Raw genomic sequence first — 57,671 nt, forward strand, 5'->3', positions numbered from 1 at the left:
ACCGGTTTTCGATCTTGATAGCAGCTCTACTTTCAACTCGCTATTATCAACAAAACGGCTATTTATCGTGATTTTTTCTTGATGAGCAAATTGTTGCAATACAGCTTGAAAGCCTTGATTCGAGTGGCCTATAGCAACGTCTAAAGTTTGTGCAGCGAGCTGGAAATGTGTGCCGATAAATAATAAAAATACAAACTTTTGTATGCGCATAAGCTAGTGTGAAATTTTGAGTTGTGTTGGTTTATATAGAGTTTAGCTGCCATTAGTAAAAATGCGAGTGAGATAACAGAGCGAAACGTATCGCAAAACTTAACAAAAACAATGTGTGTGTTAGAATACGCGCCCTTGCTAATAGCTATTCACGGGACTGCTTACCATGTTAGACAACATCCGCATTATTTTGGTTAATACTTCGCACACAGGCAATATAGGTTCAACCGCACGAGCGATGAAAACTATGGGGTTATCTAAGTTGTGGTTAGTTGACCCAGTACAAGCACCTGACAGCCACTCTAGCGCACTTGCAGCAGGTGCGACAGATGTTTTAGGCAATGCACGAATTGTAAAAACCTTAGACGAAGCTATTGAAGGTTGTCGGTTAGTGGTTGCCACCAGTGCGCGTAGTCGTACCTTATCTTGGCCAGTAATGGACCCACGTGATTCAGGTTTAAAGTTAGTCGAAGAAGCACAAACAGGTGAAGTTGCGTTAATATTTGGCCGGGAAAATAATGGCTTAAGTAATGATGAGTTACAAAAAGCGCATTTCCACGCGGTTATTCCGGCAAATCCTGATTACAGCTCGCTGAATTTAGCCGCTGCGGTACAAACTTTATGTTATGAAATTCGCATGGCGCATCTAGCCAATACGGAAATAAAATCGGAAGTAGAGCCTTATCCACTAGTTGAAGATTTAGAACGCTTCTATACTCATTTAGAAGGCACTTTGTCGAAAACTGATTTTATTGTCAAAAATCATCCGGGGCAGGTTATGGCAAAACTTCGTCGTTTGTTCAATCGTGCTCGCCCTGAAACGCAAGAGTTAAATATTTTACGCGGTATTTTGTCGTCTATTGATAAGTTGACCAAATAACAGGATTAATTAAATGTTTGAGCGTTTAAAAGAAGATATCGATTCGGTATTTCACCGCGATCCGGCTGCACGCAATTTTATTGATGTATTAACCAATTACCCAGGCATGCAAGCTATTTGGTGGCATAGGTTAAGTCATCCTTTGTATAAAAATAACTGGAAATGGCTAGCGCGTTTTGTCTCAAATTTAGCGCGTTGGTTGACTGGTATTGAAATTCACCCAGGAGCGACAATTGGCCGCCGCTTTTTTATCGACCATGGTATGGGCGTGGTCATAGGTGAGACCGCTGAAATTGGTGACGATGTTACTTTGTACCATGGTGTAACTTTAGGTGGCACAAGTTGGAACAAAGGTAAACGCCATCCAACACTTGGTAACGGTGTGGTGGTAGGTGCTGGCGCAAAAGTTCTAGGGCCAATTTATATCGGTGAAAATGCCAAAATTGGCTCAAATTCTGTTGTCGTAAAAGATGTTGCTGAAGGCGCAACTGTGGTTGGCATTCCGGGGAAAGTGGTGGCCGCCAAAGCTAAACCTGCAGAAAAAGATGGGGTAACAGAGCAGCGCAAAGCCATTGCAGAAAAATATGGTTTTGATGCTTATGCGGTGAGTGCCGACAACCCAGATCCAGTTGCCAACCATATTGGTAAAATACTCGACCATTTACATATTATGGACAGTAAAGTGACTGAACTTTGCCGTGAAGTGAAAAAAATGGGGGGTGATGTCTGTGATCAAGCTTTGCCTAATTTATCTATAGATGACGATGATGTGGTTAAAGCAGAACAAGACGCGGCGCGTAGTCGCCAATCACAACATGAGTCGTTTGATCCTCAAATATAAATCTTATCTACAGTTAAGCCTTAAGCATGGTGTTTAAGGCTTAATTTGCTAAAAAATCTCAAATTATATCCAGCCTTTATCTAACATATTTGAGTTGTTTTGATATAGTAAATGTATCTCTGTTTACTGGACAACTGCATGCAACTTCTCTCTATTAATGTTTCGAAAAAACAGCTGATTAATTATGGCACTCGGCAAATTGAAACCGGCATTTTTAAAAAGCCGATTTATCAAGCGGTTGAGGTTTATGAAGATCATATTCAAGGTGACGAACAAGCTGATTTACGCAATCATGGTGGCTTAGACAAAGCTGTCTATGCGTATAGCTTTGCCCATTATGCGTATTGGAAAGACAAACTCGGGTTATTAGAATTAGACTTTGGTAGTTTTGGCGAAAACTTTACCTTTGCAGAGTTAGACGAAGCCAGCATTCAAATTGGTGATATTTTCAAAATAGGCAGTTGTTTATTGCAAGCCAGTCAACCGCGCGTACCTTGTTTTAAACTTGGGCTTAAATTTGATAACGCCGAAATGCCGCGTTTATTTACCAAATCGGCCAAAACTGGCATTTATTTTCGAGTATTACAAACAGGCACAATTGCGCCTGACCAGCAATTAGAGCTTGTTGAAAAAGCGCAAAACAGTGTGTCGGTTCAAAGCTTGTTTAACGCTTATTACAACCAAGATGTAGCACAAGGTTTACCAATAATTGCTAAAGCGGTTGAACTAGCAACTTTGTCTGAAGCTTGGAAAGGACAGTTGGCTAAGTATTTAACGAAACATGCTTAATCACTGAATACAAAAAAGCGCTAGTGATAAACTCATCTAGCGCTTTGGCTTTCTAGCCTATTTACTTTTAATGTAAAACCGGTTACATTTTGTTGTGGGTTTATGAGGTGACAATTTTGAACTATGTAAATTTCCGACTGAGTGTTGATACTATGCTGATGGTGGCAAATGATCTGGTTTGGCAAATAACAGATGGGATCGCACTGCACGGACAACAGTTAAAGTGTTTACCTACCTTTGTTGCCATTAAGCAAACTCTTTTTAACGGGGATGCATGTGTGCTTGACTTAGGCGGTTCTAATTTACGCGCAGCCAAAGTAGTATTTATAGATGGCAAAGTGTTTGCCATCTCTAGAGCTTTACCTATTCCAATGCCATGGAAGCGCGGCACCAGTTACAACAAAATTGATTATCTAGAAAAACAAGCTGACGCCTTAATCAACTGTGGCCATATCCAAGAATTGCCGTTGGGATATTGTTTTTCTTTTCCGGCAGATGGATTAACCAATGGTGATGCGCAGCTGATTCATTGGACTAAAGGTTTACATGTAAACGACACAGAAGGTCAGTTGGTCGGTAAAACTTTTGTTGACTATATTTCGCGTGTTCATCAAGTGGAGTTAACCCATCCAACCGTTATTAACGACACAGTTGCTAGTTTATTAGCTGGATTGACTTTGCCAACAACTGATGCAACTTTTGGGTTAATTGCAGGCACTGGTTTTAATACCGCAGCACTTATTCCAGCAAAGTTGATTGCAAAATTGCCCGAGCAGTATAGTCACTTGGGTGGAATGCCGGTTAATTTAGAATCAGGTAATTTTAATCCCAGCTGTTTAACTGAATTCGATAGCTTAGTCGACCAAGAGTCGGAAAACCCGGGCATGCAAGTATTTGAAAAAGCAGTTTCTGGTATGTATTTAGCGCGAATTTTTCATGCGGCTTATCCTGATGCTGGAGTTGATCCACAACAGGGCGCAAAAGGTGTGATGCAATTTATCGATAGTAATAGTTCAGCTTCCGCTGAAGTTTGCAGTGCAATTAGTCTAATGATTCGAGCAGCGCAACTTATCTCAATTCAAATGTTAGGGTTAATTGAGCACCATCTAACTTATGTTAACCCAAAAGCTAAAACCTTTAGGTTTGTTTGTGAAGGTGGTTTGTTTTGGGCATCAGGACATAAGTTGGGCGGATTTAACAAGTTGGTTAAAGACAGTTTAAATGATGCTTTGGTGGCAAAAGGCTGGCAGGCACTAGCAGTGGATATCTGTAAAGTGGAACAAGCCAATTTAAAAGGCGCGGCAATTGCCGCATTAGCAAATAAACAAGCCGCAGTTCAATTACAGCATTCTGCTTAGTTTTAGTTTTCTTAAATTTTTAATTTTAAAATGTAACCGGTTAAGTGAGGTTTTGGTGGAATCAAAAATCATCCGATTAGAAAATAGTTATCAGCATTACGATTGGGGGACAGACAGCGACATTGCAAAAATCTTGGGTATTAGCGCGCCAGCAGGCAATCTGCCACTTGCTGAATTATGGGTCGGCGCACATCCAAATTTGCCGTCATTCGCGGCTGAATACAATTTACCTTTAGATCAACTGATTGAGCAAAACCCTCAAGCTATCTTGGGGCAATACAGTCAGATGATGGCAAATAAGTTGCCTTATTTATTTAAAATATTATCTGCTAAACAAGCTTTATCTATTCAAGTGCATCCGTCGAAAGCCCAAGCCGAAATTGGTTTTAAGCTTGAACAGCAGGCCGGTATTAAAACAACGGATAAAAACTGTAATTATAAAGACGATAACCATAAACCTGAGCTTATCTATGCATTAACTCATTTTTCCGCAATGGCCGGTTTTCGTCCAGTACAACAAATGACTCAGGCGCTAGCTAAATTGGATGTCGAGTTGTTTACACCTTGGTGTAATAAGTTATTTGCCGCAACAGAACAATCACAATCGATTCAGCTGCAAGTTGTAGAAGAGTTTTATTCATGGTTGTTGTATTTAGAGCAAGAACCGCTTGAGCTAGCTTGCGCCCAGGCTGTCGCTCACGCTAAAAAATCAGCTGCAACGGATGTTGAGCTATATTGGCTCATAGAGTTATATTCAATTTATGGCGTTGATAGTGGCATATTTTTTCCATTAATTCTTAACTTGATTGTACTGCAACCGGGCCAAGCGATATTTTTAGGCGCAGGCTGCCCACATGCATATTTGCAAGGGACAGGCATTGAAGTTATGGCCAACTCAGACAATGTATTGCGCGGTGGTTTAACCCAGAAATTTATGGATAGACAAGAGCTGATTAAAGTGACTCGTTACGACAGTGCCGCTAATAATATTCAAGTGCAACAGCTATCAAGGGACGAGCGTGAACATACCTTTGATGTACCTGTACCAGACTTTCAATTGCAATTATTAAATTTAGTAGATGATGAGTTTGTTTGTGGTCAATCAGGCTCTGCTGAGTTGTATTTTGTGGTCAAGGGCAGTGTGCAAATTGACGGACAAAACTTTACCAATGGCCAAGCCTTTTTGTTACCTGCATCGGTTAACGGGTTAACTTTATCAGGCAAAGCGACGCTTGCTCGGGTGTATACGCAATTACACCTTAATTAAGCTTAATCTAGCTCAGCACGCAAACTGAAAAAGGCTTGGGTATACAAGCCTTTTTTAATTATTCGGTGTTTAGGTTAGTTGCATTAAGCCTTCGCTCGAACAGGTTTAACACTTTCGCGCACAACAAAGTCGTGTTTTAAAATAAACTCTGACTGGTTTACTTCTTTGCCATCCATAATTTGCAATAACAACTGCATGGCTTTTTTACCCATTTCTTCAGCTGGTTGTCTGATTGTTGTTAATGCTGGATCTGTATAAGTTGCAAAAGGCAAATCGTCAAAACCTGTGATAGAAACATCTTCTGGCACTCGTAACCCAGCTTCCCGGAACGCTTTAATTGCACCTACCGCCATTTCATCATTCATTGAAAATACCGCTGTTGGTCTATCAGACATATTGGCAAAGTATTCGCCACCAGCGTGACCCGAAGGCATAGTAAAGTCACCTTCAAATACTAACTCAGGATCAAATTCTATTCCTGCATCAGCCAGCGCTTGTTTGTAACCTTCAAATCTATCTATGCTATGCGGATTTTTTTCTAATCCAGCAATGCAACCAATGCGTGTATGACCCATAGATATCAAATAATTCATAATTGCTAGTGAAGCCACGGAGTGGTCCATTCGGACTGATGTGTATGGAGTACCTGAAGCACCACAAGCTGCAACAGCAGGGATATGTTGGTTTGGCAATAGCTTATAGTCTGGTGTATGTGGGCGCAGTTGTATTAGGCCGTCTGCTTGGCGTGATTCAACTAAACGTATATATTCCTCTTCCAATTTTTCATTGTCTCGGGTTTCACCTAATAAAATATTGTAACCGTTTTTAACAGCAACTTCCTGAATTGCTCTAATGACTCTAGTAAAGAATAAGTTAGCGAAATCAGGAACTAACACGACAATTGCGTACGCTTTAGCTGAACGAAAATTTCTAGCCATCATATTCGGGCGATAACCAACAGCGTCTACCGCATCCATTACTTTTTTTAAGCTGTTTTTTGATACTTTTTCAGGGTTGGTAAAAGCTCGAGATACAGTGGCAATTGACACTCCTGCCTTTTTAGCGACTGCTCTAATATTACTCATATATTTATTCTTTTTTGTTAAATTCTGGTAGAAATTTATCAAAGAAACAAATGTAAATCCACTAACAAAAATAACTTTAGTTATAAATATATATAGCTAAGAAACCGGTTTTGGTAAGTTGTGTGTTAACCCACTTAATTGGACAACGTCACCAGCTGTTCTAAACTTTAGTTATCGAAACTCTGTATCTGTATAGTTAAATGAAAAAGTTGTCTAGGCTGTTATCGTTTTTAGTCTTCATGAGCCATTCGACGTTAGCGGTAAATATTGCCTACCTGTCGCCCTGCAAGGAGGATGCAGCTTGCACTTATTGGAATGAAGTCCAACAGTTGATGGAAAAGGCTGCCAAGGATTTAGGGGTTAACCTCTATACTTTATATGACTCCCATGACAATAATTTCCGTGAGCAAGCAGATAAGGTTCGTTATATTAAAAAGCTTTCAGTAAAACCCGATTTTGTAATACTAACACCTTTACCTAGTCAAGTGAGCCTGAATACTCTAAAAGAATTGGAGGCATTAAAAATTCATTCTTTTATTATTTCAGGTGAAATACCACCAGCCGAAAAAATGCTCTATCAAAAGCCTCAACAAAAGTTTAAATACTGGTTTGGTCATATGTACGGTAATAACGAAGCTGCTGGTTATTTGCTAGCACAACGTTTAGCTAGTGAAAGTTCGAGCATGATGGCCTTAGCTGGCAGTAATATGCACAGCGAAAGTGAAAATAGAGTTGATGGTTTAAAAGATTATGTCGCCGAAACTAACATTATACTTAATCAAATTGTCCCGACTGATTGGACTGAACAACAAGGCTATTACAAAACATCTAAACTGCTAAATAGATATAAAGATATAAATTCTATCTGGACCGCCGGCCACAGGTTAGCATTTGGAGCAAGTAAGGCTGTCTTGGAAGCAAATTTAGATAAAACGATTAAAATTGGAACTTTTAATTGGACTGCAGATACTTTGGCTGAGTTAAAGGCAAAACATATATATGTTTCAATAGGAGGGCACAGTATTACGGGGGCTTTGGCTATCGTTTTATTACACGATGCTTACCACAGACATGACTTCATTACGTTTAACGGCACTAGGCAAATTCCCGTCGAATTGATTGCTGCTACTGTTGACAATTTGGATGATACGATTTTGCGCTACAAAACCTGGTTTACCTTTAACTTTAAAAACATAAGTAAAGTGTACAACCCATCAATGAGCACACATTATATCAACGTCTTGCCTCCTAGAGCCGCTAACTAGCTATATTTTAGAGTTTTTTTGACCTGAGCTTTTAAACCGTTCGCCCTATAACCTCCCTAGTTAAGTTAAAAAAATGTTTGTTTTTGCAAAAAACATTATTACTTAACGGATTTACTGTGCTAATATTTCTTTAAATGTAACCGGATACAGTTTGTTTCAGGGTTAGAGTTTACGGATAGATTTAACAGACGTGAGTAGCAGATATATCTATGAATGAATCACAGCATTTAAAATTGAAAGAAAAAATTGGCTATGGCTTTGGCGATTTTGCCTCATCCATGTTTTGGAAAATGTTCTCTGTGTATTTAATGATTTTTTACACTGATGTGTTTGGTATATCTGCCGCAGCTGTTGGCACTATGTTTTTGTTAACCCGTATTTGGGATACTGCAAATGATCCGGTAATGGGCATTATTGCCGACAGAACCCATACTAAATGGGGTAAATTTCGTCCGTATTTATTGTGGGGGGCTATTCCATTTGCCACTATAGGCGTGTTGACATTTACTACACCTGATTGGTCGCAAGACGCTAAATTAGTTTATGCCTATATTACTTATACGTTAATGATGATGGCGTACACAGCTGTGAATGTGCCGTACGCTTCTTTATTAGGGGTTATGTCATCTAACAGTGACGACAGAACTCAACTCGCTTCATTTAGAATGGTATTTGCTTTTGCTGGCAGTATATTTGCCTTTATATTAGTTGACCCATTAACTAACTTTTTTACTCATTTAGGTAAGGTGGCCGATCCCCAAACCGGCTGGTCGTTAACTATGCTGGTGTATGGCTGTATCGCTGCTGTATTATTTTATTTTACCTTTGCTTGGACCAAAGAGCGTATTGCGCCACCCGCTTCACAACAGTCTAATTTGAAAAAAGACTTTGCTAACTTAGCCAATAACAAACCTTGGTTTATTTTACTTGGTGCTGCGTTAGCAACCCTTATCTTTAATAGCATGCGTGATGGTGCGTCGGTTTATTATTTTAAATATTATATCCAATCGCCTGAGTGGAGTTTGTTTGGCTTAAGTTTTGGTTTAACCACTGTTTATTTAGTATTAGGTCAGGCATCTAATATTATCGGTGTGGTATTAGCACAGCCAATTGCGAAACGCATTGGCAAACGCAATACCTTTATGTACGCAATGTTTTTAGCGGCTATTTTAAGTAGTGTGTTTTATTTTTTAACCGCTGAACAAATTGGTTTAATTCTACTTTTACAAGTATTGATCAGCGCATGTGCTGGCATAATCTTCCCACTATTATGGTCTATGTACGCTGATATTGCCGATTATTCCGAATACAGTACCGGCCGCCGTGCAACTGGGCTGATATTTTCTTCATCTTCGTTCGCTCAAAAAATGGGCTGGACTTTAGGTGGTGCGCTGACAGGTTGGACTCTAGCGTATTTTGGTTATGTGGCAAATGCCGAACAAACCGAACTTGCCAAAGAAGGTTTGCGTTATATGGTGAGTTTTATCCCAGCCGTCGGCGCAATGATTTCAGCATTATTTATGATTTTCTATCGCTTAACTGACGACTATATGGCCAAAGTTAATACAGATCTTGGTTTAAGACGTTCAGAAAGTTAAATATTATTCACTAGCTTATTTATTTTGTTCGGTTACTATTAAAAATGTAACCGGTATTCGGAGGTTTTAATGTCTACACATTTGCAAAAAGTTAAAGCGTTAATTACAGCGCAACAAAGTTTATTAACTAAACCAAACGCAAAAAAAGCGGGTGGCAACCGAGTTTATAGCAGATGGCAAAATCCTATTATTACCCGTGAGCATGTACCTGTTCACTGGCGTTTTGACTTTAATGAAGCAACAAATCCACAATTACTAGAGCGCCAAGGCATCAATGCAACTCTTAATTCAGGTGCGATTTATTTAGATGGTAAATATTTATTGGTTGTGCGGGTAGAAGGTGATGATCGTAAATCATTTTTTGCCGTGGCCGAAAGTGAAACCGGTATAGATAACTTTAAGTTTTGGGATCGACCAATTACTATGCCTGAAACTGACCGCCCCGACACCAATGTGTATGACATGCGTTTAACTCAGCATCAAGATGGTTATATCTATGGTTTGTTCTGTACTGAGCGCAAAGACGAAGACTTCCCAGATGATTTATCCGCAGCCGAAGCTCAATGTGGTATCGCCCGCACTAAAGATTTAGTTAACTGGCAAAGATTGCCTGACTTAATCACTTATTCAGGACAACAACGTAACGTAGTTTTACACCCAGAGTTTGTTGATGGTAAATACGCTTTATATACACGCCCACAAGACGGGTTTATCAGTGTTGGTAAAGGCGGCGGCATAGGTTGGGGTTTAGCTGAATCAATGGAAAATGCCGAAGTTAAACAAGAAGTTATCGTTGATAATAAGATTTACCACACAATCAAAGAAATCAAAAATGGCCAAGGCCCAGCTCCGATCAAAACTGACGAGGGTTGGTTACACTTAGCGCATGGTGTGCGTAATACTGCCGCTGGTTTGCGTTACGTTTTATATATGTTCATGACAGAGTTAGAGCGCCCTTGGGTGGTAACGCACGCACCAGCAGGTCATTTTATTGCACCTGAAGGTGAAGAGCGTGTGGGTGATGTTTCTAACGTGGTATTTGCCAATGGTTGGACGCAAAAGGGTGAAGAGGTCAATATTTATTACGCATCTTCAGATACGCGTATGCACGTTGCCACCACGACTGTCAGCAAGTTAGTTGATTATGTAAAAAATACCCCAGCAGACGGGCTACGCTCGGCCGAATCGGTAAAAGTGCGCAATAAGTTAATTGATAGTAACTTAGCCGTATTAGAAACCTTAGGGCTTAAATAATATGTCAGTGTTTTTAAAACCTGAAGTAAAAGGCCTAATTGATGAGTTTCGTAGTGAACTCATCAATATTGCCGACTGGTGGATAAAATACGCGATTGATGAAGAAAATGGCGGATTTTATGGACAAGTAAACGCAGATGGCAGTGCAGATGTGACCGCAGAAAAAGGCATTGTAATGAATGCGCGCATATTGTGGTTTTTCAGCGAAGTGTGTCATTACCTTGATAAACCTCAATATCAAGCCGCAGCCAAACGTGCTTATCAGTATATTAAAACTTATTTTAATGATACTGAGTACGGAGGTGTTTATTGGTCGCTCCACGCAGATGGCAGTGTAGCAGACAGTAAAAAACAAACTTACGCCCAATCGTTTGCGATATATGGTTTAAGTGCTTATTACAAATTAACCAAAGAGCAAGCGGCAATAGATTTAGCATATGAATATTTTGCTCAGCTACAAAAGCATTGCCACGACGATATTAAAGGTGGTTATTTAGAAGCTTTTGATCGCCAATGGCATGAAATTACCGACATGCGTTTGAGTGACAAAGACGACAATTTGCCAAAAACTCAAAATACGCATTTACACGTAATGGAAGCATTTGCGACTTTGCATATGGTAAAACCGACAGCTGAAAGTGCATTAGCATTACGCAGGTTAATCGACTTTTTTGATAGCACAATTATCAATAAAGATAATTATCACCTACGTTTGTTTATGGATGTTGATTGGAATGATCACTCTCGTGCCTTTTCTTATGGGCATGATATCGAATGTAGCTGGTTGTTGTATGAAGCATTAGTAGCATTGAATGATCCTTTAGTTATGAGCAGAGTCAAACCTTTAGCCATAGAAGTGGCAAAGACTACTTTAGCCGAAGGCATAGGTAACCAAGGGCAAGTATGTGACGAGTTCGAGTTTGCTGGGGAGCATAAACACCAAGAAAGTTGTTGGTGGGTACAGGCTGAAGCATTAGTTGGTTTTTTATATGCCTATCAGTTAACCGGTAACACAGATTTTTGGTCTGCATTTGAGAATGTGTGGGCTTTCACCAAAGAGCAACATATAGATCAACAATTGGGTGAATGGTACTGGTTAGCAAAATGCGACCAAGATGCTAATTACGACACTTACAAAGCTGGATTTTGGAAGGCGCCGTATCACAACGGCCGCGCCATGATGGAAGTTATAAAAGTGCTTAGCGGCAAACTACACTGCTAAGTTATCAGGTTATGGATTTTTTGCTTGGTTAATGGATTAACACCCATGTGTTTTGCCCGTCTTATTGTCGGGCTTTTTTTGTTTTATACTCTAAAAAAATGCAGATTTTGCGTAATACTCTAAAAAGAGCAATTTGTTAGTTTAAATAGGTATTTATATGAATGAGCATAGTTCCCACGTCAAATCTTTCTGTATCTTAGGGGGCGGCTCTGCTGGCTGGATGACCGCCAGCATGCTCCAGCATGTTTTTCCACAGTATCGAATTTGTTTGGTCGAATCACCTGAAATTAAAACAGTTGGCGTTGGCGAAGGCTCTACACCAGCGCTCAAGAGTTTTTTCGAACTCTTGGGGATTAACGAAAGCGAGTGGATGCCACAATGTGACGCTACATATAAAAACGGAATATTTTTTGATAAGTGGTCAGAGAATCAAGGATATACAAACTATTTCCATGCTTTTCCTTCAATAATAGATAACCATACATTACCTCTTTTCATGCATAACTCTACAGCGAGAGTTCGAGGAATAGGCGTTAATGCAAATCCTAATGACTACTTTTTAACCGCCAAACTCGCGCGCGAAAATAAACGGCCCATTGCCCAGGAGTCATTTCCTTTCGAGATCAATTACGCATATCACTTTAATTCAGCAAAACTTGCCGACTACTTGCGAATAAGGGCAATTGCCAATGGCGTTGTGCATGTGCAGGCAGAGGTAGTAAGTAGTGAGTTGTCGGTCACAGGAGATATAGCGAAATTGATTTTAGATTCAGGTGACTCGATAGTAGCTGATGTCTTTTTCGATTGTTCGGGTATGGCGTCTGCATTAATTCAAAAAGCTCTGAATGTGCAGTTTAGTAGCTATGACAAATTATTGTTTAATGATTCCGCTGTTGTGGCACAAACTTGCAATGCAAAGCAAAATATTGGAACTCAAACAATTTCAACCGCAATGAAAGCCGGTTGGAAATGGCAAATTCCTTTGACTACGCGTACCGGCAATGGCTATGTATACAGCTCGCGCTACGTTAGTGATGAACTTGCAGAGGATGAGTTTATCAATTCAATTGCGGCTGATTCAAAAATAGAAACTAAGTTGTTGAAATTCAAGCTAGGTAGGGTTAACAAGCATTGGCATAAAAATTGTGTTGCAGTTGGCCTTTCGCAAGGCTTTATTGAACCCTTAGAAGCGACCGCTCTTTATTTAATACAGCAGACTGTAGGTAAATTTATTGATTATTGGCAAAAAGGTCAGGAGTCTTGCGAATACCAAACAAAATTTAACCAAGAAATAAATTTCCAATTTGATGGCATTCGAGACTATGTAGCCCTTCATTACAAACTAAACTCGCGTACTGATACTAATTATTGGCAAGATAGTCGAGGTGGTTGGGAAAATATGTCTGATAGTGTTTTGCAGTTGGTAGATTGTTGGAAATCAGGGCAATCAATAGTGCAAAAAGTTAAGGAATTAAAGCTAGACCAACATTATCCAGTGTCCTCCTGGTTTACTATATTTTCAGGGCATGGTTTTTATCCACCAGCTAACAAAAATGTTGTGGCGGAACAACAAAAGTATGACTTAAATAAGCTGGCAGAATTTATTCGTCGAGCAAGTTTAAATTTTGACTCTGCACAATAAACATATACTGTGGCATCCCCAGTTTTATTTGAGGTTTAGAATTGTTAGGTGTGGCTGTTTAACCATAGCCCAGCCTTTGGCTAGATATGGATCGCTAAAAAACAGTTGGTCGAAACTGCCATCTGCTTCAGCAATTTTTAATCCGTGTAATATTCGCTGCGCCAAAGATGGGTTATCTGGGCTAACGAAAAAAAAGTAACTTGCATCGTAACGTAACACTAGGTGTTTTTCTATTGATAAACCTGAAAATCGAGATTGCTCCAACTCTTGCCAAACAATATAAGCGCTGCGTGGGAAGTAGTCAGCTCGCTTAGCATGAAACATTTTTATGACTCTATCGTAGTCTGGCCCAGTAGTTATTTTTAACCCATTCCTACGGAATACTTCCGTATCATGCCAATGTAATGCTGATATTCCAATAAATGCAGACAAATCAGCTAGGCTAAAAATATGATTAAAGTGATCTTGCCTCTCCGGGTGTATTAATAGTAATTTGTATTGATTGAGTCCTTTAAGTATGTCGAATTTCACCGCGAGTAACTCTTTCTCTCGTTGTGGGTTTGAGTTACTCCAAAGCACGTCAAAATATTGATTGTCAGCCAATAGTCTTCGCATGCGTTGTTTGGTTGATATGGCGGTTTTGCGCTCAGTTGTGAATTCGCCAAATTCGTACTTGGATTTTTCTAACGCTAGATGTAATAAATCGGCAAAGTAGTTTGTGCTATCTTCCAAATAAGCTACGTGGGTAACACACTTACATTCTTGATTGCCTGAGTTAGCATATGCATGTATAGGCATCAGCGACAATAAGCTTTGCAAGATAAATATATATTTTATTAGAGTCTGGATTGTGTGCATTCTTTTAAGCCTTATGTAATTAAAATATGCAGCATCCTTGGCTTCGCCTCTAAATGCTTGGGAGCTACCTGAAATTAGTAACTCAAAAGCCAGTCTAATAGTTTAGGCTCAGCAAAAGCGTTATCCCAACTATTGTGGTATACACCAGAGTAAGAGGTAAATTTAAATTCAGTGTTGTCGTTAAAGTGTTTTGCGGTACTTTCACTATACGCATAGTCAACTATTTCATCTTTGTCGCCATGAAATATCCATAGGGGCATGTTTTTGCGAATTTTTTTAAGTCTAAAATCTGGCGCAGCACCACAAATGGCAATTGCAGAACTAAAAGTTGTTGGTAAATGAGTCAAAATTTCATATACACCCATTCCTCCCATACTCAGTCCCATTACATATAATTTATCGTTGTCGACATAATTTTTTTGTTTTACTTGTTCAACAAGCTGTATCAGAGCTCGCATTGAGTGTGTTTTAGGTAACTTTTGGTTGAAGTCTAACGTTAGTGGTCTTGTTGTTCTGTCAACCTTCACCGCAGCCCAATAATCATCTTTTGGGACTTGCGGGATGATGGTAATAACTTGGTGAGAAGCCCGAAATTTCGAATTCAAAAATATATTAGCCCCATGAGTAAGCTGTTTTTTATTGTCGCTTCCTCTTTCGCCAGCGCCATGTAAGAAAAAAACCACTGGGTATTCTTTATCGGTGGTGAAGTTGCGTGGATATAAGATGCGGTAGTCTAGTGCTAATTGGTCGTGTGAGAAGGTCGCAAATTGAAACAATTCAATTGGCGCGCTTTTGACAGGAATACTGATGGTTAAAACAAAGAGAAAAGGTAGCAATAGTTTCATATTAAGCCCAATAATTTATTTGAAGGCCATTAAGTTAATGGCCTTATTGAAGAAAGCTACAGGTCAAATATAAAGACTAGGTCTTGGCCTGCGGCTATTGTTTGATAGGTATCATCAGTCGAATCTATGAAACTACCTGTCTCACAGTCGTATACCGCGTGAGGTTTAGCCAGAGAAGGGTGGCCCGTTAATGTAAATTTTTGTTGAATGTCTGTTGCATTGTACACATAGGCAAAAATATGGTTACCATTATTAACAGCTAGCGTTGTTAAGCTGACATTAGGGTTGTTTAACGTTTGCTCACGTATATAACCATTGCCGCTTGTTAGCATTAATTGATTAATTTTTTGCACATTTGCAAAGTATTCAGTTGTGCCATTCTCATCAAAATATTCCCACCACCAACTAAGTGGCATAACAGGTGTTGGCGAGAAAATACCGTACCATAAACCGCGTTTGAAGTCGCTTACCATTAACTCTTTGAAATCGTCAAAGTTTTTACTCCAATCCCACTCTGCACTAAATTCGCCGGCAAAATACGGTTTGTCGTGATGTTTAACAAATTTATTAACTATTTCTGGAATTCTATTAGTGACCTTGTACAAGTGGCTTTGGTTTAGGTCGATATCTTTTATATCAAACAGCCCAGTTACACCGCGATGAGAAATACTTGTTGTAATCAGATGTTGATGTGGGTCAATAGATTTGAGATAAGCACTCATTTCGGTATGCCACGCGGTAATTATATCATCAGCTATGTGCTGCTCTTCACCATGATACATAGCGTTATCAATTTCGTTAAAGAACTCCCAAGCCGCAATGGAAGGAGAGTGACTCCATTTACCAACTAAAAATCTAAGCTTGTCTTTGTATCTTTGTTTGGCTTTTGGATTTACAAAGAAATCCTCAACTGAAGACGCAGGCCCACCATTTGCTTGATTGTAGCTGTTTAGCGCCCAGCCGTTGCCATCGAAACCTGCATGGCTATCCATTGACAGAATAATTTTTATGTCATATTTCGTTGCAAGTGAAATCAGATCATCCATACGGTCAGTACCTGAACGGTTAAATCTTTGCGCATCGTCTGAATAGCGAGAGGCATTTTTAACTGTTTTCCAATCTACTGGCAGGTTCCAATAGATCATCCAAGTCCGGATAATGTTTGCGCCTTGCTGATTTAATTTTGCGAGGATCTCGTCATAGTTAAAACGCTTTTGCTCATGTAGTTCCTTGAAGTACCTGGAATCATCTTCGTCGCGAGCTTCCCAGCCAAAGTTTTCACCAATGCCTCTAAACAATTCTCCATTGCTATACTTGAAAGTCCAATTGTCTTTGCTCTCTATGAACCCTTTTGCATCAGAAGGTTTTACTGTGAAATTGTATATTAAGCTTTCACCCGTTACTTTGCCGTCGTCAGTTAAAACGGCGTGAACTTGATATGAGCCAGTCTCTTTAGGGGATAATTTAAATCTCCACAGTGAAGTTTCTAGGCTTTTTCCGTCAACATAATAACCAGGTAACGAAAGCTTTTTATTGCTAGGCGTAACAATTTTAAGATCTAGGGCTACATCGTCCGATGAATAAGGATCTTGCCATTCAGCAATTAACTGACTATCAAACGAGACAGTTTCAAATTGATTGATTGACGATTTGTTGTCGAAAGCATTCGAAGTTAAAGATTTAATTGGGCTCTGGTCATCACCTGAAAGGCTGCAGCCAGTAACCAGCATCGCTGAAAGTAAAATTAAAGTTTTGTTCATTTTTACACCATAGACAATTGCAATATGGGGCCTGAGATATTCAGACCCCCTAATTTATTTATTTTCTAAAATTTAGCTCGTACTCCCAATGTATATCGTGCTTCGAAAACGTTTTGGTTGACCTTAACATCTTCCCATTGCATATAGGTGCTTTCGAATTCTTTGGTTAAATTTTGCCCTTGTAGGTAGACCTCAAAATTATCATTTATTTGATAATTAACAGACGCATCGACATACTTAGTCGGAGACGTCATATATGCTGCAAAGTGGCCATCAATACCAGGAACGCCATTAAATCTTTCGCTGCGGTAGTTGTATGCGATACGAGCTTGTAAATTGTCTTTTTGATACCAAAGTATTGCATTTAACTGATGCTCTGAGTTATCAGTCATGATCATACTTTTGCCGTAGAAATCTTGATTACCACCATCACCTGTCGACCAAGTGTAATTGACGGTTGAGCCTAAACCGCTCAAGAAACCCGGTAAAAATTCATAACCTTGCTGGTAACCAAACTCGATACCTTCAAGAGATAAACCTTCACCATTTGTCGGGTATGCATAAGGTAATCCATTGTTGCGGACAACACCGTCTGAATCTGGGATATCCATAATTAATTCACTGCTGACAGTCATAGGAGCGCTTTCAATGTCTAACTTGTATGCACCGATACTGATTATACCCTCATCGTTAAAATACCATTCCAAACTAACATCAAGATTTTTAGAGCTCCACGGATTTAACTCAGGGTTACCGCTCACGTCGACACGTTGAGCTTGAAATACACCTTTAAGTTCTTCGTTGCCATAAGGTGTCATGGTTACTTTCGAACCAGCGCCTAGCAACCGTGCGTCTAACTGAGTTAGATTCTCTGTATATGAAAAACGCAATTTAAGGTTTTGCATTAAATCAAAATTCAAATTTACTCGTGGTAAATAATCTAACGTTTCTTTACTGGTTACTGTTGTACCCACTTTTGGACCAGGTGCACCAGCTACCGCATTGTATTGCTCGCCATCAACTACCAGGAATGAAGTATTACCGCCACTATAACCGGTTACGTCTATGGTGCTGCTAACTGCTTGAACACCAAAATTTGCGTTAAAAGGCACTAATAATTCGCCACTTAGATTAGCTTGTAAATAGAATGTCTTAATGTCTTCTTCAACTTTATATGAATTGAACCAGTTGTTTGCTTTAACATTACCTGGGTAAATTGAATCTTGGAAGGCTAATGCATCAGACATGACTTCTGGGTTTATAAAGAAGAAACTTTGGCCATTGCTGGCAGGCCCGAAATCAGAAACCTCGTGTATATAACCCATATCAGCTAATTCTTCGTAACCTATGTAACGACCGATTGTATCGCCAGTTCCAGCATCTACAGCAATACCTGAATCTTTCCATTTAGCATAAGATGTTAACACTTCACCACTGTTGTCATTGAGTTTACGTGTGAATGGCGCGGCTAAGTCATAATTGTTTGAAATAACTTCGCGCTTCGCGATTCTTGCACCAAATTCAATAGATGCCATGTCAACAAAAGAAAAACTTCCGTCAAATTCGTACTTACCATCAAGGCGTAAAGCGTCAAGGCTTGCTTCGTCAAGATGGTTATTTTCGGAGAATGTAGACACTAAAGCATATTGGCTCATATCCGTACCAAAACCTTCAGGGAAAGTAAAAGTCGGGAATTCACCTCTTGTGTCTACTTCGATAGTAACATCTTCAGGGCCCCAGCCACCTGGGTTAGCAACTTCTTCCACGCCATCGACACGACGGTTTAAATTTTGTTGTGCACCGCTAGTTGCATATGCATCAGCATAATTGTATGTATTGTCGCTGGTTGCTTTACCATGAACGTATCTCACTGTACCTTTCAGGTTGTCAGATACAAATACATTGGCTTGTAAATTTAAATTCAATGAATCACGTTTACTAGTAACAGCTTCACCTTTTGATAAAACTCGGGGCGCAACAATATTGAAATGATCTGTGGTATAGAAATCTTCACCTTCATGTCCTGGGTTTACACGACCTTGGCCATGATTTGTATATTCGATTGGCTCAATAAATCCACTCCATTTTTGCCAAGCATTGTCCACGACTAAACCATTTGCATGATCATTGTTTTCCATTTCGGTATAAAACACATCAGCGACTAATTCGACTTGGTCATTTAAGTAATATTGAAAGGTTGCAGATGCACCTAAGCGATCACGCTTGGCTGTTTTGTTGGTAATACCATAATCTATGTTGCCAAATAAAACGTCTTGTTCACCATCTTCATTTACATCCATATGATAACCACGGTAAATCCAATCGCCGAACATGCCATAGCGGAAGTTTGCAAGCGTTGCATCTGATTTTGAAATGGTTGCAATAACCCCAAAATCATCTTGTTTGAATCCTGCGAAAGCGGTTAGTTTTTTACCTACATCATCAGTGTAATTACCTTTTGAGCCTTCAGCTGAGCCAACAAAAGTCCATCCATCATCCAAGTTTAATGGGCGGCGACTCTTTAGATTAACTGTGCCAGATATACCACCTGACATTAAATTAGCTTCTGACGATTTATAAACAGCTACGCCGCCTAATAATTCCGCAGGTACATCGCTAAAGTCAGGTTGTAAACCGGTAATTGCCCCCGTGCTAATAAACTGCTCACCGTTTAATAATGTAGTGACTTGAGATAAACCTCGAACGTTTACACTAGCACCTTCACCGGCCGAGCGTCTTATTTGTATGCCTGTTACACGCTGAAGAGAATCCGCGATTGTAATATCTGGTAACTTACCTATGTCTTCTGCTGTAATCGCGTCTATTACAGAGCCTGCGTTTCTTTTGTCCGCGACTGATTTAATCAGTGAACCACGGATACCCGTGACGTTAATTACTTCGGTTTGTTCTTCTAAGTTTTCTGCAGCTAACGCTGTTGGAGCTATAATTTGTAGTAGTGCTGTCGTAACACCAGTTGCAAGTAGTGTTCTTTTGAAGTTCATAAAATATGTACCCATATTAGTATTGTAAATTTAAGAAAACCGGTTACATAAATTGGGTGGCATTACACCTAAAAAATGTGATGGTTTAGGCTAATTTAAATCAAAAAAGGTAACTATTCAATTAAAAATATGTAAAAAAATAGGAAAAAAAACTAGCAGTAAGTAATTTGTATTGATTTTTATAAAAAAAGTAACTTTTTTGTAAAATATATATATTTTTAATTTGTAACGGGTTACTTATTTTGTTATTGTTTTTGTCAAGTCAGCATGATGAGGCGTTCGTAAGCATTTTAGTGCGACTTACTAGCTTTTTATTTTTGCTTTATTTTGGAGTAAATGAATGAATATTACACAACGAGCAGCTGTAGCTGCCGCGATTACACTAGCTTTGGTTGGCTGTGGCAACGAAGAGCCTGTTATTACTTATACACCTGAAGTTTCAGGTGGCGAGCAAACTGAACTTGAAGATAATCGTTTATTGGAACCTGTGATGCTTAACTACCTCAATTCTATCAAAGGTCAAAAAACGATTGTAGGTGTTCATAATAGAGAACCAAATAGTGATCCAGATAGATGGACTGAAGAAGTTGCCAAAACCACAGGTGTTTGGCCGGGTTTATGGAGCGGCGATTTCTTATTTTCAGAAGACGATGTTGCTAATCGTTGGTCTATGATCTACGAAGCCGAAAAGCGCTGGAAGCAAGGCATGTTGGTTAACATTATGATGCATGTTTGTCCTCCAACAACTGCTGAAACTTGTGGTTGGAATACAGCAGGCATGCATTATGAGTTAACTGAACAACAATGGTCTGATTTATTAACTGATGGTAGTGAGTTAAACAATACCTGGAAAGCTCGTTTAGACAACATGGCTTTTTATTTAGATTACCTTAATAAAAAGGGCGTTCGTGTGATGTTTCGTCCTTTCCATGAAATGAATCAAACTATTTTTTGGTGGTCGTCCAAGACAGCTGGTAAACAAGCATATACTGCTGAACTGTATCGGTTAACGCATGATTATTTGGTTAATGACAAAGATCTAACTAACTTAACTTTTGTTTGGAATGTTCAAGATTTTGCAACATTAGCTGATGACTTAAACACATATGATCCTGGTTCGGAATATTGGGATATTTTATCGCTGGACATGTATGGCACTGACGGCAAGGGATTTACCCAAGAAAAGTATGATGCATTAGTTGCAAAGGCTGGAAATAAGCCTATTGCATTAGGTGAGGTGCAAACACTTCCATCTCCAGAGCTTTTGTTAGAGCAGCCGTTATGGACTTTTGTGATGAGTTGGGCTGAGTTAACTTTTGAACATAATTCTAAAGCCAACATTCGCGAGCTATATAACGCAGATAATGTCGTTAAATTAGATGATATGCCAGGGTGGACAAATGGAAATAAGGTAGTATACGAAGTTCCATCGTCTGGTGCACAAACTGTTGAGCCTTTGGTTATTTTTAATGAAGAGCTAACTAATTGGCAGTTACCTTCTACCAACGCCAATATCACCGAGGCTGTTGTAGCTGAAGATGAAACTTATGGCAATGTTGTTGAGCATACTTATGTTGGTATTGAAACTGTTAGTGAGTTTCGTTCAGACACTGCTGTTGATTTATCTGCATATGTTGGCGGAACACTTGAATTTGATCTGAAAGTCGTAAACGAACCAGCAGCAATAAACGGCAATTGGTTTATGAAAATTGACTGTGGCTGGCCGTGTGGTACTGGCGACGTTCCGTTAACTGCTAGTGTTGAAGGTGTCGCGCCTACTGTTGGCCAGTGGCAACACTATACGTTTAATATTGATGATTTAGTTGCGTTAGAAAATAACGGTAATCCACTACAAATTGATTCAGTTTCGTCTCCTTTGGTTATATTTCCTGAATGGGGTGCAAACCAAAAAGATACTGTGTTTAGAATCGATAATATTATTGTGAACCCTGCACCTGCTGCTCCTATCGCTGATACGATAGTTTTTGCGGATGAAATAACTGATTGGAAGTTGCCTGATAAATCAGTCGCTGCTATCACTGAAACTGTCGTTGATGCTGAGGATGCGCATTATGGCAAAGTTATTCAACATGAATATATAGGCGTTGAAGTGGTCAGTGAGTTCAGTTCTGCATCACCTTTGGATTTTAGCCCTTATGCTGGTGGAACTTTATCGTTTGATCTATTAGTTGTTGCCGAGCCAGATGGTATTGATGGCAACTGGTTTATGAAAATGGATTGTGGTTGGCCATGTGGTACAGGTGATGTTCGCTTAGATGCGAGTGTGGAAGGCGTTATGCCATCGGTCGGTATTTGGCAGCATTATACTTTTAAAATCGATGATTTACTTGCGCTAGATAACAACGGCAGTCCGTTGCAGTTAGACTCAGTCAATTCACCTCTGGTTATTTTCCCTCAATGGGGAGCAAACCAAAAAGGTGCAGTTTTTCAGATAGATAATATCGTGTTATCTAAGGATTAAAACTATTAGCTAGTTATTCACTCTACCGGTTACATACAATTGCACACAATCAATTTATGTAACCGGTATTTCACTCAACCTATAAAAAGGTACACTTATGCACTACACAAAAACTAGACTTACTAACTTTTCTAAGTTTGTTCAAGCTGGACTTGTTTCAAGCGCGCTGATTATGTCGGCGAGCAGTTATGCGTTGGAAACTTTAGATTTTTTATATTCTATTAAAGGTTCTAAAACAATTGGTGCCATGCACAATAGGCAACCCAATTCAGATCCTAACAAATATAGCCGAGATTTAAATGCGGTTACCGGTCAATGGCCTGGTATGTATAGTACAGATTTTCAGTTTGAGCCGAATGAGATAGCACATCGTCAAACGATCACAAATCAAGTGATAAACGAGTGGAATAACGGTGCAATGATCCATTTAATGTGGCACGCCTGTAATCCTGCCAAACAATCACCTTGTCAGTGGGACTCAAACGGTGTTTTGAGTACTATGTCTGATTGGGAGTGGAATCAATTAATCACAGATGGAACAGCAATAAATAGTAACTGGAAATCAATGATGGACGATGTTGCTTATTATATTCAGCAAATGAAAGATGCTGGTGTAGAGGTGTTGTTCCGACCATTACATGAAATGAACCAAGGTATGTTTTGGTGGGGGGGGCGACCTGGCTCAAATGGTTCTGCTCGCTTATACCAAATTACTCGCGATTATTTATTAAACCAAAAAGGTTTAACCAACATTGTTTGGTTATGGAATGTTCAAGATTTCAGTAGTATGGCAAATGACTTGAATAGCTATGACCCTGGGTATAACAATTGGGATGTGCTAACTATGGATATGTATTGGAGTGATGGGCAAGGTTACACGACAGCAAAATATAATGCCATTTTAAATAAAGCTGCAGGTAAACCAATAGGGATTAGTGAATGTGATGATATTCCAATGCCTGCTTTACTTAACCAGCAATCACAATGGACATTTTTCATGCCTTGGTCTGAGTTGACTTTTCAGCATAACTCCAATAGTAAGATCCAAGAGGTATATTGGTCAGACCGTGTTTTAGTGTTGAACGAAATGCCAGGATGGTTGGGCTATCAATTTCCGCAAAACCCACCACAACAAGCTACTTATATCCAAGCCGAAAACTATTCGAATATGAGTGGGGTTGTTGTTGGTTCAACAACAGACACTTCTGGCGGTTATAGTGTCGGTTCTATTGATACATGGGATTGGATGACCTACAACAATGTACAAATTAGCCAAAGTGGCAATTATGTTTTTGGCTTTAGAGTTGCCAGCCCTAATGGTGGTCAATTGCAGTTAGAGCAAGCCGGAGGTGGCAGTGTACTTGCAACTGTTAATGTACCCGCAACAGGTGGATGGCAGACTTGGTCAACTGTTTATACTACTGTGTATTTAACGGCTGGAACGCACAATTTAGGCATTAAGGCTAATGCAGGTGGTTGGAACTTCAATTGGTTCTCTGTTTCTCCACAGTAAACCAAGCGTAAAAATAAGAAAATATTTATTCATTTCCAAGCTCACTTTTTAGTGGGCTTTTTTATCACTAATGTTGGGCTAGCTTTTTACTCTTATGTTAATTCATAATTCGATTTAGTTTTTGAAAAGATGATGAACTTTAGTTTTTCCAAGACAAACTTGGTATTCAAGCAATGAAATTTATTGATGATGGTGACATAGAAATTTGGGTAAAAGCATTAGACGGTGGTTAAATAACAAAAAGGGTTTAAACGTGGTCAAGCAGGCCACGTTTAAACCAAACAACGACACACAATGATAGTCAAAAAGACTATTTTGTTAGTCTATGTGACTATTTGGCTGTTTGCAATAAATTTATGGTTGGCAGTGGATACGCATCTACCTCGATTTTTTATTTTGAAACTTTAAGGTTGTGTTTGGACTAGCTTTTGCTCATCAATGCACTGATAAAATGCTTCATCAAGCCCAAGTGTTAAATCAAAATTATGCTGTTTAACCGCCTGGTTTAGATGTCGGGAGTATTTTCGGAAATTAAAACAAGGCCAGACGCTTGAATCTTTAATTACACCAAATCTATGTATATTTTCTTGTGTTATCGCGTGGTAGGCTAGAGGTAACTGTTTACGCACGTTTGTTATATCAACTGTGTGAGCGTGATCATATGCAAGAATAATAGCCCACGCGGCTTCAAAAATATGCCCTCCGATACTGACAGCGTAAGTATTAGATTCAATGCCAGAAATCGCTTCTGATTCCCAATCTATTCCCCCTACAATCAAGTTTGAATGCAGATTGGTTTCACCTGATATCTTGCTTATATTCAGCGATAGCTGGTCTGATGCTGCCCAAACTATGTTTGTGTCTGGATATCGTAAAATGGCTTTTAAGAATTTTTGACCCGCCAGCTCTGGGTTCCACATAGTATGCAATACTTGTTCTAATTGAGCATTCTCTTGCTTGGAAATTATAGAAAGGCCCATGGCTCGCTTAGAAGATATCGAAGAATAGTCGCCATTGAATGCGAGTATGCTTGCAGGTCGAGAACTTGTTTTTTCATGGACTGCCAGTAGCTCCTTGGTTAACAAAGCCCCGGCTTGAACGTCATCATAGTATATTTCCCCTATCCACAATGGGTATGTATGAGCTGGGTCTCCAAGAGTGTTCAATTCATCGTTTGAAATCGCCCTTTCGAGAGTGATAAAAGGTGTTTTTAGTTGGCTTAGTACTTCAAACGAACTAATTGCATTTCCAGCGTGTGGAAAAAAAATTACATAATCATATTTATCAGTTAAATTTTCTAGCTGAAACTGATTGCTGAATCGATTGCCTCCGCCGTATGTTACTTCAAGGTCGACACCTAGTTGTTTGGCTGCAGTAACAGCAATTATTGTGGTGACATCCCAAAAATTTCTTCCAGGTTTGTCTGGGTTGATGAACAAAATTTTTGTCGCGTAACTTGGCCATGAGACAAGAATAATTAATAAATAACTCAAAATATGTTTGGTCATCACACAATCAAAACCACAATGCACAGATAAGATTAACATTAGACCAAGAGATCCTAGTTAGCGAGCAAGAGTTCAACTATCCACTAGGTGATCTTCTAGATATATTGTGGCGATTACAGATTGGTTGTTTAAATCATCTGAACGATTAACGCGAATTTGTTGTGTGTTTAAACGTGTTTGGCTAAATTGGCGAACACATGATTGCTAATTAATACTCGAAGTTGAAACCGAAGTCTTTCAATTTCTCATAAACATTGATGTCAAATCTAAATAAAGCCGCTGCTCTATGCGCGACATCTTGCTGCTTTTCTTTGCAGTTTATCAGAAGATTCATTTTCTGAATTTTCCGACGAAAGTTAGGTTTGTCCAATTTGGTGTCTAAAATGGCTTCATATATTTCTTGTAACTGAAATAAGGTGAATTTTTCCGGCAATAAACTAAATCCTATAGGCTCGTGACGAACTTTGTACTTGAGGTGGGCGAGCGAAGCCACAATGATTTCTTTATGGTCAAATATTAAATCGGGTAACTTTTTAACATCAAACCACGCAACTTCATGAGTATTATCGCCATGAACAATATTCACCTCATCTTTACGTACAAAGGCATAATACGCGACAGTTATAATTCTGTGATAAGGGTATCGTTTGACATTACCGAATGTTGCGAGCTGATCCAAATGAAAGTTTTTTACTCCAGTTGCTTGAGTAACGACTCTATGGGCGGCACTGTCTAAATCTTCGTCAAACTTGACCCAATGGCCGATTAATCCCCATTTATTTGCTGCAGCACCTTGTTTGTATTTAGCCAGCAACACTTTTAATTTACCTTCATCCATAGCGTAAATTAAATTGTCTACCGACAGGTTTTTCATATAGTCGTCTGTCAAAGGCTCTTCTTGATCGACTTGAGTGATAAAAAGTTGTGTGTTGTTATGCATTCTATTTCAGATCTTTAGCTTAATTCATAAATGACTATTTTAGGAGTAAAGTGGTCAGTACGCAATATAACTTAATTTATATAGAACATTTATAATGGCTTATTCATAATAATTATTTTCCAATCATATTGAGTGGAATAACCTTAAAGTGCATTTAAATCAATGTTTTAATCTGGATTCGGCAAGCTGCCTAGTTGGTGTTTTGTTACAATTTATTTAATCTTTGGAAGGTTATTTTAAATAAAAAAATAATAGTGAGGCAAAATTTTCATTTTTAAATTTGCTAATCTCCGCCAAAACATCCTTATTGTTGTGTTGACTATTTATAATTTGTTTCTATAATGTTCGAAAGATTGAATATACGCATGTTAGATAGTGCGTCAGCAAATTAGGTATTGGGTTAAAGATGTTAAAAGAGAAGTTAAATTTAATTAGTGATGCTGAACGTGTACAAAAGCAAGATATGCAAAAAGCAGCTAGCCTAACCTCAATAGCAGAGCCGTTAGTTACGCACATGTACACAGCTGATCCGTCTGCGCACGTATTTAATGGCAAAATTTATATTTATCCATCACATGACATAGAAACGGACTCGCCGGTTAATGACAATGGTGACCAATATGCTATGCGTGATTACCACGTTTTTTCTCTAGATTCAGAACTAAGTGAAGTAACAGACCATGGTTGTGTTTTAGACGTAGCGGATGTGGCTTGGGCGGAAAAACAAATGTGGGCACCGGATGCCGCAGAAAAAAATGGCAAGTATTATTTGTATTTCCCTGCGCGTGATTATCAAGGTGTGTTTCGTTTAGGGGTTGCCAGTGCAGACCAGCCGTGTGGCCCATTTGTCGCCGAACAACAGCCTATGCAAGGCAGTTTTAGTATAGATCCGGCGGTATTTTGTGATGATGATGGCCAACACTACATTTATTTTGGAGGCATTTGGGGCGGACAATTACAACGTTGGGCAAGCGGTAAATATCAGGATAAAGACATCTATCCAGCTGACGATGCACCCGCTTTGTTACCAAAAGTCGCCAAGTTGTCTGATGATATGTTGGAATTTGCGCATCCTGCACAAGACATTCAAGTGATTGATGAAAATGGCGAACTGATATTGGCTGGTGATACTGACCGACGCTTTTTTGAAGGTCCTTGGTTGCATAAATACCAAGGCAAATATTACTTTTCCTATTCTACCGGCGATACCCACAAAATTGTTTATGCGACAGGCGATTCACCGTATGGACCTTTCACCTATCAGGGCGTCATACTCGAACCTGTGTTAGGTTGGACGACTCACCACTCCATAGCCGAATACCAAGGGAAATGGTACTTGTTTTATCACGATTGTACTTTGTCTGGCGGTCAAACTCATTTACGTTCTATGAAAATGACAGAGCTGACTTACGATAAACAAGGTAACATCAAGACGATAAAACCCTATGTTTAACCTGTTTATCCGCTCCAATAGTTGAGCCTTAGGTTGAACTGATATGAACAAGCGTTTTCGACTCTATTTGCTAAGTTGCTTAACCGCTATTATGTGTTGGGCTGGGCAGGCTGCTGAGCAACTCAACGTTGTTACTTCACTAAGCCAGAGCGATCCTATGTATCATGGCTTGATAAAATTTAAACAATTGGTTGAGCAAGCTTCAAATCAGTCAATAACTATCCAAATTTTTATTGGTTCACAACTTGGCAATGATAATGACATTCTAGAGCAAGCCATGGCCGGGGCGCCGATCGCTGTGCTGGTCGACGCTGGGCGCTTAGCTTTTTATCAACATGAGATTGGCGTGGTCGGTGCTCCTTATTTGTTGAATAATTTAGCTGAACTTTCGCTGTTAATAAATTCTCCTATTTTTGCCAACTGGTCAAAGCAGCTTGCAAAGGATTCAGGGTTAAAAATTTTAGCTTTCAATTGGTGGCAAGGACAGCGGCATGTTTTGGCGAACAAAATTGTTCGCCAACCTGAAGATTTAGCCGGTATTCGTTTACGCACTATAGGTGCGCCTGTGTGGATTGAAACAATTCAAGCTATGGGGGCGACACCAACACCATTAGCTTGGGCAGAAGTATACAGTGGTTTGCAGCAGCAAGTGATTGATGGCGCGGAAGCACAGCACGCAGGCACATATGGGGCAAGGCTTTATGAAGTTATCTCTTACATCAACAAAACCGCTCACATCAACTTAATATCAGGACTAGTGGCTAGCAATCACTGGTTCGAAAAATTATCACTTCAACAGCAACAAATAATCTTAGATTCGGCACTGGTTGCTGGTAAGTTTGCGAGTGACTTAGTTGTAGAAAAAGAATCTGAAATTGAAGCTCAACTGATTGCTGAAGGTATAAAAATTATTACCCCTGACATCAGTGAATTTCGACGCGCGACTCAAGTTGTTTATCGAAATTTAGGTTATCAAAAGCTTCAGCAACAAATTCGCACCTATCTAAACCAGCAGGCTGTTGGGGTAAAAAATGTGGAATAAAATTGAAAAACAACTTACCGCATTGTTGTTGTTATTAATTGTCATTTTGGTTTTTTTAGCGGCTTTGATGCGCACATTTGGCCAACCTATTATTTGGTCTGTTGATATTGCGCAGCTCCTGTTTGCTTGGGTTGCAGTATTAGGTGCAAACCAAGCGCTCAGGCAGGGTAGCCATGCTAAATTAGATGTATTCCAGCATAAACTTACATTGGCGCAACAGATAAAGCTGACTTTTGTGTTAAACCTTTTTGCCATCGGCGCTTTGGCTGTATTAATTTATTATGGTGTCCAGCTTGTTCAACTAAACCCCAAGCGAACACTGGGGAGTACTGAGTTATCTTATGCTTGGGTAACAGCGGCTATTCCAGTTGGAGCAAGTTTAATGGCAACAACTTTGATTGTTCAGTGCCTTGAGCTAATTAAATTTTCTTCAAGTCTCAAGATGGTGACACCGCCTGCAGATCTTCCCTTGCATATAAAGGCATTAGTTGAACGACACGAGCAAGAGGTGAATAAATGATTTTTTTACTATTTATTGTGTTGCTGCTGCTTGGTATGCCGTTGGCTTTTTGTTTATTAGTTAGTGGCTTAAGTTATTTCGTTTTAGCCGACAGTTTGCCGATGCTTGTAGCTGTACAGCGTATGGTTGCAGCGAGTCAAAGTTTTCCTCTATTGGCAGTACCGTTTTTTATTTTGGCTGGTCATATCATGAATCATTCAGGTATTACCCAGAGGTTAGTCCACTTTTCCAACGTATTAGTTGCGTGGATAGCTGGCGGCTTAGCGCATGTCACTATTGTTTTGAGTGCGCTGATGGGAGGCGTGTCTGGTTCTGCGATTGCTGATGCGGCAATGCAATCACGAATATTAGGGCAGCCGATGCAAGATTCTGGTTTGAGTCGTGGTTTTAGTGCCGCCGCCATATGTGTTAGTGCATTAATTACCGCCTGTATTCCACCTAGTATTGGATTAATTCTCTATGGGTACATAGGCAATGTATCCATAGGTAAATTGTTTATCGCAGGTTTGTTGCCAGGACTATTACTTACGTTAACTATGATGTTAGTTGTTTATTGGCAAGCTAAAAAACATGGGTTTAAAGCAGACAACGCAGTTAAACCAACAGGTAAACAAATTTTAGTGGCGATGAATGATTGTAAATGGGCTTTATTGTTTCCAATTATATTAATTGTCACGATACGTTTTGGAATTTTTACCCCGTCTGAAGCTGGGGCGTTTGCAGTTGTGTATGCATGTGTAGTTGGCAAACTCGCTTATACAACATTAACACTGCAACAAATAATTCAATCACTCTACGAAAGTGTTTCTGATATTGGCATGATAATGTTGATTATTCTAGCGTCCGGCATTATTGGTTATGTTGTTGCGTTCGAGCAGCTCCCAGTTACGATAACTGAGAGCATGTTAAGTCTTACTCAACAGCCAATCTTGATTATGTTTATTGCATTATTTTTACTGCTATGTATTGGCGTGATAATGGAAGGCACGGTAACCGTTTTACTGTTAACTCCCATTTTAGTGCCTATGGTGCAGTCCGTCGGTATAGATCCAGTGCATTTTGGTATTTTAATGATGATTATGGTGACTTTTGGTGGGACAACTCCTCCCGTTGGCGTTGCCATGTATGCCGTTTGCAATATATTAAAATGCCCAACGAGTGAATATATCAAGGGCGCTTGGCCATTTTTCGCAGCAGTCATTTTCCTCGTCGCTGTGCTCGCGGTATTTCCGTCAGCCGTGATGTTTTTACCTAATTTATTGTTTTAACCTGAGCGGTTATAACTCAATACATAAAGTGGAGCTAACAATGAAGATAGTTGATGTTCGAGTGATAGTTTGTTCACCAGGGCGTAATTTTGTTACGTTAAAAATTGTCACTGATGAAGGTTTGTATGGCATTGGCGACGCTACCCTGAATGGCCGAGAGAAAAGTGTTGTTAGTTACCTACAAGATTATGTTGTACCTATGCTCATCGGCAAAGACCCGCAGCGCATTGAAGATATATGGCAATATTTGTACAGAGGCGCTTATTGGCGCAGAGGTCCTGTTGCTATGACAGCGATTGCAGCCGTTGATACCGCGTTGTGGGACATAAAAGCTAAAGCTGCCAATATGCCGCTCTATCAGCTGTTGGGAGGGCGCAGCAGAGACAAGATAATGGTATACACTCATGCAAATGGCGCTGATATCGAATCTACCTTAGATGCGGTCGGTGAAGCAATTGACATGGGTTACAAAGCTATTCGAGTACAGTCAGGTATTCCTGGCGTAAAAAGCACCTATGGTGTTGCGAAAGCTGGGCATAAATATGAGCCTGCCGACGCGGATTTACCGAGCGAGACGGTTTGGTCGACTGAAAAATACCTCAACTTTGCGCCTAAGTTATTTCAAGCTGTACGTGAACAATATGGTGATGATATTCACTTGCTTCACGACGTCCATCATAGACTTACGCCAATTGAAGCTGGTCGTTTAGGTAAAGAATTGGAGCCGTTTCATCTATTTTGGATGGAAGATCCAGTCGCTGCTGAAAATCAAGATGGGTTTAAATTAATTCGGCAGCATACCACAACCCCAATTGCGGTAGGCGAGGTATTTAACTCAATTCACGATTGCCAAGCTTTGATTCAAAACCAGTTAGTTGATTACATTCGCTCAACAGTCGTGCATGCGGGCGGGATCACTCAATTAAGACGTATTGCCGATCTCGCGAGTTTATATCATGTGCGTATGGGTAGCCACGGTGCAACAGATTTATCGCCTGTCTGTATGGGCGCTGCATTGCATTTTGATTTTTGGGTACCAAATTTCGGTATTCAAGAGCACATGCCGCACAGTGAGCTGATGGAATCAGTATTCACTCGAGCGTATCAGTTCGACGATGGATATTTTACCCCTGGTGAAGTTGTCGGGCATGGTGTGGATATTAATGAAGAATTGGCGAAAAAGTATCCATATAAAAGAGCATGTTTGCCGGTAAATCGGCTTGAAGATGGCACACTTTGGCATTGGTAAAAGTGTTCAAACAATACCAAGCGCTAAAGTTGAATCTTTAGCGCTTGATGATTTTAATCGCAACCCTGAGTAACAGATAATTCAGCTGGATAAGCGGGTAGATTAAATTGGTTAAATAAATTGGCGCGTTCTGGGTTGCTCTGCCAAGCATAGCGGACATATTGTATTTTCTGCGCGCTATCAAGATGTAAAACAACCTGTTCTTGCTCAATTGTTGCATCTACCCATTGGTAATGCTCCCCATCCTGTGACACGGCAAAACCACCTAATTTTTCACCTTTAACCATCAGCCCATGTTGTGGATTAGCCAATGTGATAGCTATGTTATTTGATTGCGCTAAATATGCACATGTTAATATAGGTCCTTGATAAACAAACTTGCTTTTTCCATAGACTGTATTTAAAGCCGCCAAAGCAAATCGCTCACCAACAGACTTTTTATTTAATGGGTGAATATCGTTCCACTCGCCCACATCAATTGCTGTGATCATAGCAGTGTTTGTTAATTTGAGTGCGTGAGCTTGGGCGGCTCTGGTTTCAGCCCAACCTGAGATTGAGGGATCATTTTCAGCTTGTAGGTAGTTGGCTAATTGGGTGAAAATGAAAGGTAAATCTGGACGGGAAAAAGTTTCGCGCCAGTCATTTATCATGGCTGGGAATAGCTTTCGATATGTTATTGGGTCGTAGGTATTTGATTCACCTTGATACCAAATGACCCCTTTTATTTTTGTGTGTTTAAGCGGTGCTAACATCGCATTATACATTGCATTTGGTTGCATATGCGGCCAAAACTGACTGGCTGGCGCTTCAGTCATTTTGTGTCCAAATCTAAATTTCCAAATACCAGCTAAGTTAACTTTACTATCATCAAAGCTCAGCTGATAAGGCTTATCCATAACAAATCCACCTTTGCCATGCTGTGAAACTATGCGCACAACCAGGGTATTTTTTCCGGGTTTGAGTATGTCTTTGTTCACTGTGTAACGTCTTGGTGGATATTGGTAACCAACCCCTCCGACCTCAATCCCATTCACATAGGCGGTATCAGAATCAATGATTCTACCAAGTTGTAACAAAGCGGTTTGCTGAGCTTGGGCTTGGGTCAAATAAAATTCAGTTCTGTACCAAGCTACGCCATTGCTACTTTCGCTGCCTTGATCACTCCAGTAGCCAGGTACGGATATGCTTCGCCAATGTTTGTCGTCATAATTAGGGTTTTGCCACTGATATTTTATCCCTAGATCAGCTTGCTCAAGCTCAGAAAACCATTGTTGTTGGTTAACTAGATCTTGTTGGCGGGTGTTTTCAATATAATTTTCTTGTTGGTTCATTTGCATAATTTGGAAATCGGTCGGAAATGCACTTAAGGCTTTTTCGCTCATCCACCCTTGTGCTCTAGAACCACCGTAAGCATTGTTAATTATCGCAACTGGTACGCCGGTATTTTGATGAAGTTTTTTAGCAAAAAAATAACCGACAGCAGAAAATTCAGCTAAGTTCCCTTGTTCGGCTTTGTCCCACTGGCCGGCTTCTATTTGCTGTAATGGACCTTGATAGGCTGAACGTTTAGCAACTTTAAACTGCCGTATTTGAGGAAAGTGGTCTTGTGTGTATTCATTATGATATGTGTATTTTACTCTTTCTATTGGCAATTCCATATTTGATTGACCAGATGCAAACCAAACATCACCGAATAGCACATCATTAATATGGGTGATACCGTCATTGCTGACAATCTCTATTTGATAAGGCCCGCCAGCTGACATCTGAGGTAAGTTTATTTGCCAATAACCGCTAGAAATACGAGATGATACGACATCCTTGCCATCAATGCGCACAGTAAGCGAATCGACTCTATCTGAATAGCCGCTTAGTGTATTGGAAGTATCTCTTTGCAGCACCATGCCGTCACTAAATTGGGGCGCTAGGGTAATCTGACTCTGTGCGTCAACACACATTAGCAGTAGGCTTGTTGTAACTAATTTAGACAAAGGTTTATTCATTGCATCTAGTTGTTAATTTAACAATAAGGTTAATTTAGTCTTGTTTAAACATATATTCAAACTTTTTGTCAACATATCGGCAAAAAGTGCCTTTTAATGCGCTAAATGAAAAAGATTTTTACATTGTTTTAAATTTTGTTTTGAAAAACTAACGAAATTTCCTTATTATAATTATTATGGTTTTTGTGACTATATATTAACTAGGGTCAAGATGAAATTTATTAAATATACTGCCGGCATGTTGTTGATGTGCGGCTTAATTAGTTGCCAAGCAATAAAATCAGATAAGGCGCAGTCGAAAGCTGCGCCTCTCGTTTCACAAATTTATACAGCAGACCCTTCTGCGCATGTATTTGACAATAAGTTATACATATATCCTTCTCACGACGTTGACAGTGGTATTGCTTCTGATAGTGATGGAGTACATTTTGCGATGCGTGATTATCACGTTATTTCGCTAGATTCAGTTGATCAACCAGCAACACTGCACCCAAAAGCGCTAGATGTCGATGACGTGGCTTGGGCTAGTAGGCAAATGTGGGCACCTGATGCGGCTGAGAAAGACGGTTTATATTATTTATACTTTCCAGCAAAAGACAAAAATGACATTTTTCGTATTGGCGTAGCTGTTGCCGACAATCCTACTGGGCCATTTAAAGCGCAACCTCATCCTATAGCTGGAACCTATTCAATTGACCCTGCCGTATACAATGACAATGGCGAGTATTATTTATATGTCGGTGGCATTTGGGGTGGGCAATTGCAACATTGGCACTATGGTAAATTTCAGTCGCAAGCTAAATATCCTGCAGACAATGAACCAGCATTAATGCCCAAAGTTGCAAAACTTGCAGATAATATGTTGTCGCTTGCTGAACCTTTAAAAGATTTAATACTGCTCGACCAGAACGGTAAAGCAATTACTCAAGGTGATAACGACAAACGTTTTTTTGAAGCTGCTTGGATGCATAAATACCAAGGTCGATATTATTTTTCTTGGTCTACCGGCGACACCCATAAAATTGTCTATGCTATAGGTGATTCACCTTACGGCCCATTTGTTTTTCAAGGGACTGTACTAGAGCCGGTGGTCGGTTGGACAAATCACCATTCTATCGCTGAATTTAAAGGTAAGTGGTATTTATTCTTTCACGATAGTGCCGCCTCTAACGGAGCAACGCATCTACGCTCGGTCAAAATGTTAGAACTGACATATGACTCTGAAGGTAAAATTATCCCTATTAATGCATACAAATAAGCGTCTATATGCCTATATCGTCATTTATAAATTTGGATTAATCATGAAAAAACTTATACAGCCAATAGGCTTAATTTTTGCGTTATTCGTTAATAGTAGTTTTGCTTCGACTAAAGTAGACCATGCCGCTTTGGTCAATGCAGATAGCAGTAACGAGCAGTGGCTTACCACAGGTAAGAATTATCAAGAGAACCGCTTTAGCCCACTTAATCAAATAAATCGTTCAAATGTAAAGGATTTAACTTTAGTTAATCGTACCTATTTACCCGAGTGGCGCGGCATAGAAGCTACGCCGATACTGATAGATGGCACTTTATATTTTACTGGGCCTTGGAGCAAAGTATTTGCGGTAGATGCCAAATCAGGCGAAATACAGTGGACTTACGATCCTCAAGTACCCAAACAAACAGCAATAAATGGTTGCTGTGATGTTGTTAACCGTGGCGTCGCCGCTTGGGATGATAAGATTTATTTTGGCACTTTTGACGGACGACTCATTGCGTTAGAAAGAAAAACTGGCAAATTAGTTTGGCAGAAAAAAACGGTTGATGAGACTAAACCATACACAATCACAGGTGCGCCAAGAATTGTCAAAGGGTTAGTTTTTATTGGCAATGGTGGCGCTGAGTTGGGGGTTAGAGGTTACTTCTCAGCTTATGACGCTCAAACTGGTGAAATGAAATGGCGCTTTTACACAGTACCAGGTAATCCAAAAGACGGGTTCGAAAACGAGGCGATGCAACATGCTGCAAAAACTTGGACTGGTCAGTGGTGGAAATATGGTGGGGGTGGCACAGTTTGGGACTCTATGGCGTATGATCCTGAACTAGATTTACTCTATGTTGGAACCGGCAATGGCTCGCCGTGGGATAGAAATCATCGAAGTCCACAAGGGGGCGACAATTTGTATCTTTCGTCGATATTAGCGTTAAAGCCTGAAAGCGGAAAATTAGTTTGGTATTACCAAACAACCCCAGGTGATTCATGGGATTTTACTGCGACACAGCATATGATTTTGGCTGATCTAAAAATAAAAAACAAAGTCCGCAAAGTACTCATGCAAGCGCCAAAAAATGGTTATTTTTATCTCTTAGACAGAACCAATGGTGAGTTAATTAGGGCTGATGCCTTTACTTATATGAATTGGTCTACCGGCATTGATATGCAAACGGGTAAACCGATTGAAAGTGATTTTGCTCGATATCAAGATGTAAATGCCGAAATAGCGCCGAATTATGATGGTGGACATAATTGGCATCCAATGTCATTTGATCCCGAGCTTGGTTATGTGTTTATTCCAGGACGTAACACTGTGTCTTTTTATGGACGCGATCTTGATTGGGAATTCAATAAAACAGGTTTTGGTACTGGGGCCGGTTGGAATTTAGCCATAGGTACGCGCCCAGATAAACCTTTTATTCGTGATAAAAAGGCTCCTCCAAGGAATGGCTTCTTAAAAGCTTGGAACCCTCTAACGGGTCAGGCCGCGTGGACTGTCATTCAAGATGAGTTTTGGAATGGCGGTGTGCTCGCAACAGGCGGAAAACTCGTGTTTCAAGGAACCGCCGATGGATACTTAAAGGTGTATAACTCTGCTAATGGCGAATTGTTATTAAGTTATCAAACAGGCGTTGGTATCTTAGCTGCCCCCATGAGTTATCAACTAGACGGTCGACAATATATAACTGTCGCGGCGGGTTGGGGCGGTGGATACGGTATGAAAAATATTCATACCGATAAACTAAGATCTGGCCAGCTCCTGACGTTTGCATTAAAAACTGTTGAAAATCAACAGGAAAACATTGTCCACAAGAACAATTTAGTTGAATTTGACCGTTTTTCTCCTGCCTCTTCACCCATTCAGGTTAATCAGCAGTGGCAAACAGATGCTGACAAATTTCAACGTGGTGAAACTCTATTTTATGCAAATTGTGCGGTATGCCATGCTGTCAATGAAGGGCGCGGTGGCGTTGCACCTAACTTAAGGACTAGCCACATGATTAAGCAACAGGTGTTACCTATGGTATTGTTAAACGGTGCACTGCTCAGTCGAGGTATGCCGTCTTTCAGTGGCAGACTAGATCAAACCGAAGTAACAGCATTGAGTCACTTTTTAGAAAGTTTACAAAATAATAAACGTCCTTCAAAGCAATAGAAGCTTCTTCCGATAGGGCTATTTGTCAATGGCCCTACATTTTTACCTACCGTCACCTAAACTTACTAATCTGGGCCTATGCCTATGCTTGATAAAGTCACATGGACAAAAACATGTTTGATCTATGCTTAATGTTAAGGTTATGTATCTGTTTTTTACCGTTAAATCATATTTATTTGATAAATTTAGCTTTTTTATTGGTTGGTATTTATCTTATTGGGGTTTTAAGCAAGAAATTTATTATGACTATTAATCCAAGGTGTAAATAAAACGATAAAATAATGAAAAAAATGTAGATAAACATAAATTCTTACGATATAGTTCAAACAACTAAAAGCATATAGTTTAAATGACATTATAAGCTTTTTTGAAAACTAGTAAGAATAATAGCCAGCAGCAGCTTTAACAAAGTTTGGCAAAACACAAAGCAAAGAGGGTTTTATGAATACACATAATATTTTCAAATTTAGCCGTAAAGGTTTACTGATGCTTGCAGTAGCATCGGCCGCAGCAAATGCGCAAGAAGTGAATGAAAGCGAAGCTGAAGCGCAAACCGAAGCAGCTGAAGTGATTATGGTTAAAGGTTATCGTGGTAGCTTATTAACTTCAGCCGCAGCAAAGCGCGACTCACAAGGTTTTGTCGATGAAGTTTTTGCAGATGATATCGGTAAAATGCCTAGCCAAAATTTAGCGGAATCGTTAAGTCGTATCCCAGGTGTAAAAATTAATCGTGATGTAACAGGTGAAGGTCAACAAATATCTGTACGTGGTTTAGGCCCAGGTTTTACAAAAATTGCGCTAAACGGCAATGCAATGGCTATCGCATCTACTGGCGCGCTTGGTGCTGGTAATCGTAATCGCGAAGTTGATTTAGACATGTTCCCAACTGAATTGTTTAGTAGTTTGGCTGTATCAAAAACAGCAACTGCAAGCCAATTAGAAGGTGGGGTTTCTGGTTATGTAAACATGCGTACTGCACGTCCTTTTGACAGCGCAGGTGAGCGCTTTAAGTTCTCGTTAGAAGGTGCGTATAACGATTTAGCAGAGAGCGTTGACCCTAAATATTCAGCTGTTTACAGCAATACGTTTGATAAATTTGGTGTATTGGTTGGTGTTGTCGGCTCAAAAGCAACTAAACGCGTAGACGGATATGAAGCAACTGTTTTATACACTGACGGGTGCGTAGCTAAATGGGATAACCCAGAAAGAACAGCATCTTCTTGTGTTGAAGGCAGTGAAGGTTTAAACCATTTCTTTTGGAGCCCTGAAGCAACAGCAGATTACGCGGCAGCGCACCCAGGTGTGAATGTCGGTGACCCTGTCGATCCGATTGCCACTTCAGGTTTGTCAGCTCAAGCTTTAGATACAGCGAATGTTCCGTATTTAGGTCGCCCTATGTTTACCTCTGGCGATACAGACAAATTCACAAGTTTAGTTTCACTGCAATATCGACCAAATGACGATATGGATATTGTGTTAGACCTTATGTATGGCGAAGCCAACAAAGATTTTGTTAGAACTGAGGCCATGTGGTGGGGACGCCGCAATTATTTGCACCAAGGTGCAGCTATGATCCCAGAAAATTTGACCGTGGCAGATAATGGCTACTTAGAGTCTGGTACCTTTTACAACGCGCACGTTTGGGTCGGTTCACATGATTACAAAGAAGAGTTAGATTTTGTAAGTGTCATGCCAAGCCTATCATGGCAATTAACCGATATGTTAAAAATGGATGTTTCGGCAAGTATGACAGAGTCGAATTTCTTCCGTGACGAGCCGTACGCTTATTACATGGCACCAGCTGGTACATTGACCTACAAAAACGATGGTACTGTACCTAGTTTTGGTTTCTCTCATGATCCTTCAGATCCAGATATAGGATGGACTTGGGCCAAAGAATATGATCAGAATGGTGATGGCTCAATTTCTTCAGATGAAAAGTTTGGTAATACTTTCTTAATCAACCAAAACAAGCGAGAAACAGAAACTCAAGGTTTCCACTTAGATTTTGCTTATGGCGAAGCACCTGATTTTGCTGGCTTTAAATTTGGTTTAGCTTGGGATAAAAACAGTAATAGTATGCGTAGTTTTGGTGGTTCAAGCGAATTTTACCAGCAACACATTGTTGGCTCAGGTGTGATTGAAAACTTTGGTGATTACATCACTGACCCTGTTGTTGATGATTTGGGTAAAGTCATTGATGGTTACAATGCATATTCAGGTATTGCACAACTTGATTGGAATAAATTCTATCAAGCGACCAACTACGCTCAATTTGAACCAATTGAAGGTGCGGGTGACCAATTTGGTCAGTCAGCTGGTGACATCGAAGAAGAAGTTTTAGGCGTTTATTTTGAAGCAAATGCAGAAACTGAGGTTGCAGGTCGACTACTGCGTATGAATACAGGTGTACGCTGGGTTGATACAAAACAAAAAGTAGCAACCATGAATGCAGCGACAGAAGCTGACTATAGTAAGCTGTTGCCGTCAATGAGTTTAGTTTATGAAGTGCATGATGATGTAAAACTGCGTGCAAGTGCCTCACGTAGTTTAACAAGAGCAAATCCTTCTGATATGTACCCTAACGCAGCATGGTCATCATCAGGTGTTGAATCTGCTAGAGCGGGTAATCCGTATCTGTCTCCATTTGAAGCGACCAACTTTGATATTGGTGGTGAATGGTATTTCTCAGAGTTAGGTTATCTAGGTGTAACTTACTTTGAAAAAGAAGTTACTGGCTTTACTGAATCCGGCACTGTATCGGTTCCTTTCTTAGAGTTACCTGGCTATGGGTTGGACATTGAAAACTTGGGTGATTCACGTGCAGAATCTCTTGAACAATGTGGTGGTGCAGAAAACTGTACAACATTGGTAACAACTTTAAGTAACATTAATAGTGTTGCTAAGTTGAGCGGTTTTGAAGCTGTACTTGTTATGCCACTTGATTTTGTTGTTGACGGTTTAGGTTTTAATGCAAGTGCGACGACAATCAATTCGAGTGCACAAGACCCTAGAGCAATGATCACAGGTATTGCCGACTGGACTTACAACGTAACTGGATTTTATGAAAACGAAGACTTCCAAGCTCGTTTAACTTACTATCATCAAGATGGCTCGACGAATTGGTTCTCAGTATTCGATCGCCCAGTTATGTCAATGGATAGAACTCAGGTCGACTTCTCTGCAAGTTACAATCTGCCACTAGAGTATGATTTAACCTTAACCTTTGATGCATATAACTTAACCAATGAGCAAATTGGCTCATGGTATGAGTATTCTGGTGTGACATACGATGTGTTCTATTCTGGCACAACCTACACACTAGGTATTCGTGGTTCGTTTTAATTAATCGCGGATAATTTGTACCGTCGTAAAATATGCTGACGGTTTTAATGAAAGGCCAGGCGCTTCTGCTCCTGGCCTTTTTTGTTGTTAGTTGTAGGAAATTTGTAGGTACAATCTGCTTGGTTGACCAACGAAATATCTGTAATTGCCAAAAGCAAAATCTGCTCGCTCTGCATAGGCTGTATTGAACGCGTTGTACCATTGTAATCCCAAGCGCCAATTGTTGGTCATTTGATATTGCCATCTTAGGTTAACCAAGTTGTGACCATCATATTTTGCGCTATTTTCAGGGTTTAGATAATATTCAGCCATATGTTGATACTCTAATTGCAGCAAATTCTGGTTATTTAATTGCCAATTTAGCCGTGTTGAGGCGATTAAATTTGGTGCTGTATCCATTTTGTTGCCAGTCATATTGATGTCACTATTGGATAAATCAGGATCATTGGTGTAAACATGTTCAGCTAGACTTAAATTGGCATCAATCGAAACGAATTGAGTTAAATTTTGGCTTAAATCAACTTCGATTCCACGATGGCGAGTTTTTGCGTCATTGACATAATTTCTCTGACTATCTAAAAAGATAACGTCAGATTTGTTCATTTGAAACATAGCAAGTTTCAATTGACTTTTATTCGAAACAAAGTGGTAACCAATTTCAAGTGAATTGGCCTTTTGGCTATCTATCTCTGGCTGCATTTGACCGTTTTGCAATCGGTAGAGTTCACTCGTATGCGGTGCTCTAAATGCATGATCTAATTTTATATATGTTGAAGCTTGCTGAGTTAACCGGTAATTCAGTTGCCCATTCCAAGATAAGTTATTAAAGCTGTCATTGCGATCATCAGGTCGAGTGTAGCGGCAGCCAGAACCAGCACAATTGCTACCATCATCCTTGCTGTTACCGCTTAACATTAGATTGTCGTATTGATATTTTACCCAGTCCCAACGAAGGTTAGTTGCTAAGGTCACAACCGAACTTAAGTCATGTTCTAAGCCTATATAGACAGCAAAATTACTTGCATCAACTCGATAGTCGTAGTGCTGTCCCGCAGGTAATATCGAATCTAAAAAGGCTGATCCTGAATTTGTTGAGTTTTGTTGTTGCTGTTGTACAAAACCTCGGGATAGGTCTAAATCAGCACCTGTGGTGATAATACTTTCGTTTAACTTGTATTGAAATACGGCTTGAGCTCCTAGGCTATGGTGGCCATTTTTTTCGTCTGGTTGACCGGGTAGATAATGCATTAAAAATTCCATTTCATTCCAGCGTAAATAGGGGGTTACTGCCCAAGAATAGTCGCGACTGCTTTGACTTAGCTTAGATTGTGCATTAACTGATATCGCCTTGCGGTATGCATCCGGAATGGCGTTGGTTCGAGTTAAACTATCGTTTTTATAACTATTTTCTCCGGCCTGTAAATATCCTGCTGTTTGTTGTGACAAGTGACTCAGATAAATTTGATTAGTCACATCAATATCGGCAAATTGACTTTGTTGCTTTACCAGCAACTTCTGTTGGTCATAACCTGAACTGTGTTGATATCCACCATCATGTGTTAACGCTAAGCCCAGATATAAAGGTGAGCTGTCTGTGTTTGTATGTTGGCCTTTAAGTTTGATATATCCGTCTGGCCCGAGTGTCAAATCTAGAGTGTCGAGAGCTTGAGTTGGCTGCGGCGATTTTATATTAATCAGTCCATGCACTGCACTGCTACCATATTGTGCAGAGTGTGCCCCTTTGACTACGTCAATTTGACCTGCTAGCTCAGAGCTTGAGTCAAATAATTCATTGACGTTACAAAACCCGGGAGCTCTCAGGGCGACGCCGTCTTGCATTAACAAAAATTCATTACATGCCCCTGCGCCAGTAAAGACAGGCGAACGTATTGCCAATAGTGATTCTTGGCCGTTTCCTCGGCTCAACCATGTACCACTGACTTGGCTCAGCATTTGGTTTAAATGCTGAAAGTTGTTGAGTTCAAGTTGGGAGCCGATAAGACTGATGTTATTCGACGACAAATCACTAGCGAGTAGTCCTCGATTTGCTGTAACGTGGATGACTTCTTGTGCTATTGCAGTCAAGCTCAGGCCTAAGCCAACTATGCTAGAGCATTTAGTCAGTTTTATCAGAGATTGTTTATTTCGTTTCATAATGGGTAAACCGAAGGTTGTCTGGAGTTTTACTGAGTTAATAAAAGAAAAAGCCCTATTAAAATAGGGCTTTTTCAGAAATTTGGTTGAAAGTTGCAGTTAAGCTATTTGCTTTTGAATATCATAGAGTTTGCCTTCGGTTAGTTTGTATTTAACCATAACAATAGCGGCTATAAACAACAGAACAGCTGGGATAGCAGCAAATCCAAGCATGATACCCGTGAGTGCTTCATTTGTTTGCGCTTGATTTGGAACATAATTATAAGCACTTAATATCCAACCCGCCATTGCACCGCCAATTGCAAATCCAAGTTTAATACCTAATAAATGGCCGGAGAAGGTCATCGCCATAACTTTTTTACCTGTTTTTAGATGGCCATAATCTACAGTGTCAGCAATCATAGAAAACATTAACGGTGTGACAATCATATGTACGAAGTTAGCGATAAAAAAAGTAATGAATATTAGACTGACTTGATCAGCAGGCAAAATAAACAAGACTGCATGTGACAATACGCCAATGACTAAGCCGAATTGGAACAAGGGCTTTTTACCAAATTTTTGTGATAAAAAATGAGTAGTAAGTGCACCCAATACCGAAGCAAACATCCCTAGGGTTAAAAAACTACTGGTTAAAGATTCGTCACCGACATAATATTTTATATAGTGGGGAGCGATAGCAGAGCGTAAACCAATTAGGGTTAATACAAATACAGTTGTTAATAACATAACAACCCACTGGTCGTTCTTAAATAAATTGCCAAAGTCCTGAAGTATGTTTGTATCTGAGGTATTTTTGATCTCTTCCCTTTCTTTTGTTAATAAAAAGCACACTAAAAAACACACAACTGCTAAGCTAGCTAAAATCGCCATTGCGTATTGATAACCTGCTTGTTTACCGTATTCAGCAAACGAATCGACTAATTGAGGCAATGCCCAAACAACGATAACACCACCACTCATTGCCATTGCAAAGCGGAAAGACTGTAATGAAGCGCGTTCTTTTGGATCATTTGTCATAACACCACCTAACGCGGAATAGGGGATATTGATAGCGGTATAACAGGTCATTAATAACGCATACGTGATGTAGGCGTAAATTAGTTTGCCGTCTTGCGATATGTCTGGCGTTGTGAAAGCGACTACAGCTAGCACTCCGTAAGGAATTGACATTAATAGTAAATATGGGCGGTAAGTTCCAAAGCGCGTGCGTGTCCTGTCTGCAATTCCACCCATAATTGGGTCTGTAATACCGTCAAACAACCTAACTACCAACATTAAAGTACCTGCGGCTGCAGCACCAATACCAAATACATCGGTATAAAAAATAAGCATAAAATTAGCAAGTATCTGAAAAACAATATTACTTGCTGTGTCTCCTAGGCCATACCCTAGTTTCTCTTTTATAGAAAGGTTTTGTTTAGACATCACAAACATCCAAATATCTTATAATGGTCATATAAACTATATAAAGAATGGTGAAATGTAAACCTGTTTGTTTCATTATTTATTACATTTATTAAAAATCTATCTGACTAAATGTGACTTAGTTGTAAAAATTTTGCTGGATTAACTAGATTTTTGAATTTTACCATTATATAGTAATTAGGACTATTATGTTTTGTTTTAGAATTTAACTTTCATAATTGCAGTTATCTATATGTAAATCACATATTTATCGTGAGGTTTTAAGTAGAGTTAAGATTTAATGGGTAAATGGTTAAACCAACCCATCAGGCTTTACGACGCTGCTGACGGCTCACTTTGATGATTAACAATAAGATTGCATTGAAAGCACAATGGATAGCATATGAAAAAATTAGTGTTAACTTTATTTGGAGCGCTTACGCTTAATGCATGTTCAGGTGTCAATGAGGCGCCGAGAAACACTGTTGAAAGTAAACCTGTCCGAGAAATTCAATCTTTGAATCAGGACTGGCGTTTTTATAAATACCCGGACACAGCATTGGCAGATAAGCTGATTTATGACGTTCGCCCTGAAGTTACCGTGTTTAAGGATGATAAAGATGCCGACAGCAGACCAACTGATGCGGTCGCGGTAGAAAGTACCCAACAAGTACTAAAAGCTTGGATATTGCCAACAGGCAATAAGTTTATCAGCGATCTTAGCAACAAGCATGTAAGGCCTGATGGAAACCCTGGTGCTGATTTTGCGTTTGTGCAAGATAACTATGATGATGCGAATTGGCAATCTGTCGACTTACCGCATGATTGGGCAATCAATGGGCCTTTTTATCAAGGTGAAAACCCAGAAGTTGGCGGCGGTATGGGGCGCTTACCTAGTCCGGGGGTTGCTTGGTATCGCAAAGATTTAACCATCAGCGAACAGGACAAAAATAAACAAATCTATCTAGATATTGAAGGCGCTATGTCCTATTCAATGGTTTGGCTTAACGGAAATTTAGTCGGTGGCTGGCCGTTTGGTTATTCATCTTATCGGTTAGATTTAACGCCTTATGTTGAATTTGGTGGTGCAAATCAGCTTGCTATTCGTTTAGATAATCCTAACCATTCTTCGAGATGGTATCCCGGTGGTGGCTTGTATCGAGACGTATGGTTGGTTAAAACCTCACCTGTGCATGTTGCACAGTGGGGAAGCAAAATTCGAACTGTATCTGCGACAACTCAGCACGCTGAAATTAGTGTTGAAGTGAATGTGGAAAATACCACTGCCAATACTCAATTGGTAGAAGTGCAAACTGATATTTTTGCATTAAATGCTCTAGGAGAAATAGATGGCGGTTTAGCTGCACAGACAAATAAAAAAGTTGTGCGGATTCAGGCAAACAGCAGTGCTGCAAGTCAAGTACAAGTCTCGTTAGACAATCCTAAATTGTGGGGACCTAAACCACAACAAACGCCAAACATGTATACGGCAATTACTAAGGTGTTTAAACAAGGCAAACTTATTGACCAATACCAGAGTGATTTTGGCATTCGTTCTCTAAAGTTTGATCCAAATTCGGGTGTATATGTAAATGGTCAATTAATCAAACTAAAAGGTGTGAATCAACACCATGATTTAGGCGCGTTAGGTGCTGCATTTAATCGCCGTGCTGCAGAGCGCCAACTTGAAATCTTACAAGAAATGGGCACGAATGCTATTCGAATGGCACACAATCCACCTGCTCCAGAATTACTAGAACTCACTGACAGAATGGGTTTCTTGGTGATGAATGAGTCTTTTGACGTGTGGCAAAAGAAAAAAACTCCGTTAGATTTTCACCTTATTTTTGATGACTGGCATGAACAAGATATGCGCGCATTGGTTCGCCGCGATTATAACCATCCTTCTGTCATTATGTGGAGTATAGGCAACGAAGTTGGAGAGCAATATGATGATCAAGCCGGCTATCAATTGGCTCAGCACTTAACTGATATCGTAAAAAGTGAAGACCCTTATCGTCCTACAACAGCTTCGAAAAATTGGGCAAAACCAGACATGCCATTTGCGAATGGTATGGACGTAATTAGTTTAAATTATCAAGGTGAAGGTATCCGCCAAGATGCAATTTTTGATTCGGTGAAAGACCGTATTAAAACAAAACCTCAATACGCGCCATACCATAGGGCACATCCAGATAAAATTATTCTTGGTAGTGAAACTGCTTCTGCGATTAGCAGCCGAGGTTTTTACACTTTTCCTGTAACCGACAAACTGAGTTCACCTGCTCGTGATGGCATGGGTGGCGATTCAGTTGCAAAACATGTCAGTAGTTATGAACTTTACGCGGTCGATTTTGGTTCGTCTGCAGATAAAGTATTTAAAGCGGTTGAAAGTAACCCGTTTGTGGCTGGCGAATTTGTCTGGACTGGCTGGGACTATTTAGGCGAGCCCACCCCGTATTATTCAGCGCGAAGTTCATATAACGGAATTATTGACCTAGCGGGTTTTAAGAAAGACAGATTTTATTTATATCAGTCACATTGGCGAGCTGAGTTACCTATGGTGCATATTCTGCCACATTGGAATTGGCCTGAGCGTGTTGGCAAAGTGACACCTGTGCATATTTTCACCTCGGGTGATGAAGTGGAGTTGTTTTTAAATGGGATGTCTTTAGGTCGTAAACACAAAAAACAATATCAATATCGTGTGCGCTTTGATGATGTGGTTTATCAGCCGGGTGTGTTAACTGCGGTCGCATACAAAAATGGTCAGAAGTGGGCTGAGTCTAAGGTGCAAACTACCGGAAAAACCGCGCAATTAAACTTGTCGGTTGACCGTTCAACTATAGTTGCCGATGGCAAAGACTTAGCCTTTGTAACGGTAAAAGTACAGGATAAAAATGGTTTAACCGTACCTAGAGCGGATAACGCAATTCAATTTCAAATTGAAGGAAATGGTGAAATTGTAGCAACCGACAATGGTGACCAAACTGATTTTACCCCATTTAACTCACATCAGCGTAAAGCCTTTAATGGTCTAGCTTTGGTGATAGTTAAAGCTAAAGCAAATACCAATGGCCAATTTAAGCTGGTAGCAAAGTCTGCAGGTTTAACGGCTGATAGTATTCAAATTACAGCGAAATAAGAGTAAAGAGATGAAAAAATTATTTTTTGTTGGATGGTTTTGCATAACAATGTTGTTTAGTGCTTTTGCCAGTGCTTCAAGTATTGTCACTGGTGAAGATGGTTATCGGTTGTGGCTTAAATACGACCAGATTCAAAATAAAGGTATATTGCCAGAATACAACAAACTACTGGCGCAATGGCATGTTGCTGGAAATTCAAAAACTAGCCAGCTAATTCGTGACGAATTGGACTACGCATTAACGGGTATGTTACCAAGCGCTAGTCAAACAGATATGTCTACGGCAAACTTGATCGTCGCAACAGCCAAGGTTGCTCAGCAGTTTTCTGCTGACGTGGCGCAGCAACTTAAATCTGTTGGCGACGAAGGTTATGTCATTCAACAATTTGCATATCAAAACCGACCTGTTGTTTTGGTCGCGGCAAATACGGATATTGGTGCGCTGTATGGCACATTTAATTTACTTAGATTAGTGCAAACAGAACGCAATTTAATTCATGTGAAAATTGCTTCAGCTCCAAAAACAAAAGTTAGGGTATTAAATCATTGGGACAATCCAGATAGACATGTTGAGCGTGGTTATGCTGGCGAATCAATTTGGGATTGGCACAAACTTCCAGAATACAAATATCAAAAATACGTAGATTATGCGCGCGCTAACGCTTCGGTTGGCATTAATGGCACTGTTTTAAACAACGTCAATGCTGATCCTATTATGCTTACTCCAGCATATCTTGAAAAAGTTAAAGCGCTGGCAGATTTGTTTAGACCATATGGTTTAAAGGTTTATCTATCAATTAAATTTAACTCACCCAGCTCTTTGGGTGGTTTAAAAAATTCCGACCCACTTAACCCAGATGTACGAAAGTGGTGGGAGAATAAAGCAGCTGAAATATATCAATTAATTCCTGATTTTGGTGGTTTCTTAGTTAAAGCCAATTCAGAAGGGCAACCTGGTCCTGGCGATTATGGTCGTTCACATGCGCAAGGCGCTAATATGCTGGCTGATGCTTTAAAACCGCATGGTGGCATAGTTATGTGGCGAGCTTTTGTTTATGCCAACGAAAAGAATGAAGAGCGCTCGAAACAAGCCTATTCCGAGTTTAAGCCTTTAGACGGAAAGTTTCGCGATAATGTAATGGTGCAAGTAAAAAATGGCCCGATAGATTTTCAGCCTCGTGAGCCGATTAGTCCTTTATTTGGTGCAACCAAACAGACACCTATGATGATGGAATTTCAGATCACCATGGAGTACTTAGGTTTTAGCACGCATTTTGTTTATTTAGGCCCTATGTATGAAGAAGTACTTAAAACCGATACTTTCGCCAAAGGACCTGGCTCAACGGTTGGTAAAGTTGTTGCGGGTCAAGTACATAAGTATCCGTTAACCGGTATGGCCGGTGTGTCAAATATAGGCTCTGATCGCAATTGGACTGGACACATTATTTTACAATCTAATTGGTATGTATTTGGGCGTATGGCTTGGGACTACCAATTGACCGCTGCAGAAGTTGCTGAAGAATGGACACGTATGACTTTAAGCAACGACACTAAAGTTGTTGAAAAAGTAACGGATATGATGATGTTGTCACATGAAGCAACGGTTAATTATATGACGCCTCTAGGTTTGCATCATATTATGGGGACTGGACATCATTACGGACCAGGTCCTTGGGTTGATAATTTAGGTCGTGCCGACTGGAATCCTGTTTATTATCACAGAGCAACTAACAAGGGTATAGGTTTTAATCGCTCACCATCGGGTGTGAATGCGGTAGAGCAATATTTTTCACCATTGAAAGAGCAATTGTCAGATCCGAAAACAACACCTGAAAAATATTTGTTGTGGTTCCATCACTTACCTTGGGATTATACCTTGCCGTCAACTGGACGAGCTTTGTGGGATGAAATTGTTCACAGGTATTATCTAGGTGTGGAGCAAGTTGAGCAGATAAATACAGAATGGAACAAGTTACAAGGACTGATTGATCCACTGCAATTTAAGCAAGTACAAATGGCAAATGTGATTCATTTAAACGAAGCAATTTGGTGGAGAAATGCGTGTGTATTGTATTTCCAAAGCTTTTCGCAGCGCCCGATTCCAGCTGGCTTGGAAAAACCTCAGGGTACTTTGCAGCAATATAAAGCGCTAGAGTTTCCGTTTGCTCCAGGACAAGGAGAGTAACTTAGATTTTTGTTAGTGCGACCGTGTAGTGCTTCCGAGCACCTTTGAGCCAGCTCAGGCCTGTCTGGCTGGCTCTTTTTTTAACACTAACCTGAACAAATAGGCTCAGATTGAGCCTATCATTCGGTACAACTACTGATTATTCAAGCCATCATATTTGGTTGAATATTCTTTGATGATTTCACACACAGGTTCGTGCAAGTCTAGGTGAATTGTATCACCTTCAACATTGCTGCCCGGTGCGCCAAGTGTAGTGATGGAAAACTCTGCAGAGTTAATGGTGCAGTAGTATTGGAATCCATCGTTATTGGCTGACCAACCGCCTGAGTATTCACCGTAAGGGCCAGAACACCATTGGCATGAACCAACATTACCGTTACCCCATTCAAGGCCAGATAACTGCCAACCCAACATGCCACCAAGAGAATCTTTTAATTCAAATGCTTTGCCATACCAAGTTGCGAATAACTCTGCACGTTTAGCTAAACCTTGTTCAATGGTGCCAGTTTCCGAACCTTTAGGGTTACTTGCTTGGCGAATTTTATTTGCTGGCCAGCTAAACTCACCAATATAAGCTGGTTTGCTTAGTTCGCTGGCAAGTTGCGCAAGTTTGTCGAAGTTTCCTAAAGTTTCTTCGTCGGACATGCTCCACCAAGTTGGGTATAAATGAGCGCTAATGGCATCTATATCTGGGTTGCTGTTTAAGGTTTTTAAGTTGGCATAAGTGTCTGCTGTATCAGCAAAACCAAATGATGACTCCATACCAATTGACACCAATTGTTTTGGTGCAACTTGGCTGATATGCGCAGCAATATCGTCAACCCAAGCTTTAAAGCCATCGAAGTCGCTACCAATACGTGGCTCGTTAGCCAACTCCCACATCATAATGGTTGGGTCTTCGTTGTATTTAACCCCAGTTATTTGATTAGTATGGTTAACTAGGTTAGTGATAAAGGTTTTAAACTGCTCACGACCTGCGACATCTGCATAACCACCATAGCTGCTAATGTTACCGAAGAAGTTCCAGTGATCAGCAAGTGATAAAACTAATTTGATACCACGCTCTTCTGCCAATGCGACATAGTTGTCGAATAACTCGAAGCTACGGTCAACTATAGCTTGTTGTTCAGCTGTGCGTTGTGCTGGATCCATGCTTAATAAGAAGTTGTCGCCAACTTTCATATTAATACACACGCCATCATGGGTTTTGCCATCGTTACAGAACATCCAAGTACGGACAACGTCTAAACCTAAATGCGCTGCACGGTCGAAAAAGTCTTTCGCCATAGCTTCAGGTTTGTACATTAAGTAGTATTGGTTTGAACCATTAAAGTAGAATGGTTTGTTGCCTAATACAAATTGAGAGCCTGCGGTTTCAACAAATTGTGGACCCGTGGTTTCACCAACAGTTACCCGTACGTTTTGGCGAATGCTAGTGCCGGTTAAACTTAGGTTAAGTCGATAAACACCATCACCTTGGTTAGCAATGATTAATGGGCTTTCACCTGTATAAGTAACAGCATCAGCTCCATTAAGTGAGTAGGTTAAATCTGAAGTACCAAATTTACTAAAATCGACTACCACATCAGAGCCTGTTGCTAATTGTGATAGGTTGGCAGGGCTGTTAATTTGCAAGCCGCCAAGTAGGTCAATTTGTAAACTGTGTACTGCCATATAACCCCAGTCATTGCCCTGTGTAAGAATACCAGCTTGGTGAGTGCCAGCATCTAACTGCACAACTTGGCTAATGCTTGTTGGGGTTTCTGAATCGAGCGTCTGTGAAGTGCTGCTTCCACCCATAACCACAGTATTTTGTTTAGAGCCATCTGGTGTACTGTATGTAATGGTAATGCGGTATTCGCCCGGCACTTGTACATCAAAGTTCCATAATACTTCAGAGCCAACTTCGGTTAGGTAAGCTGAATCCGTGCGTAGTTCAACACCTTCAGTAGTTGTTGCTTGTTCAAAACCATAAGTTTGAGATTGAACTGGCTCTACCACAATTGGTGGATCTGTCGGCTCATAACCCTCGCCATACAAGTCACCCATAGTATTACCGAAAATACTGATTGAGCTGTTGTAGAAATTGATAAAGTCATTTGCTTCCACTGAACCATCATTTTCAAACGGCACCACATATTGGTCGTCACGGTTAATTGGGTTGCGCCATACAAGTAGATATGAAATACCTAAAGTTTCAGGGTAGTTTTCAAATACTGGCATTAAATGGTCAGTAAACCATTCAGGTTGATCTTTTAATCGACCTGTTTCAGATAACGCGGCTGGTTTGCCTTCTTGTTTAGCAAATGCCACTATGTCACGCAAAGTTTGTGCAAAACGTTCTGAATCGCCACCTGCACTATAAGGTTGCTCTAATTGCCAGTAGTTATCTTGTGCGATAATGTCAACGTAATCGCTACCTGGATACATAGGTTTGTAGTGATTTTCAACTCCCATGCCATCCCAGTTCCATAACCAGTCTGAGCAAAATGCGTAGATCAGGTTATTTACTTCCATCTCGTCACGCAAATAAGTCACAGTGAATTGGAACAATTGTTTAAACGCATCTAAAGTCGCTTGGTCTGCGTTGCCTGGTTCACCATTTGGTGCACCGTATGCGCCAATACCCCACCAGAAGAAATTACCACTGCCTTCATGCCAAGGGCGGAAAATCACTGGAATCGTCGTGCCATCAGCTGCTTTTAAGTTTTTAAAGTAGTCGCCAATTAAGGTTAAACGTTGTTTAAATACTTCATGTAATGAACCGCCTGGCAATACATCGTATAAAGTTGTACCTGATGTATCCCAACTTGTCCCAGCAACACTACCAGGACTTTTTAAGTGTTCAGTTGCAAAGTTTGGTGCATGCCAGCTTACTGTTACTATGCCACCGCGCTCGTATGCTTCAATCATATTGCGGCGGTAAGTGCCCCAAGGTACACCGTCTATATTGGTATCTGTACCTATGCCATCAATATCAAAACCATAAACCGCTGGCATTGTGCCGGTTACATCTTCAACGTCTGATGCGATAGGGCGGTGAACAACTAGTGGATCATCATGTAACCAAGATGACCATTTTGTGCCATTTTCATCACGGCCATATGAAGTGGTATCTTGTTGACCGAATAGGAATCTATCGTCAGGGATATTTAACAAGCTAGTGTATAAAGCTTTAGTTTCAGCTGTTGCATTGGCTGTAACTAAGTCGCCTTGTTCAACTTGGGCTGGTGGGTTGTCTGGTTCTTCAACAGTATCTGTTTGGCTAAAACTAGTTGAGAGAATTTCGATAAAACCCCAGTTGCCATTGCCACCATCTACACCAATAGTATGCAAACCCGCAGTTAGGGTAACTGCACCGAATAAAATATTGTCGCTGCTGCTTGAGCTAGTGGTAATATTGCTTGATTGGCCGTCAACATAAATAGTATTCGACTTTTGTCCGTGAGGGGAGGCGATATTAAAAAATACTTCTCCATGCACTTCGGCTGATACATTTACTTGCCATTCAATGCGGCCATTATTCAGTTGGCCAACACCGTTAACAAGCTCTGCGCCGTTTGTATAGTTTGCGTCTGCTGGGTCTAACACTAGGTCGCTACTGGTATTTGTGTACTCAATTACGACACCTTGCTGTGGCGGCGCTTGGTCAACAATACAGCTTTGGTTGTTTTCCCAGCCCCAGCCATCGCCATCTGGATCTGAATCTGCAGATGCACAAGTTGGATGTTCAGTTTCTTCTTCTGGTTGTTCAACAACAATACAGCTCTGGTTGTTTTCCCAGCCCCAGCCATCACCGTCTGGATCTGAATCCGCCGAGCTACATTCAGGTGCTGGGCTAGGGGTTGGCGTTGGCGTGGGAGTTGGCGTTGGTGTGGCTGTGCTATCACAATCCGCGATAAACTCCCAAGGTCCCCATTGTTCGTTTTTGTCTGGTGCTTGCCCTTGGATCCACCACTTAGCTTTAAACTCTGAATTTTGGTAGACGATCAATTCGCCACCTTGGTATTGAGTTTCAGCTGAATAGCTAGGTGATTCACAAGCTGCTAGCGCATTTGTGCCGTAAGCACTTAGCGCAGCTAGGCAGCTAATCACTAGTTTTTGCCTTTTAAATTTCATTATTAGATTTCTCCATTTTTTGTGTTGTGTGCCTTATTAGGCGTAATTTAGGCGCAACAATCTCTGCACAGTTAAATGCATAAAATTGAATTGCCTAGATTAAATGGGCTCGAGATGAGCCCAAAAAGTGTGTGATTTCGTTAGATATTAGCTGTCAGCAGATGAACCGCGAACGACGCAAGATGAGCTGTTTTCCCAACCCCAGCCGTCACCGTCTGGATCAACAGAGCTAGAGCTGCAATATGGGTAGCCATTGTTGGCGTGTGTGGCTTGATTATTTGAAGAAGATGTATCAACTATGCAGCTTTGGTTATTTTCCCAACCCCAGCCATCGCCGTCAGGATCTGCTGCCGATGAAGAACAAGTTGGGTAACCACCATTTCCGCCACCTGTAGAACCTGTATAAATTGACGCTAGTGTACTTGTGCTACTAATGCCATTGCTACCGTGAATTAAAGTATTACCCCAGCTAGATAAACTAGAGTTATTCCAGTTGTTAACTATATCTAAGTCAGCTGTTGAAGCGTCGTTACCTGACCACGACCAACCTAAATAGCCCATTTGATATGCTTGTGCGCGTTCCATAATGGCTGCTTCATCTACATTTGAGCCTTTATGAGTTGAAGCAAATTCGCCTATAACTAAGGGTAAATTGGCGCTGTCAAAAGCGGCCATATAATTGTTTACAGCGCTGTACGAGCCATATACTTCGTACATATGTACACTAAAAACGATATTTTGTTGTGGATCGGCATTAAACACGCTTGATGCATTGTCACGCATAATATTTTGCCAATCTTGACCCCAGTTTGGCGCGTCAACCATAAGCGTGTGGGTAAAACCTGCATTGCGTAAGCGGCTAATGGCAGTGTTGTGCTCGTTAACCCACTGCGACGCGCTAACATTGTTGCCAAATGGTTCATTGCCAATATTGATGATCACATAGTCTTCTTGACCGATTAGCTGATCTTTGATGGCAATCCAATAATCTACAGCGCTTGCAAGTGTACTAGCGGCACTGTCTTCACCATAACCTGTGGTGTCGTGTACTTCTAACACAGCGATAAGATTGTTGTCTTTAGCTTGTTGAATAATGTTGGCTACTTCGCTTGCAGAGTTATACGTCCATCTGTGCCCATTACTTAAAACCACTCTAACTGTGTTGGCGTTATACGAAGCTATTCCTTGCAACGAATTGGTTAATTGGCTTTTGTACCAAGTGTGCGCGTGGTTAACGCCGCGCATTACAAATTGACTGCCATTGCCTTCGTACAAGTTACCGTTTTGTACATAAAAACCAGCAAGTGCTTGTGACGCTGAAGTTAATCCTAGTGCTATCGCCAAACCTAAAGCTTTAACTTTCATTTTAATCCCCTAATTGTTAAATGTGAGTGTGTAGGTGTTAATGCTTATTTAATGTAACCGGTATATTTTTAAAGATCAAAATGTAAATTCATTGTAACTAAATTTACATTTTTGTTTTGTTTTATGACTGGCGTTTTTTAGTTAATTATAGATAAAACAGTGGCTTGAATGGTTGTGCATGCTAAGTCAAAGGATAGGTTTTTAGTGTAACTTGTTTGCAATTTATCCTTGAGTATATAAATTGGCCTGCAAAATGTAACAGGCCATAAAGAGATAAATTAAAGAATTTGAGTTATCTCGATAGCTTTAATTGCAAGTGGCGCTTTTGGTGATTTTTTAAACTGAATTAATAATTTGTCTGTTGTTGGTGGCAACTCAAATTCACAAGGTTCAGAATAGCCCCAGCTTTGTTCTACCGCTTCGTCGGTATAATACAAACGCTGGCCTAGCTGAACGTCGGGCTTGGTTGCTGCAAGGGTTTTAACTAAACAGTTTTGGTGGTGAATTCTCAGTTGAATACTATTCTCCTCAACCTGGTTTTCGCTGTTGTAGCGCAAACGCATTTGATAACGTCCTGCGGCAACAACCTTGAGCGGAAAATCGATAATGGCGTGCTGTGGCTCTGTTACATCAATCCAGTCATGTGCCCAGCCAGCTTTGTTTGCGTAGTCTATTCCCAAACCTGATATATGGCCTTCATGTGCTGCAAGTTCGACTGTGTTATGGTTTGCATGGCCAATATGTGTCGGTATTTCTGCTAGATCACGACTGGCTTCCAGGTACCAATCCATATAGGCACTGCGCATTTTATCCAGTTGGTTTTTATGAGTTGCTGCTACATCTAAGCTTTGGCTTTTGTTATCTGCAATATTAAATAAACGCCATGTTTGATCTGTTTCAAATACAGCAAACCATGGGTAGTACAGGACAGATGCAGGGTTAGGAAGAATGGCTTGCTGGTTACGCCTTTGAGTGTTTCTAAAATGGTGGGTGTATAACAATCTAGGGACTATTTCAGCTGTAGGTTTTAGCATGTCACCGGCCATTGAAATGCCATCAAAATCAATCTTTTCAGTTGGCTGCAGTGACATTAAATCTAATAAAGTTGGCACTAAATCTATGTGTTGAATAGGTTGAATAACTTTAGTTTTGCCGGCAAGTTTAGCCGGATATTGAATGTGCAAAGGTGACAGAATACCACCTAAATCAACTTTGCCTTTGTGGCCTTTTAAATTGCCATTAAAACGCTTGTTGCCATGCGGAAAAGCAGGGCCATTATCCGACATAAATACCACTATAGTATTGTCTATCAGATTGAGCTGTTTGAGTGTTGTTAGCACTTTACCGACATTGTCATCAATATTTTCGACCATGCCATAAATCGATGCATCTAAGTCAGACAAACCTTGTTGTTTATATTTAGCAAATAGTTGTTGCGGTAATTCAAACGGACTATGTGGGGTGTTAATGGGTAAAAAGGCAAAAAACGGCTGGTGTTGATTTTGTTTAATAAAATCTATCGCATAGTCGCTGGTCACATCGGCAATATAGCCGTTAGTTTTGATCTTGTTTTGATTGTGTTCTAACACAGGATCAAAATACAAAGTTTGGTGGCCATCGGAAAAACCAACAAATTGCTCAAATCCTTGACCGTTGGCGTTGTGAGGGTAGTGAGCGCCATTGTGCCATTTACCAAAAGCGCCTGTTGCATAACCCAGTTGTTTTAGGATTTCAGCTAGGGTTACTTCACTAGTACGCATTTTGTCGCCACCTCGGGTTACACTATACACACCGGTTTTTAATGCGTGACGACCGGTTAACAAAGCGGCTCGCGAAGGTGAACAAACAGGGCTGACTAAAAAGGTGTCAAACTGAGCGCCATTGTTAGCAATGCTATCAATATTTGGTGTTTGTACTTGTTTGTTGCCGTTTAAACTTATGTCTCCCCAGCCTAGATCATCGGCCATGATAACTACTAGATTCGGTTTGTTTTGTGCAAAACAATCGACTGTATGTGCTGACAAACACAAAGATAAAATAATTAAAACTTTATAAAACATAAATAGTTACACCTTTAGCATAGTTGATTTTAACTAAAACCGGTTACATAAATTGCTATTTTAAGCTAGTGGAATAACCAATAAGATAAGCTTGTTAGTGATGAATATAAATTTTTTGTTTTTTAAAATTTTATTTTTGACATGTTTTTTGCTCGGTTATTAACTGATTTAATTTCTTTGAAATCTATTTAGATTGTTGTTTTTAAATGCTTTATGTTTGTTGTTGTCTGGTTTTATAGTATTTGCTTTATTTTGTGGTTTGCTGCGGGTGGCTGATTCATTGAAAAAAATAATTTGCTAAATAAAATGTATTCGGTTACATTTTGTTGGTGTTTGGAATTTATTCTGAGGTTTTGGGTGACACAACTAACTTGTTTTAAGGCATACGATGTTAGAGGAAAAGTACCGTCTGAGTTAAACGCAGATATTGCTTTTAATATTGGTCGTGCATTGGTAGATGAACTGAATGCCAAACATATAGTGGTTGGCCATGATATTCGTTTAACAGGGCCAGAGTTATCAGATGCGTTAATGCAAGGCATAAAACAGCAGGGTTGTGATGTTACTTTTATTGGCACTTGTGGCACAGAAGAAATTTATTTTGCCGCACAGTCTGGCAGTTTT

General features: G+C 40.2%; 37 protein-coding genes (2 of these 37 cut by a window edge). 23 read left to right on the forward strand and 14 right to left on the reverse strand.

The window, feature by feature from the left end; translation table 11 throughout:
• A protein-coding gene (locus WSC_RS0100390; RefSeq protein WP_016953929.1) for a sugar ABC transporter substrate-binding protein crosses the window boundary here: on the reverse strand, nucleotides 1-210 show its beginning. Its footprint begins 945 nt before the window's first position; 210 of the gene's 1,155 nt are visible here — the first part of the coding sequence; it begins with the start codon at nucleotides 208-210; its stop codon lies off the left edge, out of view.
• A 166-nt stretch (nucleotides 211-376) separates the two neighbouring features.
• On the opposite strand from WSC_RS0100390, the gene trmJ reads away from it, so the two are divergent.
• From trmJ to manA, 5 genes are all read left to right on the forward strand, one after another.
• Nucleotides 377-1,090: a tRNA (cytosine(32)/uridine(32)-2'-O)-methyltransferase TrmJ gene (gene trmJ, locus WSC_RS0100395; RefSeq protein WP_016953930.1), complete on the forward strand. Its 714-nt coding sequence runs from the start codon at nucleotides 377-379 to the stop codon at nucleotides 1,088-1,090.
• 13 nt (nucleotides 1,091-1,103) lie between these two features.
• A complete protein-coding gene (gene cysE, locus WSC_RS0100400) occupies nucleotides 1,104-1,931 on the forward strand; it encodes a serine O-acetyltransferase (RefSeq protein WP_016953931.1) in 828 nt (275 codons plus the stop codon).
• A gap of 138 nt (nucleotides 1,932-2,069) precedes the next feature.
• On the forward strand, nucleotides 2,070-2,720 hold the full coding sequence (locus tag WSC_RS0100405) for an MOSC domain-containing protein (RefSeq protein WP_016953932.1): 651 nt from the start codon (nucleotides 2,070-2,072) through the stop codon (nucleotides 2,718-2,720).
• Between the two features lie 116 nt (nucleotides 2,721-2,836).
• Nucleotides 2,837-4,078 (forward strand): hexokinase family protein, encoded by a 1,242-nt coding sequence (locus WSC_RS21460; RefSeq protein ID WP_016953933.1) that lies wholly within the window; start codon nucleotides 2,837-2,839, stop codon nucleotides 4,076-4,078.
• Nucleotides 4,079-4,133: 55 nt separating this feature from the next.
• Nucleotides 4,134-5,345: a mannose-6-phosphate isomerase, class I gene (manA, locus tag WSC_RS21465; RefSeq protein ID WP_016953934.1), complete on the forward strand. Its 1,212-nt coding sequence runs from the start codon at nucleotides 4,134-4,136 to the stop codon at nucleotides 5,343-5,345.
• An 83-nt stretch (nucleotides 5,346-5,428) separates the two neighbouring features.
• Here the strand turns inward: manA and WSC_RS0100420 are convergent, their stop codons facing one another.
• Complete coding sequence (locus WSC_RS0100420; protein ID WP_016953935.1) at nucleotides 5,429-6,430, reverse strand: LacI family DNA-binding transcriptional regulator; 1,002 nt, start codon at nucleotides 6,428-6,430, stop codon at nucleotides 5,429-5,431.
• Nucleotides 6,431-6,630: 200 nt separating this feature from the next.
• Between WSC_RS0100420 and WSC_RS0100425 the strand changes: the two genes are divergently transcribed.
• The 5 genes from WSC_RS0100425 (at nucleotide 6,631) to WSC_RS0100445 (ending at nucleotide 13,411) form a co-directional block, all read left to right on the forward strand.
• Nucleotides 6,631-7,695 (forward strand): ABC transporter substrate-binding protein, encoded by a 1,065-nt coding sequence (locus tag WSC_RS0100425; RefSeq protein ID WP_082196084.1) that lies wholly within the window; start codon nucleotides 6,631-6,633, stop codon nucleotides 7,693-7,695.
• Between the two features lie 209 nt (nucleotides 7,696-7,904).
• A complete protein-coding gene (locus WSC_RS0100430) occupies nucleotides 7,905-9,293 on the forward strand; it encodes an MFS transporter (protein WP_016953937.1) in 1,389 nt (462 codons plus the stop codon).
• A 69-nt stretch (nucleotides 9,294-9,362) separates the two neighbouring features.
• Entirely contained in the window at nucleotides 9,363-10,547 is a 1,185-nt protein-coding gene (locus WSC_RS0100435; protein WP_016953938.1) for a glycoside hydrolase family 130 protein, read from the forward strand.
• Nucleotide 10,548: 1 nt separating this feature from the next.
• The gene (locus WSC_RS0100440) at nucleotides 10,549-11,769 is read left to right on the forward strand and encodes an AGE family epimerase/isomerase (protein ID WP_016953939.1); all 1,221 of its coding nucleotides are present in this window, start codon (nucleotides 10,549-10,551) and stop codon (nucleotides 11,767-11,769) included.
• A gap of 157 nt (nucleotides 11,770-11,926) precedes the next feature.
• Entirely contained in the window at nucleotides 11,927-13,411 is a 1,485-nt protein-coding gene (locus WSC_RS0100445; RefSeq protein WP_016953940.1) for a tryptophan halogenase family protein, read from the forward strand.
• 24 nt (nucleotides 13,412-13,435) lie between these two features.
• Here the strand turns inward: WSC_RS0100445 and WSC_RS0100450 are convergent, their stop codons facing one another.
• The 4 genes from WSC_RS0100450 to WSC_RS0100465 form a co-directional block, all read right to left on the reverse strand.
• Nucleotides 13,436-14,269: a type 2 periplasmic-binding domain-containing protein gene (locus tag WSC_RS0100450; RefSeq protein ID WP_157447138.1), complete on the reverse strand. Its 834-nt coding sequence runs from the start codon at nucleotides 14,267-14,269 to the stop codon at nucleotides 13,436-13,438.
• 74 nt (nucleotides 14,270-14,343) lie between these two features.
• Nucleotides 14,344-15,114 carry a carboxylesterase family protein gene (locus tag WSC_RS0100455; protein ID WP_016953942.1) on the reverse strand — a complete coding sequence of 257 codons (771 nt, stop codon included), beginning with the start codon at nucleotides 15,112-15,114 and terminating at the stop codon, nucleotides 14,344-14,346.
• A gap of 56 nt (nucleotides 15,115-15,170) precedes the next feature.
• A complete protein-coding gene (locus WSC_RS21470; RefSeq protein ID WP_016953943.1) occupies nucleotides 15,171-16,874 on the reverse strand; it encodes a DUF5060 domain-containing protein in 1,704 nt (567 codons plus the stop codon).
• A gap of 65 nt (nucleotides 16,875-16,939) precedes the next feature.
• The gene (locus tag WSC_RS0100465; protein ID WP_016953944.1) at nucleotides 16,940-19,876 is read right to left on the reverse strand and encodes a TonB-dependent receptor; all 2,937 of its coding nucleotides are present in this window, start codon (nucleotides 19,874-19,876) and stop codon (nucleotides 16,940-16,942) included.
• A gap of 340 nt (nucleotides 19,877-20,216) precedes the next feature.
• On the opposite strand from WSC_RS0100465, the gene WSC_RS23770 reads away from it, so the two are divergent.
• Complete coding sequence (locus WSC_RS23770) at nucleotides 20,217-22,358, forward strand: glycosyl hydrolase (protein ID WP_016953945.1); 2,142 nt, start codon at nucleotides 20,217-20,219, stop codon at nucleotides 22,356-22,358.
• A 97-nt stretch (nucleotides 22,359-22,455) separates the two neighbouring features.
• The gene (locus WSC_RS23775; RefSeq protein ID WP_016953946.1) at nucleotides 22,456-23,871 is read left to right on the forward strand and encodes a glycosyl hydrolase; all 1,416 of its coding nucleotides are present in this window, start codon (nucleotides 22,456-22,458) and stop codon (nucleotides 23,869-23,871) included.
• Between the two features lie 404 nt (nucleotides 23,872-24,275).
• Here the strand turns inward: WSC_RS23775 and WSC_RS0100480 are convergent, their stop codons facing one another.
• Complete coding sequence (locus tag WSC_RS0100480) at nucleotides 24,276-25,418, reverse strand: ABC transporter substrate-binding protein (protein WP_016953947.1); 1,143 nt, start codon at nucleotides 25,416-25,418, stop codon at nucleotides 24,276-24,278.
• Between the two features lie 169 nt (nucleotides 25,419-25,587).
• A complete protein-coding gene (locus WSC_RS0100485; protein WP_016953948.1) occupies nucleotides 25,588-26,319 on the reverse strand; it encodes an NUDIX hydrolase in 732 nt (243 codons plus the stop codon).
• Nucleotides 26,320-26,725: 406 nt separating this feature from the next.
• Here WSC_RS0100485 and WSC_RS0100490 point away from each other — a divergent pair, with 406 nt between their 5' ends.
• Genes WSC_RS0100490 through manD form a run of 5 tightly spaced genes read left to right on the forward strand, consistent with a single transcriptional unit; the run spans nucleotide 26,726 to nucleotide 31,851 of the window.
• Nucleotides 26,726-27,772 carry a glycoside hydrolase family 43 protein gene (locus WSC_RS0100490; RefSeq protein ID WP_016953949.1) on the forward strand — a complete coding sequence of 349 codons (1,047 nt, stop codon included), beginning with the start codon at nucleotides 26,726-26,728 and terminating at the stop codon, nucleotides 27,770-27,772.
• A gap of 43 nt (nucleotides 27,773-27,815) precedes the next feature.
• On the forward strand, nucleotides 27,816-28,814 hold the full coding sequence (locus WSC_RS21485) for a C4-dicarboxylate TRAP transporter substrate-binding protein (RefSeq protein ID WP_016953950.1): 999 nt from the start codon (nucleotides 27,816-27,818) through the stop codon (nucleotides 28,812-28,814).
• Complete coding sequence (locus WSC_RS21490; RefSeq protein WP_016953951.1) at nucleotides 28,804-29,334, forward strand: TRAP transporter small permease; 531 nt, start codon at nucleotides 28,804-28,806, stop codon at nucleotides 29,332-29,334. The genes WSC_RS21485 and WSC_RS21490 overlap by 11 nt, the downstream gene beginning before the upstream one ends.
• Nucleotides 29,331-30,602 carry a TRAP transporter large permease gene (locus tag WSC_RS0100505; RefSeq protein ID WP_016953952.1) on the forward strand — a complete coding sequence of 424 codons (1,272 nt, stop codon included), beginning with the start codon at nucleotides 29,331-29,333 and terminating at the stop codon, nucleotides 30,600-30,602. The genes WSC_RS21490 and WSC_RS0100505 overlap by 4 nt, the downstream gene beginning before the upstream one ends.
• A 40-nt stretch (nucleotides 30,603-30,642) precedes the next feature.
• Nucleotides 30,643-31,851, forward strand: coding sequence for a D-mannonate dehydratase ManD (manD, locus tag WSC_RS0100510; RefSeq protein ID WP_016953953.1), 1,209 nt, complete (start codon nucleotides 30,643-30,645; stop codon nucleotides 31,849-31,851).
• A 53-nt stretch (nucleotides 31,852-31,904) separates the two neighbouring features.
• Here manD and WSC_RS0100520 read toward each other — a convergent pair whose 3' ends face one another.
• On the reverse strand, nucleotides 31,905-33,854 hold the full coding sequence (locus WSC_RS0100520; protein WP_026016581.1) for a sialate O-acetylesterase: 1,950 nt from the start codon (nucleotides 33,852-33,854) through the stop codon (nucleotides 31,905-31,907).
• A 247-nt stretch (nucleotides 33,855-34,101) separates the two neighbouring features.
• Here WSC_RS0100520 and WSC_RS0100525 point away from each other — a divergent pair, with 247 nt between their 5' ends.
• The 3 genes from WSC_RS0100525 to WSC_RS0100540 all read left to right on the forward strand — a co-directional run bounded on the left by WSC_RS0100525 (nucleotide 34,102) and on the right by WSC_RS0100540 (nucleotide 40,612).
• Entirely contained in the window at nucleotides 34,102-35,112 is a 1,011-nt protein-coding gene (locus WSC_RS0100525; RefSeq protein WP_237716253.1) for a glycoside hydrolase family 43 protein, read from the forward strand.
• A gap of 43 nt (nucleotides 35,113-35,155) precedes the next feature.
• The gene (locus tag WSC_RS0100530) at nucleotides 35,156-37,267 is read left to right on the forward strand and encodes a PQQ-dependent dehydrogenase, methanol/ethanol family (protein WP_016953957.1); all 2,112 of its coding nucleotides are present in this window, start codon (nucleotides 35,156-35,158) and stop codon (nucleotides 37,265-37,267) included.
• Nucleotides 37,268-37,708: 441 nt separating this feature from the next.
• The gene (locus WSC_RS0100540; RefSeq protein ID WP_016953959.1) at nucleotides 37,709-40,612 is read left to right on the forward strand and encodes a TonB-dependent receptor; all 2,904 of its coding nucleotides are present in this window, start codon (nucleotides 37,709-37,711) and stop codon (nucleotides 40,610-40,612) included.
• A gap of 87 nt (nucleotides 40,613-40,699) precedes the next feature.
• Here the strand turns inward: WSC_RS0100540 and WSC_RS0100545 are convergent, their stop codons facing one another.
• Nucleotides 40,700-42,766 (reverse strand): TonB-dependent receptor, encoded by a 2,067-nt coding sequence (locus tag WSC_RS0100545; protein ID WP_082196085.1) that lies wholly within the window; start codon nucleotides 42,764-42,766, stop codon nucleotides 40,700-40,702.
• 99 nt (nucleotides 42,767-42,865) lie between these two features.
• On the reverse strand, nucleotides 42,866-44,194 hold the full coding sequence (locus tag WSC_RS0100550; RefSeq protein WP_016953962.1) for a glycoside-pentoside-hexuronide (GPH):cation symporter: 1,329 nt from the start codon (nucleotides 44,192-44,194) through the stop codon (nucleotides 42,866-42,868).
• 382 nt (nucleotides 44,195-44,576) lie between these two features.
• Here WSC_RS0100550 and galB point away from each other — a divergent pair, with 382 nt between their 5' ends.
• Together galB and WSC_RS0100560 are read left to right on the forward strand one after the other, a co-directional pair.
• A complete protein-coding gene (galB, locus tag WSC_RS0100555) occupies nucleotides 44,577-47,318 on the forward strand; it encodes a beta-galactosidase GalB (protein ID WP_016953963.1) in 2,742 nt (913 codons plus the stop codon).
• Between the two features lie 10 nt (nucleotides 47,319-47,328).
• Nucleotides 47,329-49,503, forward strand: a complete 2,175-nt coding sequence (locus tag WSC_RS0100560) for an alpha-glucuronidase family glycosyl hydrolase (RefSeq protein WP_016953964.1) — start codon at nucleotides 47,329-47,331, stop codon at nucleotides 49,501-49,503.
• Between the two features lie 132 nt (nucleotides 49,504-49,635).
• On the opposite strand, the gene WSC_RS0100565 is transcribed toward WSC_RS0100560, so the two are convergent.
• From WSC_RS0100565 to WSC_RS23785, 3 genes are all read right to left on the reverse strand, one after another.
• On the reverse strand, nucleotides 49,636-53,622 hold the full coding sequence (locus tag WSC_RS0100565; RefSeq protein WP_016953965.1) for a glycosyl hydrolase: 3,987 nt from the start codon (nucleotides 53,620-53,622) through the stop codon (nucleotides 49,636-49,638).
• A gap of 147 nt (nucleotides 53,623-53,769) precedes the next feature.
• The gene (locus WSC_RS0100570) at nucleotides 53,770-54,987 is read right to left on the reverse strand and encodes a cellulase family glycosylhydrolase (RefSeq protein WP_016953966.1); all 1,218 of its coding nucleotides are present in this window, start codon (nucleotides 54,985-54,987) and stop codon (nucleotides 53,770-53,772) included.
• A 278-nt stretch (nucleotides 54,988-55,265) separates the two neighbouring features.
• A complete protein-coding gene (locus WSC_RS23785) occupies nucleotides 55,266-57,047 on the reverse strand; it encodes an arylsulfatase (protein WP_016953967.1) in 1,782 nt (593 codons plus the stop codon).
• 357 nt (nucleotides 57,048-57,404) lie between these two features.
• Between WSC_RS23785 and WSC_RS0100580 the strand changes: the two genes are divergently transcribed.
• Nucleotides 57,405-57,671: the start of a phosphohexomutase domain-containing protein gene (locus WSC_RS0100580; RefSeq protein ID WP_016953968.1), read on the forward strand. It continues 1,080 nt past the right edge of the window; the window shows 267 of its 1,347 coding nt (coding positions 1-267); it begins with the start codon at nucleotides 57,405-57,407; the stop codon falls past the right edge of the window.

The sequence above is a fragment of the Catenovulum agarivorans YM01 genome (assembly GCF_000281085.1).
Classification (GTDB): domain Bacteria; phylum Pseudomonadota; class Gammaproteobacteria; order Enterobacterales; family Alteromonadaceae; genus Catenovulum; species Catenovulum agarivorans.

Coding starts and splice junctions, on each gene's coding strand:
- WSC_RS0100480 (WP_016953947.1), bottom strand. CDS start 25,418: ATGTTAATCTTATCTGTGCATTGTGGTTTTGATTGTGTGATGACCAAA.
- WSC_RS0100520 (WP_026016581.1), bottom strand. CDS start 33,854: ATGAATAAACCTTTGTCTAAATTAGTTACAACAAGCCTACTGCTAATG.
- WSC_RS0100425 (WP_082196084.1), top strand. CDS start 6,631: ATGAAAAAGTTGTCTAGGCTGTTATCGTTTTTAGTCTTCATGAGCCAT.
- WSC_RS0100525 (WP_237716253.1), top strand. CDS start 34,102: ATGTGCGGCTTAATTAGTTGCCAAGCAATAAAATCAGATAAGGCGCAG.
- WSC_RS0100435 (WP_016953938.1), top strand. CDS start 9,363: ATGTCTACACATTTGCAAAAAGTTAAAGCGTTAATTACAGCGCAACAA.
- WSC_RS0100450 (WP_157447138.1), bottom strand. CDS start 14,269: ATGCACACAATCCAGACTCTAATAAAATATATATTTATCTTGCAAAGC.
- WSC_RS0100465 (WP_016953944.1), bottom strand. CDS start 19,876: ATGAACTTCAAAAGAACACTACTTGCAACTGGTGTTACGACAGCACTA.
- cysE (WP_016953931.1), top strand. CDS start 1,104: ATGTTTGAGCGTTTAAAAGAAGATATCGATTCGGTATTTCACCGCGAT.
- WSC_RS0100420 (WP_016953935.1), bottom strand. CDS start 6,430: ATGAGTAATATTAGAGCAGTCGCTAAAAAGGCAGGAGTGTCAATTGCC.
- WSC_RS23785 (WP_016953967.1), bottom strand. CDS start 57,047: ATGTTTTATAAAGTTTTAATTATTTTATCTTTGTGTTTGTCAGCACAT.
- WSC_RS0100485 (WP_016953948.1), bottom strand. CDS start 26,319: ATGCATAACAACACACAACTTTTTATCACTCAAGTCGATCAAGAAGAG.
- WSC_RS0100490 (WP_016953949.1), top strand. CDS start 26,726: ATGTTAAAAGAGAAGTTAAATTTAATTAGTGATGCTGAACGTGTACAA.
- WSC_RS0100455 (WP_016953942.1), bottom strand. CDS start 15,114: ATGAAACTATTGCTACCTTTTCTCTTTGTTTTAACCATCAGTATTCCT.
- WSC_RS0100445 (WP_016953940.1), top strand. CDS start 11,927: ATGAATGAGCATAGTTCCCACGTCAAATCTTTCTGTATCTTAGGGGGC.
- WSC_RS0100570 (WP_016953966.1), bottom strand. CDS start 54,987: ATGAAAGTTAAAGCTTTAGGTTTGGCGATAGCACTAGGATTAACTTCA.
- WSC_RS23775 (WP_016953946.1), top strand. CDS start 22,456: ATGCACTACACAAAAACTAGACTTACTAACTTTTCTAAGTTTGTTCAA.
- manD (WP_016953953.1), top strand. CDS start 30,643: ATGAAGATAGTTGATGTTCGAGTGATAGTTTGTTCACCAGGGCGTAAT.
- WSC_RS0100545 (WP_082196085.1), bottom strand. CDS start 42,766: ATGAAACGAAATAAACAATCTCTGATAAAACTGACTAAATGCTCTAGC.
- WSC_RS21485 (WP_016953950.1), top strand. CDS start 27,816: ATGAACAAGCGTTTTCGACTCTATTTGCTAAGTTGCTTAACCGCTATT.
- WSC_RS0100530 (WP_016953957.1), top strand. CDS start 35,156: ATGAAAAAACTTATACAGCCAATAGGCTTAATTTTTGCGTTATTCGTT.
- WSC_RS23770 (WP_016953945.1), top strand. CDS start 20,217: ATGAATATTACACAACGAGCAGCTGTAGCTGCCGCGATTACACTAGCT.
- WSC_RS0100540 (WP_016953959.1), top strand. CDS start 37,709: ATGAATACACATAATATTTTCAAATTTAGCCGTAAAGGTTTACTGATG.
- trmJ (WP_016953930.1), top strand. CDS start 377: ATGTTAGACAACATCCGCATTATTTTGGTTAATACTTCGCACACAGGC.
- WSC_RS0100405 (WP_016953932.1), top strand. CDS start 2,070: ATGCAACTTCTCTCTATTAATGTTTCGAAAAAACAGCTGATTAATTAT.
- WSC_RS21470 (WP_016953943.1), bottom strand. CDS start 16,874: ATGAACAAAACTTTAATTTTACTTTCAGCGATGCTGGTTACTGGCTGC.
- WSC_RS21490 (WP_016953951.1), top strand. CDS start 28,804: ATGTGGAATAAAATTGAAAAACAACTTACCGCATTGTTGTTGTTATTA.
- WSC_RS0100560 (WP_016953964.1), top strand. CDS start 47,329: ATGAAAAAATTATTTTTTGTTGGATGGTTTTGCATAACAATGTTGTTT.
- galB (WP_016953963.1), top strand. CDS start 44,577: ATGAAAAAATTAGTGTTAACTTTATTTGGAGCGCTTACGCTTAATGCA.
- WSC_RS0100505 (WP_016953952.1), top strand. CDS start 29,331: ATGATTTTTTTACTATTTATTGTGTTGCTGCTGCTTGGTATGCCGTTG.
- WSC_RS0100565 (WP_016953965.1), bottom strand. CDS start 53,622: ATGAAATTTAAAAGGCAAAAACTAGTGATTAGCTGCCTAGCTGCGCTA.
- WSC_RS0100550 (WP_016953962.1), bottom strand. CDS start 44,194: ATGTCTAAACAAAACCTTTCTATAAAAGAGAAACTAGGGTATGGCCTA.
- WSC_RS0100430 (WP_016953937.1), top strand. CDS start 7,905: ATGAATGAATCACAGCATTTAAAATTGAAAGAAAAAATTGGCTATGGC.
- WSC_RS0100440 (WP_016953939.1), top strand. CDS start 10,549: ATGTCAGTGTTTTTAAAACCTGAAGTAAAAGGCCTAATTGATGAGTTT.